We start from the raw sequence: 57,671 nt of genomic DNA on the forward strand, positions 1-57,671 counted from the left end.
TGGCCGCAAGAGGCTTATCTCGGTTTAGTGTTTAGCGTTGTATGGGGCACTGGCGTAGCGGCATCGGTAGCGTACTTTTTCTCGGCATTGGTATTTGTCACAGTTGCCGTCGTTTGCTATGCGATCGGTTATAAGATCGGTGGGTTCTTTTCAAGCAAACCGGAAGCTTAAACCATAAGTTCAAACAGACGACTCTTTGCACGTTCTTTTGGGGTTAACACTCGCCTTAACCCTCTCTTAACCCCCAACTCATTATCTTGTCTCCATTCTTACAGGAGACAAGAAGATGAAATTGAATCTTCCTTTAAAACATTCCCTTATTTCACTTGCTCTAATTGGTTTGATCGGTTGCACGACAACCAGTCAGACTGACTATGTTTCGCTAGCTGAGCAAAGCACTAATCAGACACAACAAAGCTTACTCGCAGAGCTGATTCAACTGGCTTCTAGTGATCAAGCGTCTACTCAACAAGATCTAGACGCTAAGAACCTACAACTCACCGATTTAGTGAACGCACCGGAGCTCGATCTCTATATCGAACGCGCTCTGAAGAACAGCCCAAGCCTCCAACAAAACATCACAGCACTCAAAATAGCCTATGCGCAGCAAGGTGTAACTTCAGGTGATCGCTTACCAACCGTCGATGCGAGCTTTTCTGGTCAAGCTGACGAGGGCACTAACGGTTCAAGCACCACTGAAACTTATACCACGGATGTCACCGTTGGTTGGGAGTTGGACCTATGGCAGAAATTAGCAGACACAAACAATGCAGCTTTAAAAGACATTGCGACGTCTCAGGCTAACCTTCAGGGCGCTCAAGATCTTTTGGTCGCGAGTGTGATGAGAGGTTGGCTTGATATCAGTTTGAAGCAACAGCTGGTCGATATTGAAACGCAGCGCTTGGTGATTCTAGAAAACAACGAAGAGCTAGTTTTAGAACGTTACCGCGCAGGGCTGGGTAGCCTTGAAGATTTAGATAACGCGAAAACGAGCAGCGCATCGACTCAGGCAACCTTGGCCGATTACCAAGAGCAACTTGCACAAAGTCGACGTGGGTTGGTTTTGTTAACGGGGCTGTGGAGTGGGGAGTCTGATGAAGCGTCTCTCACTGATCTCGGTTCATTTCCAACCATAATTAATCCATTAGATAACATGCCGACGCAAGATCTGGCAGGTCGTCCCGATCTGCAAGCGGCTTTCTTTAATATCGAAGCGGAAACTCTGCGTGCTGATGCCGCATATAAAGCAATGCTGCCGTCTATTAGCTTATCTGCAAGCCTAACCGATATGGCGGAGTCACCGAGTGAAGCGTTGCTTACCGGGCCTTTGTGGAGTGCGCTTGGCCAAGTATCCGCACCATTGTTTCAAGGTGGAAAGCTCAAAGCCCAAGCTGAGATTGCAGACCTGACTACAGAAACAAGCTACTGGGCTTACCAAGAAACACTGTTAAATGCGGTGAATGAAGTGGAAAACGCAATGGGGCAAGAATCTTCACTGACACTTCAACAGCAGCACCTAGCAAACGCATTGGTAAGCGCACAACGTAGCTTTGCCAGTTATGAAGAGAAATACCGTCAAGGTTTGGTCGATATTTTTGATCTACTTTCTGTTCAGCAACAAACCTACGACCTTGAAGCACAGCTAGCACAAACCATTTATAACCGTCTCGTAAACCGAATTGATTTAGGCCTAGCTCTGGGCTTGGGAGTATCCTCATGAAACTAAATACCGTCACTATTGCAATCACTCTAGTTGCTGGTTCAAGCATCTTTGCAGCCCTTGCTTACAATGGTTCTCAAGTGCAACCTTCGCCTCAGAATACGAATGAACTGACAGTTTCAGATCCTCAAGCTGAGTCTGTTACCACTAAGTCTATTGGAAGTAAGTCTATTGCAGTAAAGACTTTACCTGTTTCACAACAGCAACAGGTGTCGGTTGTAGCTGCAACTTTAGGCGATTATCTAGCGGAAGTTGTGGGCTATGGAGAAGCGAAGTCACGTTATGAACTGATGTTCTCAACAGAGGTGAGTGGTCGAGTCGAGGCGATCAGTTCACAGTTTGAAACTGGCCAAGTAATCGGCAAAGGTGAGGTGATCGCCAATATTGATTCGACTAGCTATCAGCAAGCTGTGACAGAAGCAAAAGCGAATGTTGCTCAAGCTCAACTGGATTTATTAGAAGAACAAAGGGAAGGTGAACAAGCCAAATCTGAATGGAAACGTTCTGGTTTATCTGGCGAGCCTGATTCACCTTTGGTATTGCGTGAACCGCAATTAGCACAAGTCACCGCAGCTCTAGATAACGCCAAACTCGAGCTAGCTAAGGCTGAACAAGACCTCGAAAAAACAACTTTGGTTGCCCCTTTTGATTCGTTGGTCGTGAGCCGTGATGTTCAACCCGGAAGCTATGCACAAACGGGTACTCAGATCGCTACGCTCTATAGCATTGATGAGGTTGAGGTATCAGTGCCGCTTTCTGAAAGCCAATGGTTGAGCTTACCAAACAGCGATAATTCGCAACTGAAACAGCAACCATGGCCAGTGACTCTGTCAAGTTCTGATGGCCAGTTCCAATGGCAAGGTTATGTCGAGCGAGTTGAGCAGCATTTACAGCAAGACACACGTCAACGTTCTTTGATCGTGAAAGTCGATAATCCTTTGGAACAACAGAAAGATCTTTACCCGGGCACATTTGTAAAAGCAACGATCTCTGGTAAACGACTCACTCAATTGTGGCAGCTTCCCGCTTCCGCAATTTCTCAGCAGGGCGACTTGTGGTTTGTCGATGCAAATGGCCAGCTTTCGAAATCAAACGCGAATGTGGAGTTTGAAAAAGGTGGTTTGATTTATGTCGATCCAACTAAGTTGAATAACCCAAACGTATCAAATAGTGACAGTGTACAAGTGGTAAAACGTCCATTAAGTAGCTTCAAAGTAGGTATGATCGTTCTGGCTAAGGCGGAGGGTTAAATCATGTCGAACGATAACCAAGCACGCGCTAACCAGACGTCGAGCAAGCCACATGCGGGTGCGATTGCCTGGTTTGCCAATAATTCTGTGGCGGCGAATTTACTGTTAATGGGTGTGATCATTACTGGTCTGATATCGCTTAACACGTTGCGTAAAGAAGCGTTCCCAAGTCTTGAGCCTGATGTCGTGTCGGTATCGGTCACCTATGACAGTGGCGACCCTATTCAAGCGGAAGAAGGCCTTGCGATTAAGATTGAAGACGCGTTAGAAACCGTGCCGGGCATTAAACGTATAACGTCAACTTCTGACGCGAACGGTAGCTATGTTTCTATTGAAAAAAACAGCACTTATGATCTTGATACTTTGTTGACTGAAGTGAAGACCAAGGTTGATGCGATTAACAACCTGCCTGCCGACGCTGATAACCCAGTGATTGATAAAGCTCGAATGCAAGATCACGCCTTGTGGGTACAGATTTATGGTGATGCAGACAGAGCAACGCTGCAGAGTTTAGCTGAACAGTTGAAGTCAGACTTATTGAGCCAGCCTGCAATCAGTGATTTGGAAATCAAGGCCAAGGCTGACCCTATGATCTCGGTTGAGGTTGATGAAAACAAGCTTCAAGCTTATGGGTTAACACTGACCGACGTGTCAGAAGCAATCAATGCGGAATCTTCTGCAGCTATCTCGACCAGCCTTCGCAATGGTGAAAAAACCGTTCGTTTGAAGGTGTCTGAACAAGCGTATGAATTACAAGATTTTGATGCGATTCCTGTACTGACGACTACCGATGGCACTCAAATTACCTTGGGTGACATCGCCCATGTTGAAGACATGTTTGCTGATGATACTTTTGTGCTTTCTCGTTATAACCAACAGAATGCGATGGCTATTGAGATTGTGATGGATGAATACGGAGACGTAGTCAGCATTGTTGAACAGGCTCAACAAGTGGTAGATCGCTGGGAAAACAGCAACATGCTGCCTAGCGATGTCGAGATTGAAACGTGGTACGACAAAAGTACCATGATCAAAGATCGCTTGAGCCTATTGGTGAAGAATGCGTTAACGGGTATTGCTCTGGTATTCATCGTGTTAGCCATATTCCTTAATGTCCGTGTTGCTTTCTGGGTAGCCGCAGGTCTGCCGTTTGTATTCTTTGGCACCATGTTCTTCATGACAGACACCTTCATGGGGTTAACCATCAATGAAATGACCACCTTTGGTTTCATTATGGCGCTCGGGATAGTGGTTGATGATGCCGTGGTGGTCGGAGAAAGTATTTACTCGACGCGTAAAGAAGACGGGGACTCAATAGACAGTACTATTCGCGGTACGATGAAGGTGGCATCTCCAACCATATTTGGTGTTTTGACGACAGTCGTTGCTTTTCTGGCGCTTGCTAGCGTTGAAGGAAAAATGGGGCAGATTTATGCTCAATTTGGCACTGTCGTGACGATATGTTTACTGCTGTCTTTGGTTGAGTCTAAGTTCATTCTGCCTTCGCACCTTGCACACATTAATACTAAGCGCAGTGAAAATAAGGGGCTGTGGGCTCGCGTTCAACATGCCGCCGATACAGGATTAGGTTGGTTTAATAAGCGTATCTACTGCCCTGTAATTGAATGGGCGCTGAAATTACGTTACGCCGTGGTGATGGTTTTCTTATCACTGCTTATCTTGGTGTCCGGGTTGCCTATGACGGGCGCGGTTCGTGTGGCGTTCTTCCCAGATATGCCGGGTGACACAGTGACAGCCGATATGTCGATGCAAAACGATGCCAGCTTTGGTCAAACACAGCAGAACTTGTTGGTGCTTGAAGCGGCAGCAAAACAAACCGATGAAACACTGAGATCTCAATACGGTGCTCAAGGTGAACCATCTGAATTGCTTAGCCTTCAGGTTATCGCCGATGCTGATGATTCGGGTCAGGTAAGAATTGAGCTCGACAGTGACAGTGTTTACACATCCAATGAATTTGCAGATTTGTGGGAAGAAACAGTTGGCCAAATGGAAGGCGTTAAGAAGCTGAAAGTCTTGTCTAAAATGGAGATGGTCGACAACTTTAAAGTTGAACTGAAAGCGTGGAATGAAGAATCAGTAACGGCTGCGGGCAATGAGTTCTTAGCCAAACTGCAAACCATCGACGGTGTGAGTGGCATTGACCACAACTTGGACCTTGGTGAACCTCAGTATCGCTTTGAATTAACACAACAAGGCCGAGCATTAGGGTTTGATACTGCAAGTCTTTCACAACAAGTGTTACAAGCGTTTGGTGGCGACATCGTTCAGCAGTTCCAACGTGGTAAAGATGAGGTGAAAGTTCGAGTTCGTTACCCAGAATCCGATCGTCAAACCATTGCTGATATTAAGCAGTCTAGTGTCAGAACCAACGATGGTACTGTGGTGCCTTTAAGTTCGGTTGCTGAAGTGCATTCAGATTACCAAGTTTCAGAGATTACACGTATTGATAGCCAGCGAGCGGTTTATATTAGTGCTGTATTGGATAAAGATGTAGTTGCACCTGCAGAATTGGTTCATCAGTTGCAAGATACTTTGGTACCCAATTTAGAAGCGCAATACCCGGGGCTAACGGTGGACTTTGCTGGCGAAACCGAAGAGCAAGAAGAGACGGCCAGTTCCATGATGAGTATGTTTGTGCTCGCGATGATCGCTATTTATACCTTACTCGCTATCCCGTTGCGTTCATACATACAGCCAATGATCATCATGACCGCGATTCCATTTGGTATTGTCGGTGCAATCTTAGGACACTGGTGGAATGACTTAACAATCAGTATCCTATCGTTAAATGGTATTTTAGCGTTAAGCGGTGTGGTGGTGAATGATAGCCTGCTATTGGTGTCTCGTTTTAACGAGTTAATCAAAGAAAAAGGCAAGTCAGTTCACGATGCGATTGTGGAAGCGTGTTCTAGTCGTCTAAGAGCGGTGTTACTTACATCTGTCACCACGTTCGCAGGTTTGACTCCACTATTAAGTGAAACGTCTTTACAGGCTCAGTTCCTTATTCCTGCGGCCGCTGCGCTAGGTTACGGTATTTTGTTTGCTACGTTCATTACGCTGATTTTGACGCCAGCGCTATTACTGATTCAATGCGAAATTAAATCGCTGATACTTAAAGCAACTCACCGAGTTAAAGGCGTCGAGCAAACGGCTTAATAAAGGCTAAGCTAATGATGATATCTAGGCTGATGGCTGCCGAGTTAGTCTCAGAAATATCGGTCTAGATTCGTTACAGATCAAAATATTAAATCGCCGCATAACAAGCCACACTACAAACAATAATAGAGGTCGTCACGATGGCAGAATCCGTCACCAATAAACTCACAGATAAGCTCCAATTGCTTTTGGTTGAAGATGACCTCGATTTGGCTACTGCGGTTATTGATTACTTAGATTTGGAAGATATTCAATGCGACCACGCGGCGAATGGATTAGCTGGGCTCAATCTCATCGAAACAAACCGCTATGATGCGGTGATCCTCGATCTTAACCTGCCTAAAATGAACGGATTGCAAGTCTGTGAAAACCTGAGAACGCAAGGTATTGATACGCCTGTATTGATGCTCACGGCGCGGGATACCCTAGACGACAAGCTGATCGGCTTTTCCAAAGGGGCCGATGATTATTTAGTGAAGCCATTTGCGATGGAAGAGCTGATTGTTCGAGCGCAAGTCTTGGCCAAACGACGCAGTGGGCAGGTAAGTCGTTTATCCGTTTGCGACTTAGAAATCGACCTTAAACAACATCAAGCTTATCGTGCCAATTCTCCTTTAAAGCTTTCACCGACCGCATTGAAAATATTAGAGATCTTGATGCGCTCTAGTCCTACCCCAGTTTCACGACAGACGATAATGCAAGGGGTGTGGGGGGACGAACAACCGGACAGCAACAGCTTAAAAGTACATATCTTTAATCTGCGCAAACAAGTGGATAGCGAGCAAGAGAATAAATTACTGCATACTATTGCTGGCAAAGGGTTTGCGATTAAGGAGTTACCTGAAAGATGAAGATTAGGCCAAGTTTAAGAATCTACGTCCTGCTGGCGATTTTGGTTACTGGAGTGACGACCATTCTGGTGCTATCGGCGTTGAGCATCAATTACTTTATCTCTGGGATGGATGTGGCTATGCGTGGCTCTATGATTGCTCAAGCTCAGCAAGAGGCTGTTAAGCCAGGTGAGCCAATGACCAATCAAGAGTTTACGGTTGCTACGCGCTGGAGCGATTTACCGCAAGGTATTCGAACTCATATTGAGCAGAGTAACGTTGAGTTAAACGTCATCTCGAAAAAGATTCTTGGCAAGTCGATATTTGCACCGCCAAAAGAAGGTTACTTTGTCATGAAGGTGATGAAGGGAGACGAAGTGCGTTACGTTTCGGCTGTGTTTGACCAAAGACAAGACCACTTTTTAGAAGACAAAGCATTGCCTCATTTTGTGACGATTTTTCTGACGGCGTTAGCCGCGATTATTCTGTTTTTTGCCATTTTAGTTTTGATACTACGAAAGGTAGCATCGCCCGTTGAACAACTAAAAAATTGGGCTAAATTGTTAGATAAAGATAACCTCTGCGAACCTACACCAGATTTTCATTTTAGTGAGTTGAATACTTTGGCAAATATCATTCGCGACAGCTTAAGTTCAGTTCAGAGTGGTTTAGAACGAGAGCAGAAGTTTTTAGGCTATGCCAGCCACGAGCTGCGCACGCCGATTGCAGTCACAAGAACCAATAGCGAACTGCTAGAGAAGTTGATTAAAAAGGGCAAGAGCCAAGAAAAGCAGCTTGAAGTGATAGACCGAATCAAGCGTGCAGGCTTTACCATGACAGATTTAACTGAAACCTTGTTGTGGCTAACCCGACAGCAAAATAAAGACCTACCAGTTGAGCACATACATCTTGGCGAATTGCTGCGACAGATAAACCACGACTTAACCTATCTATTAAATGGAAAAGCTGTGGTTGTAAACCTTGAAAGCGACGACACGCACTGCCAGTTACCTGTTGGGCTTACTCGCATTGTGCTGACTAACTTAATCCGAAATGCATTCCAACACACTGGCAGCGGTACTGTGCGTATTGTTCAATCAGGCTCAAAAGTCACCATCGTTAACCACAATACCGATGGCACAATCGAAGATAATCATTTGGGCTTTGGCCTAGGTCTGGAGTTAACTGAAAAGCTTCTGGCACAATATCAATGGCAATACCACAACCAAGAACAGGCTGGTGGACGTGAAGTGTGGGTGGATTTCTCATAATGCATTGGCTTGATCGTTTTAAAGTGTTTCGTTATCACCGAAAACAGACCCATCGTTGGAAAGGTAACAAGGCAAAGTCTTTGGGATGGACCAGCGAAGAGAGCCAACTGTGTCGCTTTGAAGTTATTGCGCGTTCGGCAGACTTTGAGAAAAAGAGTGTTTTAGATTTAGGTTGTGGCTATGGAGAGTTGTTTGAACTGCTTGATAGCGTCTATCGAATTCGCTCATACACAGGCGTTGATCAACATACCGATTTTTTAAATAAGGCCAAGCAAAATTATACAGAACAACGCTGCGAGTTTTTATCGGGTGACATGAGCATGATGAACCTCGAGCCACACGATATGGTTATCGCCAGTGGCTCATTGAACTACATCTCTCGTGATACAGATTACCTAACCAATATGATCACTCGTATGTTTGGATTAGCGAATCAGACTGTGATTTTTAACCTTCTCAATTCAAGTCAATATCCATCTCGCAATACCTTGATGAGTTACCACCCTGATGGCGTATATCGTTTCTGTAAAACGCTTTGTGATGATGTCTCGTTAATAGAGGGATACGCAGAAGGGGATTTCACGATAGTGATGAACAAAAGCGTATGATGACCTTAATATGAGCCAAAGCAACCACCTGCAATAGACAAAAGCCGCAAACCTAAAGAAGGGTGCGGCTTTTTGGGCTATTTAGACCAATTTATCTGTTACCGTTAACTTAACGAATGTTATTTAGCAAACGTAAATTCATCAACAGTCGTTATTGACTCAGTGGTTTGTTTTCTACGAGCCCATAAGGGATATTACTAAACACCTTAGGGTTGCCTTTTAGGGTTGGCGCTTCGTTTACTTGCTGCCAGTCGAGTAACATGATCGCCAGCACGTTGCGGTGTTCACCGTATTCAAGATCAAAATCACCAGTGATCGAAGGGATCATACCGCGTTGCTTGTCGATAGCGGATTGTATTGCGAGACGTGTTTTCTCAACAACGGGATCATTTTCTAAGCCTGCCAATAAGAAAGTTAACCCAACCTCAGCAATCACATCTTCTTTAGCACGTAGCAAAATCGTATCAATGTTCTCTCTGAAGTAATCGTAGATCCATTGATGTTCTTGTTCACTCACTTGGTGTTGATAGTACTCTGAGTCACCAAAGATCACGTGTGTCATGCCATAGAGTTTATTGCCGTACTGCTGGGTCGAAAGCTTCTTATCTTGCTCATCTGGGTAGGCCTTTTTGAAGGTATCGATGAACTGCTCGACAACATCTTGCTCTCCTAGTTGGCGTAGCCAATAGACCTGATTAGCTAATTGGGCAGCCCACGCTTTAATCATGTCTTCATTGGTCACGTATCGTGAGAAGTCATAACGACGAATGATTTCACGCAGCTCGGCATCATTGTTGTGTTCTAAACCGTATTCATTGGCTCGCGCCATAGAGCCTAGAAGGTCAACGCCAAGATAAAGGTATTCTGGCATGTGTTTGGTGATGTTGTAGCGTCGAACACTGCGCTCATCGTTATCGCCAACATAAGAAGCAACGCGCTTCTCTGAGTAGAGTACGATTTGCTCCATGGTATGAACGTCGTTCGATAGGGTGCTGAGTTTACTCGCTACACGTGCCATATCACTCCACACCGCAGCCGAATATTTATCGTCTAATGTTTGGCGATACATGCGCAGCCCGTAGTGACCTTCTTTGAAGGCGGGCAGGGTGTAAAGTTGAGTTTCGTATGTAGTGCGAATGAGGTCAGCTGATTGCTTAAAAGATTCTTTCTGAGATTGGAGATCATCAGCTTGGTATTGAGTCTCTGTTGCGCTTGGTTCCTGAAGCGTTTCCTGTGCGTGAACCGCAATTGCAAAGGAGGCTGATAACAAAGTGCATAGGGTTATGGTTTTTAACTTCATGTCGTAAGGTACCAAGCTGATTAATAGTACAAGTAAAATAACATTGATGAATCCTTTAATGTAAGGTTTGGGTCAATACAATGTAAGCTTTATAAGGTTCATTGAGGATTTTTGATTTAACAACCGGAGTGACTAATTGGCTTATCAGTGATGAATGACTCAATAATGAGTGGAGACCGGACGCTAAATGTGGATTTTTAACGACTTGACGGCATACTTGAAGAGTAAGCCAGAAATGAGCCAGTTAAAGGCAGTAAACAGAACAAAAGTGTTAGAGGTTCGTGAATGCCAAGTCGTTCTAGCAAGCAGTGGCCTGCCAAATTATTATCTTTGTTGTTTTTCTTGTTGGTTGTGAGCGCCATAGAGTTCTTTCACACCAAACAGTTAGTCTTCCTACAAAATGAATCCTATTCCGAGGCAAAGAGGCAGCTCTCTATTATCCGATCTCGCATAGAAGCGACGATCGTTTCCGATATGTATATTCTCAATAGCTTATCAACCCTTGTATCCGTAAACCCTAATAGCGACCAAAAAGACTGGGAGCAAATTGCGCAAAATATTATTCGAGATGGTTTCCATATTCGATTGATAGCTTTAGCTGAAGATGATGTTCTAAATTTCGTTTATCCAATGGAAGGCAATGAACAAATCCTTGGCATTGACTATCGCGACCACCCAACCCAATGGGAATCGGTTGAAATTGCTCGTAATATCGGCAATACATTTATTGCTGGCCCATTTGAGTTGTTTCAAGGCGGCCAAGCCTTGATCACACGCACGTCTATCTTTAGAGATCCCCCTTTTAATCAAGACTATTGGGGAGTTTTGAGTGCCGTGATCGATTTAGATTCACTGCTCGAGGATGTTGGGGTCGATGGAATAGAAAATAAATATGAGTTTGCGATTTGTGGTGCAAATAGTATGGGCCAAGAGGGCGCTGTTTTCTATGGCAAAGAAGATGTGTTCAATAATGCCTTTACGACCGAGCAAGTAAATTTTCCATACGGTGGATGGTACCTTGCTTTATCTGGGAATGAGCATGTGCTTATGGATGTGCCTTGGTATCGTATCCATGGTGTTAGGCTTGTAGGCTACACTCTGATGCTTATTCTTGCGATTGCTTATATTATGATTTACCGGCTTTATCGTGTTGCGGATAGCCGATCAATGCATGATGAATTGACAATGTTGCCGAATCGACGCTATTTCATGTATAGCCTAAAGCAAGCATTTAAAACGGTTCAAAAACAGAGAACACAGACCTTTGCTGTGGTTAATATTGACCTCGATGGCTTTAAAGCGATTAACGATACTTATGGTCATGCAGCGGGCGACAAAGTTTTAATTGAATGTGCTAAACGGATAAAAAGTAAACTGCGCACCTCTGATATTGTTGCAAGAATAGGTGGGGATGAGTTCTTAGTGTTGTTGCCACGTATTATCGATGATCAACACGTGGCATCGATTACAAGTAAGCTACAAAGTGCGATTTGTGAAACTCCAGTCGTTTACGACGGGCACTCGATTTATCTCAGTATCAGTGTTGGTTGGGTAAGTTATAATGACAACTTCAATGATATAGATGGTCTATTGAAAGCTGCTGACGAAAAAATGTACCAACAGAAGCGCCAAGTCACCTAAGTTGAATCTGGTCTATGATTAGAATTTAGTTGCTGAAAGTGGGGAAAAGCCTCAGAATACCGCGCTTTGCTTCGTATCAATGATTTGATAAGCAAAAGCTGAAGCAACGCATTTTTATCGTGTTGCTCATACTAAATGTTATTCAACTGAGAAAATAATCTATGAGTTTTACCTCCCTTGGCCTTTCTGAACCGATCCTTAAAGCTATTGAAGCACAAGGTTACGATAAGCCATCACCAATCCAAGAGAAAGCCGTGCCTGCTGTCCTAACGGGCAAAGATGTTATGGCCGCTGCTCAAACAGGTACAGGTAAAACTGCAGGCTTCACGCTACCTATTCTTGAAATGTTATCAAAAGGCCCTCGCGTACGTCAGAACCAAGTTCGTGCGCTAGTGCTAACACCAACACGTGAGCTTGCTGCGCAAGTGAACGGCAGCGTAGTTAAATACGGTATTAATTTACCGCTTACTTCTACCGTTGTGTTTGGTGGCGTGAAAATTAACCCTCAGATGCAAAAATTGCGTAAAGGTAGTGATGTGCTGGTGGCAACACCAGGTCGTCTACTTGACCTATATAACCAAAATGCTGTGCGTTTTGACCAACTTGAAATTCTAGTGCTAGATGAAGCTGACCGTATGCTAGACATGGGCTTCATTCGTGATATCCGTAAAATCTTAGCATTTTTGCCTAAGAAGCGTCAGAACTTACTGTTCTCAGCGACTTTCTCTGATGATATCCGTAGCCTAGCAAAAGGCTTGGTGAACAATCCTGTTGAGATCTCGGTAAGCCCTGCAAACTCGACAGCGAAAACGGTTGAGCAAAGCATCTACCCAGTAGACAAAAAGAAAAAGAGCGCCATGCTAGCTAAGCTGATCAAAGATAACGATTGGCGACAAGTGTTGGTATTCAGCAAAACAAAACACGGTGCAAACAAGCTTGCTCGTTTCCTTGAAGAGCAAGACATCACAGCCGCTCCTATTCATGGTAACAAGAGCCAAGGTGCGCGTACTAAAGCCTTAGAGAACTTTAAAACAGGTAAAGTGCGAGTGCTTGTTGCGACCGATATAGCTGCTCGTGGTATCGATATCCCACAGCTACCTCAAGTGGTTAACTTCGATCTTCCGCATGTATCAGAAGACTATGTACACCGTATTGGTCGTACTGGCCGTGCTGGTGAAGTCGGTAAAGCAATTTCATTGGTGTGTGCTGATGAAGTGGGTGAGCTGTTCGGTATTGAACGCCTGATTCAACAGGTGCTAGAGCGTCGTGAACTTGAAGGTTTCTCCCCAGTAAATAAGTTACCTGAGTCTCGACTCGATTCTCGTCCAATTAAGCCTAAAAAACCGAAGAAGCCTCGTGAACATTCTGATGGCCAACGTTCAGGTGAGAACGCTCGCGGACATAAACCAGCAGGTAAAAACAAGCGTCATGTCTCTGGTTCAGGTTCTGCTCCTAAGCGTAAGCCAAATTCAGCTAAGAAGGCGACTGATGGCAATTCAGCCGTTGCAACGGATGATCAGTCAGTAAGAAATAATGGCAGTAACTATAAACGCGGTAATGCGGCTAACAAGCCTTCTGTGAATAACTCAGGTTCTCAAAGTACATTGGGTAAACCTAATGCTTCTGGTAAACCGAACAACTCTGGCAAGCCAGCAGGCGCAGGGAAACCTAAGAAGACAGGTTACGGTGGTAGCTATGGTTCAAATAAGCCTTCGGCGAATAAGCCAGCAGCGAATAAACCATCTAGAAGCCGTGCTAAGCCAGCACCTCAGAAATAGTTTTTCTTTGGTAAGTCGATAAGCAGATAGGTTAATAAGATAAGTGTTGTAGAGGTTCTGTAACAAGAATTGCTTTTTAGGATAATTCTTGTTCATTAGTCACTTTCTGCTACTTAACTCAAATAAACGCGAATATTGAATTTCAATGTTCGCGTTTTTTATGGGTGTTGTTTAACAAACTAGCAGGGATTTATTTGTGTTTAAAGTCATTGAATCTAAGGGAAATAAGGTATGTAGAGGAAGGTTAATAAATCTTTAATGGTTCATTAATAACAACATAATCACTAGCGTTTTTGTTGGTTTTTGCAATTTGCAATTTCAGTTTGCAAAACAAACAAGGATTTACGTCTAATACGTGTCCAGATGCGTAGAAAATACGGGTTTTTAAAGTTGGCACGCATAGTGCATTAGTATTAGTGACCCTTCTTAAGCCGAGGGTCACCTAGCCAACTGACGTTGTTAGTGAACCCTTATTGTTCACACAAAATATATGACCAATCACCCTTTTGTGATTGGTTTTTTTTTGCCTGAATTTTAGGTCCCATTTTTTGTTATTACTTTTTACTCCCCGCACTTCGAGTAACAGCTTGGTTGGCGCGGGCATTCTCCTCCTCTTGAGCAGATAAGCCTCGCCTCTGTCTCTATCCCACGTTCAATCCAATTTATATTTAGAATCTTGGCTATTGTCGTGAGATCTTTCTTGATGTTACGTGGGATAACCACAGAACCGCCGTTATTAACGCATGACGCTTTAAGTTGCTCTGCTATGTCTCTTGAATTACCGCCTTGAGCATCAATCGCAGGGTTGAGATCTATACCAGCACATAACACGCGATTGTTGCCGGCAGGATCCGTCATATTGATAGATTCACAGCAGTAGATCCTTGGCTCATCGCCCACATTCAAAATGGAGATTTGAGCCGAGCTTCCCGCTCGAGGTTCTGATAATCGACGGAATACAGCCCAATGTTGACATGGATCAGCCACCGTTCTCATATTTCCCCAAGGTAGCGGAATCCCGTTCCCGCGGTAAACTGCCTTGAGTTTCCCCGGCCCATAAGCATCAAAGTAGTGCCAGTGAGGGTAGGGCGATACTACCGTCATTCGACGCATCGCAACAGAGGGGGAAACCCCTGCTCTTTTGTGAACGTCGATTTCGTAACCAGTACGGTCGAGTAACTGCCTAAACGGGACTTTTGGGCACAACAATGCCCCAGCAAAGAAGCTGGATTCAAAATCTCGCCATGCTTGTAGAATATCTTGAGAGTTGAGCTGTGAAGATCCTGATACCTGGTTGTCGTCCCATGTGTTGTTGTTACCGACCGACAACACACTCTTTAGGCCTTCTTTGCTGTGCAGAATGCAATGGCCGATATAAACCGAGAGGTCGTATTTCAGACGGGTAGGGTACTCTTTAAGAATCTCGTTCAAGAAGATCGTACCGGGAGGCTCAAAAAACGAGGTGACTAACTGCTTGGCATTAATCCCTAGCTCATCAACAACGTCTTGTGGTGTACGAGTTACCCAGCGGATGTTGATTCCTAGGTTTCTAGCGATGTCTATAAGGTCTTCTACGCTGAGGTTAAGGCGTTTTAAGCCCACTTCCTCTGCGGCGCGCTCAAGGTCGGGGAAGTGGTTCTGGTTGCTCTCTTGGTGTGCCCTAATCAAGAGATGCGCAAACTGACGGCCCGAGATTCCCGTTTGTGACAGCATTTCAGGAATAGCAATTTGTAGGATGTCGTTGGAGAAAAGGAAACTAGGCTCAAGTGCCATGCCACTTATCCCACCACGATTCCCTTTATCAGGGGCAATGGCTTGTTGTTCAGATTCATCGTCGAGGAACCAGGTTGGGTTCTTCTGAAAGACCTGTGCTACCACCTCCAGCATATCAATGCTTGGAACCCGCTTTCCACGTTCAATCATTGAGAGGTAAGAAACGGAAGGTGCGTATTCTGGGTTGATTCTAATACAACGCGCAGACAGATCTTCCATCGTTAAATGGTTACGTTTTCTTAGGTTTCGTATTTTCGTACCCAGGAAGTGTGACTTACGAACTAAACTTTTTGACAAGGCCATATTTGTAAAATTCACATTGTAAAATTTTTGTTGTGAAATTGTATGTAAAAAAGCGCTAATCTACAAACTAAGCAATTCACAAAATGACAAATAAATTAAACGTTAGTTTGGAATAATTGCTCTAGGACACATTTTTGCTGTAGAAATCGGTGGTTACCACCGGACTGGTCAAGAGGGAAAGACTATGAATATGCTGACATTCGATAAAACAGAAATCCAAAAACAATCAAAGCCATTTATCGCTGAAGCTGTCTTTGCCGTGGAGACAATCAGTGCCAACCAGCAAACTGAGAAGCAAGTGAAAGCGAAGCAACTGCTTGATAGACTTTTTCCGTTAGAGAACGGCTCACATCAAGATGTGACTAGCTACGTAGTCGATTACCGCCATATCATGGCTTACTTTAAAGATGGCCAGCACAGTGGCTTAAAGCACCCTAAACAGTTTGTAGCGTACATGGGTGAGAAGAATGACCCAGACTCTATCTTGTTCCGCGATAGTAGCGGAAGCCACTTAGAGGTGATGATTGGTTGCCATAAAGGAACGGGTTGTATTGAACTGGTTGAGATTAATGATATTCAACTTGAGTCTTGCACAACCTTTGGCCAGTCGCCAATGGAAGCTACGACCACAATGCGTGAAGAGACTATCGCAGCAATGCGCCACTGGATAAGTTTGATTCAAGGTGATGCGAAGGGTAAACCAAAGGCATGCAGTGAAGACAAAGAGTTCAGAGCAAAAAGTGGTGAAGATTACTGTCTAAATTATTGTTACCAAATCTAGTTACATGAAATAGGGTTGAGATAACTATAAAGTTAAAGCCAGTAGATAATCAATCGATACGTCTACTAACGAGAAAAGCCCCAAAGATTAACGCAGTAGTTAGTCTTTGGGGCTTTTTGATGCTCTTCTCAACGTATATTGATTAATGCTTCACTGGCTCTAGTTGAGATTTACTAGTGATAACCTTAAAGAGGCATGACTCGGTTACGGCCAAGTGATTTCGCTTCATAAAGTAATTTATCCGCGCGTTCAACTAATGACTGGGCTGATTCGCCTGGTTCAAGTTCAGCAACACCAAACGAAGCGGTAATATTACCAACCTGTTTTCCACTACGGCGATCTTTAATCGACAGCTTTTCTAGAGAACGTCGGTTGGTATCAGCAAGTTGGCGAGCTATGCGTAGTGATTTGTTTGGAACGATAAGAGCGAACTCTTCACCACCAAATCGGTATGCTGAAATACCTTCTCGGCAACTTAATTTCAATTTACGAGCAATTCCTTTAAGAACCATGTCACCAAACAAGTGGCCATACGTGTCATTGAAGTTTTTAAAATGATCGATGTCGAGCAGAATTAAACACAGAGATTGTTTCGCTTCACACAAGGTTTCTATATCACGGTCGAAAGACCGACGATTATAGAGCGTCGTTGTGCTGTCAAAAAGCGCATCTTTCTGTACTTCTACCAATTGGGTCTTCAGCTTGGTGATCTCTAACGTTGCAGAATTCAACTGAGAATTGAGAAATTGGGTCGAGTGACGGATATTCCGAGATTCTGAAACAAGTTGGCGAACCAAAGACATGACTTCATCGATAGACAAACTATCATTGTCAACACGAGCTAGATCCTCGAAGCTTTTATCGATCATATCGGAGAAAGCGGAGGTGTCAGTGAGCGTATCGTTCATCGAGTTCGAGACTTCAGAAACCAACAATTCTAAGTTTGCGCGAAGATCGTTGATGTTGGTTTCGGATTTGCTAGCAACATAATTGTTGTAAAGTTGCTCACCAATAGCTGGTGGGCAAATGCCGTAGCTTTCCAAAATACCATCCATGTCTTGAGTCAGCTGCGGGATAGCATTATCGACATAGGTGTACCAAAGTGCATAATTTGCAGGTGTGGTGGACACTCTGTTCTTCATCATAAGAGGTACCGCTTTTTTTAGATTAGCGGTGGATTTCTGAAATTCGTCTTTTTTCATTATTTTTACTGCAGATACCAAACTAACTCAAGCCACTTTCGGACAAGATTAGCGGATTTCGAAGGTCTTTGCTTCAAAAATTATATGATTAATGGATGAGGGTTGGATAAATTACTTATTTTTATTATGAATATCGATTGCGCATTGATTAATGGCAGGTAATGGATTGTTCTTTAAACATATTTTGGGTTGATTTTTTTGAACGAAGATTGGGTTTTTATAAAATTACAAGTGAATATGAGTGTTGTAATACTTCAATGATTCTCACTAAGTGACGTTTAGAAGCTATGTCCGAATAGTAGACGCCTAATACTAATCAAACTAAATAATGGGTCATCCTAGCTTGTTAAAACACTCGATAACATCGCTAGAAATTTTGATTGATGAAGTTTGACTCGTTAGGTATATACCGATTTAAACTTACATCGAAGGAAGGACAAAGATAGGGGAGATTTATAAGCAGACATAAAAAAGCGCCGATAAAAATCAGCGCTTTAAAATTCTTTTTAGCTAAAAGCTAATTATTGAGCAACAACGTTTGCTGCTTGTAGGCCTTTTTGACCGTTTTCAACTTCGAAAGAAACCTTTTGGCCTTCTTTCAGAGTTTTGAAGCCTTCTGAAGCGATTGCACGGAAGTGTACGAATACGTCAGCACCGCCGTTGTCTTGAGAAATGAAACCGAAACCTTTCTCTTCGTTAAACCATTTTACAGTGCCAGTATTTGTGTTAGACATAATTTGTCCCTTATTCATAAATTTTCTAAATTGTTGATTGCATTACTGCAATGCGCTGATAATTGAATTATTTAATATTGCTAAGAAATAAGGAAAAACTACTTACAAAAACGGGTAACGATTTTACATGTCATTTTTTACTATTCATCTAACTTAAATAACTCCGGCTAACAGAGCGAGTGCATGTTAACACAGTCTTTCCGATTGTACACTCATTGATTGATAAATCATCGAGTTTTTTTGTCATGTTGTGCCAACCGACATAAACTACCCTCAATAGCTGATAGTTTTATAGGGTTTTGCTGCAGTGACAAAGTAAAAAGGAAGCCTGTAGCTTCCTTTTCATCATTAGTATAGACGATCTTAACGTTTGAAGTTGATATCTTCGATTTGATCTAAGTTAATTTTTGTTTTTGCAGGTTGCGTTTCAGCAATTACCTTGCCGTGTCGAACTGAGTATTGAACTGGTACTTGGCGACGAACAGCATCAAAGCCATTGTCAGCAGGCAAGATCAGAAGGCTACCTGGTTTACCTTGTTCAATACCGTAGTTGTTTTGAATGTTTAGAGTACGAGCTGAGTTCTTGCTGATCAAATCAAGTGAGGTATTGATTTGGTCATAGCCCATAACTTGTGTTACGTGCAGCCCCATATGCAAAACTTGAAGCATATTTGCTGTGCCAAGCGGGTACCATGGGTCAAACACATCATCGTGGCCAAAACAAACGTTGATGTTTGCTGCTAGCATCTCTTTCACACGAGTCACGCCACGGCGTTTTGGGTAATCGTCGAAACGGCCTTGTAAGTGAATGTTCACTAACGGGTTTGCTACGAAATTGATACCAGACATCTTCAATAGACGGAACAGACGAGACGCGTAAGCACCGTTGTAAGAACCCATCGCCGTTGTGTGGCTTGCTGTTACCTTTTCACCCATCTCAAATTTATGAGCAAGGGCTGCCAGTGTTTCAACAAAACGAGATTGTTCGTCGTCGATTTCGTCACAGTGAACGTCGATCAGACAGTCGTACTTGCGTGCAAGCTCGAACACGTAATGCAGAGATTCAACACCGTATTCACGAGTGAATTCGAAGTGAGGGATAGCGCCAATAACGTCAGCGCCGATCTTCACTGCTTCTTCAAGCAACTCTTTGCCGTTAGGGTATGAAAGAATGCCTTCCTGAGGGAATGCAACGATCTGAATGTCGACCCACTCTTTCATCTCTTCACGAACTTCAACCATCGCTCTTAACGCAACTAACGTTGGGTCAGATACGTCAACGTGAGTACGCACGTGTTGAACACCGTTAGCGATCTGCCATTTCAGTGTTTGCTTCGCACGAGATTTAACGTCTTCAATTGATAGCAGTTCTTTGCGCTCAGCCCAACGCTCAATACCTTCAAACAAAGTGCCAGAGATGTTCCAGTTAGGCTCACCAGCGGTTTGAGTGGTATCTAGGTGGATGTGCGGTTCACAGAACGGTGTAACTGCAATGCCACCTTCAGCATCAAGAATGTCACCTTGATGATTAATTTGTGCGTCATTATCGAGAATGCGAGAAAATTGACCATTTTCAATCAGAATCTGTTTCAAGCCCTCTTGGTCTTGAAGTTTCGCGTTCTTGATTAATAAGGTTGTCATAGTGTGTCCTTAAGCGGCCTGAGATTTCAGAGCTTTTTTGTTCAATAGAGGATTAAGCACGAGGTAACTGATTGCACCACCTAACACTGCGTTCAAAGGAACAACGCCAGGAAGGAAATGACCAGCGGCTACGCCTGTTGCTACCGCGATAATGCCAGCCCAATTAACGGTTTGGAACTCTGCATTTGCAAAATCTTTGTAACGTTTACGATTCGCAAAGAAGTCGGCGATGATTACGCCACCAATTGGTGGAATCGCCAACGATAGGAAGGTTAGCCAACCTACGAAGTTGTTGTACAACCAAAGCGCGAAAATCGTACCGATGATGCCGTTAATGATAGACATTGTAGTACTTGAGCGACCAGTGATGTTAGATAAACCAAGGCCAGATGCATAAAGAGCGTTTTCATTGGTTGTCCAGATGTTCAAGCCAAGCACGATGATCGCTGGAAGCAGCAGCCCTTGTGCGATCATTACATCTGAAATGTCTGATTGGCCTGTTGCTGCTGCACCGGCTGCACCGAAGATAAACATCAGTGAGTTACCGATGAAGAATGCAACCATTGTGATTAATACTGCGCTCACTGGCTTTTTACCAAAGCGAACAAAATCGGCCGTTAGCGTACCTGCACTAACAAATGAACCTACAACCATTGCTAAGGCCATTGAGAAGTCCATTGGAGTTTCTGGTTTAATCAGTTGTAGCTGTTCTAGTCCGCCAACGCTGTCTACCGCAGTCAACACTGAGTAACCACCTAGAATTGCAATCGCTGGAACAGCAATCGCTGAAAGCACCATTAGCGCTTTAATACCGAAGTACACCGTACCTGTCATCAAAAGGCCTGACACAATAATCAAAGTGTTGGTATCAATGCCCGTCGCTTTCTGTACTGGAATTGCGAACATCGCTACACCTACGCCAAACCAACCGACTTGTGTACCACCAAGTAGAGCAGAAGGAAGCCATGAGCCTTTTGTACCGAAAGAGAAACGAGCTAGGAGGTGAGTAGAGAGGCCAGTAGATGAGCCGATGTAGCCAAGAAAAGAAGTGTAAATACCAAGAATTAGGTTACCGATGAGAACGGCGAGGAAAAAATCGTTGAATGAGAGGCCTGTCCCGAGTGAACCACCTGTCCACATACTTGCAGAGAAGAAAGTGAGTCCAAGCATTACCATGGTGAGTGAAGCAACTCCTTTCCTAGCCGATGCTGGAACCGGCCCAAGACTGTAGTTATTATCCGCAGCCATCTTTTACCTCCGCAATTGATCAAAATTAAAAATAACGGTTGCCGTATTGCAGGCAAACGAGCGCATTATGGTGGTATAAATCACATAGTCAATGCTATTTTTGTCAATAGTTGTACATCTGAGTAGGTTAACGAATTAATTATCTTATATAACATGGGGTTATTTTTTTTATTGTGCCATATAAATAAATAGAAAACGTTTTCTATAACGCATTACTTGTCTAATGTCGGGTGTTGGATGTTAATGTTGGTTATTATTATTTTGAATGGGTGTCTGTATATTTAGGAGGGGGGTTAATCAAACGACAGGCAAAAAAATAGCCAATCGCAATAACCGCAATTGGCTTATATATTTTGTGAACAAGAAAGGTTCACTAACAACGTCAGTTGGCTAGGTGACCCTCGGCTTAAGAAGGGTCAATATATACATTGCAGGTAGTGTGCCAACTTTTAAAACAGCATGAAACGGTTGTTTTATAGCAATTTGGTGCGTATTTGAGCGTTTTGTTCGCTTTTTTGGAATTCGATATCGCATTTTGCAATTGCAATTTGCAAGTGTTGGTCGTTTGGTCGCCAATAAGAGTAAACGGTAGAGACGCTGAGGTTTCTGCATTTTTAAGTTCTTTTAGACCTTTATTAGATAGAATTTGTAGCCGAAAAAATAGAAAAAACTGAAAGTTAAAAAAACAGAAAGCCCGTAATATCTGAGAACGTACGGGCTTTCTTTTTTTGACTAATGAGGCGTGTTAGATGGAGTAAAAGAAGTATAGTTGAGACTTCATTCGAATGATGATTCCACGAATCACATCTAGGAAACCCATAAAGCTAATTGGCTTTTCACCGCTTACCCATGCTAGTCCAACAGAACCTACTGGTATATCGTAACCTTCCGCTTCATCAATTTTTAGACGGACAAAGTGATGCTTGTTCTGAAGGTTTCGACCTGTCGTTACACGAACTTGCTCATCGAGGCCTAGTAAGTTAGCTTGTGCTTCGCCTGTCGCTTCTACAATACCTTCTACGGTCGCAGAGAATATTTTCCCCGGGTATACGGCGGTAGAAAACTCTGCGGGTTGGCCAACCTTTACGTTACGAATCGCTTGGTGATTCACTCGCATCAATACATACTTTTCTTCGGTATACATTTGGATACGAGGCATCATTGAAACTCGCTGTCCTTCACGAAGGATAAAGTTTGTCACAAAGCCGTCGGTTGGAGCGGTTACCTTGGTGCTGTTCAGATCCCATTGTGCTTGTGCCAACGTAGCCTTTGCTGAATCGACTTCAGTTTGCTTTTTACTCACATTGGTTTCTGCTTTGTGGATGTTTAGTTTCGCATTTTCGGCATCGACTTCTTTTTTACTGAGCTGAGACTCTAGGGTTGTGACATTATGAGTTGCTAAGTCTACCTTTGCCGTTTGTTGGTCGATGTCAGTTTCAGTAATCGTATGTTCTACGACACTGTTTTGCTTCTGGTAACGATCAAGCGTTTTTGATTGCAGTACTAAGTCTGTTTTTGCTGATTCTATTTGTGCAATCGAAGCCTTGATGTCTTCAAGCGCTGATTGGTAACTGATTTTAGCAATACTAACTTCTTGATGAGCTGTGTCTAAAGCGACTTCCGTTGATTCAAGTTGAACACTTGCTTTGTCTCTTGCGATTACATATTTAGTGTCATCAATCTCATAAAGAAGCTGCCCTTCCATGACATCTTGGTTTGGACTGATGTGAACTTTAGTCGTTTTCCCTGTTACCGCTGTTGAGTCCGGACGTAACTGAATATGTGGAGACTGAACAACTGAACCACCCGACAGATCCATCGGAGTGTAGTTGATCAATCCAACCCACACGAACATCAACCATGACGTACCACCGAGATAAGCGAACGCCTTAGTGCCTTTGTTCCACGGCATGCCCACTAGTCTCAGTAAATAAATGAACAGTGCCCAAATAGCTAAACCTTCTAACATACTGGGTTCTCCTCATTTTTATCGTTTTGTTCTGGTTGAACGTCAGGTTTAGCTGGCGTTTTCCATGTGTCCCTCAGGTTAATAATGGCTTTTTCCATATCAACAAAGGCCAATATGACGGCAAGTACCCATACCCAATGCCAAATAAAACCAATCCATGTTAATGCGGTGATTAAGCCGAGTTGTTGATGCTCTTTACTGTGAGCTTTATTGATTGGTAATTCATGAACACGCCAGAATCCGTAACATGCAGCCGCGATAGTTGCGACTAATACAACGCCTGCTACGACGTGCAATGCGGTATCGGCACCGGTTCCGACAAATGGGACACTTAATAAACTCATTGATAAATCCTAAGCTAAATGATGCGCCGAGTGTGATGGACGTCGGATTTATAGGTTGTAAATTTACCAATTATTTCGATAATAGTGTTTATATGATTTGATCTATCATTAAACTTCTAGGGGCAGCGACGAATGAACCATTGTAACTTCTTAAGAGCGTTAGGAATTTTGGGTATTTATCAGCATGCAGTGACGAATCCCATGGTTAATGTGGAGCGTTTAGGTATTCCTAAGTCGGTATTTAGTAACTCGATGAACCTCATTCCGGTGAATGAAGTTGATAAATGGTATGACTTGCTTGAACAGCAAACTAATGATCCGGATATCATATTGAAATTGGCCGATCGTGTCGATATTGAAAGATTAGGCCCGTTAACGAATTGGTTTTTTTCTGGTCACGATCTTGCGTCGACGATTCGTAGAGTCAACATCGGACTGCACTGTTTACAGTCGGGTGCTTTCTTATACGGTGCTCAAGTCGGGACCATGATTAAATGGTGCTACGACAATCCCGCTTACACGGAAACAGGCAAAGTACACGACTCAATAAGAGTGGCAATTTTCATTATGAAGATTTTGCGCCGTTATTTAGGGGATGATTTTAAACCTGTGGCGGTATCAATTGCCGGCCATCGAGATAACGTTGATCTTTACCATGAGTATTTCGGTTGCACGGTTCAATGGGGGCAGCCGCGTACAGAGGTTTGGATACGGAGTGAGTCTAGGTTATCCATTAATCAATCACCATCGAACAGTAAAACGAATCTGGCGATGAATTTTCATGACTTAGACAATTATCTCAATATGCCGGATGCTGGTGATGAACATAAGGTGACTTATGAGATGATCAATTATAGTCGTCATTTTGGTTTGCCTACCTTACATAAAGTTTCCAGTTTACTCGGTCTATCTGAACAGCAGTTCCAGCGACGATTACACAAATTGGGTGTTAACTTTTCTACCATAATGGGATACGCGTTAAGCAACGTGGCCGTGGAACTGTTGTTGTATTCAGTGCCGATAGAAGAAGTTGCAACGAGATTAGGTTATACCAATGTCGCGAGCTTTAATAGGATGTTCAAAAAACACCGAGGACTAACACCTAAGCAGTATATTGAACGTTTTGATAGTGAATGCTGATCATTACTTTTATTAGCCTTTGACTCGCTTTTGAAAGTGAGTGGTTAAATAAACGATAACCCAAGTACTAAGGATAAAAGGAGCCGTCAGCGGCAGTAGTGACAATTCATGAAAACCGAGTGTGATGAGGCTGCTCAAAAGAATGCCTAATAGGATTAACGGCCATGGGATTCGTGTATAAAGCACAAGCGCAAGAGTCGAAAGAATGGCATTGTACCCATAAAGACCTTGTTCAATTAGCGCGCCAGAAGCGCCAATTATATGGCTAAAAGCTGTGCTGAGAACGACCGAAGCAACGACCCACAGAGCATGTTTTAGGTTGTTAAGTGCGATGGCGATTAAGATAACTAGCCCCGACAATGCATTTTCGATAAAGCTGACTTGGCTGATCCCTTTTAAGAGCGGGATCACCACTGCTGACAAATTAAACCATGAACCTTGCTCAATACTGATTATTGGAACGAATACAGAGGTGGGGGTAGCAAAGGCCGATAGATCTAAGGTCGATTGGATAACATAAATTAGCCAAGATGTGAGGACAAAAGCGCTGGTGTAAGCGCGATACTTCTTAAAGCTGAATACAATGTTGGCTATGGGAACGGTGAGCAACGCGCCGAACACAGTGACTAGGACCAATAATGGTGTGACACCAAAAAAGTTACCGATAAACAAACCAATTAAAGCGCCATTTAATGCGTACATGCCGCTACTAATGTTGTCAGCTGACTTGTTTGTGTTGCTGAAGGTAAATATATAAAAGACCAATGCATAACTGCAACTTGCACCAAGCAGGGTTAGGCAAGCCAGTGCCAGTGATTCAATAGAAATAGCAAGCAACAGCAGAAGTGACGTCATGACGGACGGTGTGAAATAGACTTGCCCAATACCATTGAGCAAGCCTTTAAGTGGGAGAGTGTCCTTATTCATCGTCATCATCTGATTACATTATTGAGTCATGTTAATTTTCTGTAAGTCAGATTGTATATAACTCCGTTCCGTTGACCATATTGGTGTGTTAATTTTGATACCAACGTTCGCCATAGGCTGCTTGATAATCTGGTTTTTCGATGAGGCCTTTCTGCTCGGGAACCGTTTCCAGTGGCCCTACAACGGTGCGATAAGGCAACACACCCGCCCAGACGGGAATATCCATATCAGTTTTATCATCATTTACACCATGTTTACCAATCTTCACGGATGCTTCCGTTAAAGGTATCGCCAATAACTCGGTCGCCTTGAGCTCTTTCTCATTACTGAGCCTGACTTCGCTGGTTCTTCCCGGTGCGATTTGCTCGATAAAGATATTCAACAAGCGATCCTTTTCATGATTGTCATCGATGACTGAGAATGACCCCAATACAACAGCAGAACGATAATGCGCGCTGTGATGAAATGCAGAGCGTGCTAGCACCCATCCATCAAACAAAGTGAACGTTAGGCAGGTTGGTTCTCCCTTTTTTAAGCCTTTTAATAATCGACTGTTTTTAGCGCCATGAATGTAGACCATGTCATCTACTCGCCATGCGAGCATCGGAATTATCATCGGACCTTGATCACCCTGTAATGCGATATGTGCGATTAAGCTCTCGTCGATGATTTGATGCAGTTTTTCTGTGTTAAATACGGCCTTGTGAGCCCCTTTCTTAATCGTTGTTCTTTTCGTGTTAGATAACATAATCGCTCCTTAATCATTGCCTTTTGATCAATGTATCGATTAACTGGTCTATTAAATAGAGCCACTTTTAAACACTATTTGGATCCAGTTATGCAGCCTATTGATGTCGGTGACCTACAGTTAAACGATCAACATGAAACTCGTCAAACCGCCTTGTTTCATGCAATCAGAGAGAAGATCGTTCAAAATTTATGGAGCAGAGGCTATAAGTTACCTTCAACGCGTAAATTGGCTATTGAGTTGTCTGTGAGCCGAAATACGGTGATTTACGCGTATGAACAGCTGGTCACAGAAGGCTATATCGAGAGCAAGAAAGGTTCAGGCTTTTATGTGTCGGTTGAGCAGCCAGAGTATTTCTTGAGTTTCTCTCAATCGAACGGTATTCAGAGTTCACATGATGTGAGTGCAGAGGTTGATATGCCAAGTAGCGCGCGAGTGACACCCAATGATATCAACCGAAGTTTTGCACCGGGAGTTCCTGACTTGAATGCTTTCCCTTTTACTAAGTGGCAAAGACTGTTACAACGCCACTCTGAGCGTCAGAGCATCGCGGGGAATCAAGACGTCCAGGGAAGTTTGGCATTGAGAGAAGCGTTGAGCGGTTACCTTGCAAGTAGCCGTTCAGTTCGCTGTCATGCCGATAGAATTATTATTACGGCAGGTGCGCAGCAAGCGATTTCAATAGGTTTAATGGCGACGTTGGAGGTGGGCGATAAGATTCTTATGGAAGAGCCTGGCTATCGACAAGTACATAAAATTGTTGATCTATTCAAGCTTGAATTGGATGGTGTGAGTGTCCGAGAAAAAGTTGGCCTTGATATTGAAAAAATACTCGCCAGCGATGCTAAGGCCTTGTATGTCACCCCCAGTAATCAATACCCGATGGGTACAACACTCAACACAGATCAGCGTTTAAAACTTATCGATTGGGCCAACAAACATGAGTCTTGGATCATTGAGGACGACTACGACAGTGAGTTTCAGTTTGCTCATCGCCCTTATACCAGTATGCAAGGCTTGGCAGGGAAACTGGGGTTTGATGATCGAATCATTTATGTTGGCTCGATGAGTAAGGTGATGTTCAATGGCCTTCGTTTAGGTTACTTGGTGGTACCAGAACAATTAGTTACTAAGTGTTTGGAGATTAAAGACGCGCTCAGTGGAGACACGGCCTCACATACGCAAGCAGCATTAGCTGATTTTGTTCGTGAAGGTGACTTATTAAGACATATCAGAAAGATGCGTCGTTTATACAAACTCAAATATGAAGCGATGATCGAGGCCATTGATAGCGAATTTAATGGTGATCTTGAGGTGGTCAGTCAAGCGGCAGGGCTACATGTTATGGTTAAATGGTTAAATGGGATATCAGAGCAAGAGTGGAGCCGTAAAGCAGAGCAAGAAAATATTGTGATTCGACCGTTTGATTTTTACGAATATGGATCGAGTGCTGGGCGTGATTGGAGCGCGGTGGTATTGGGTTTTGGCAACATCTCGTTAGATGATGTGAAGCCGAAGATCAAAGAGATCGCTCGGCTTTTTTATCAATAGTGCTCTGATTTTGACATTATTGCTGTGAATTTGATAGGCGGCTTCTAAGCTTTATCAAGAATGGTTGCGAACGTTACCTTACAATTTGTCGATAGAAACCGTTGGTTTACCTAGCCACTTGCGCCAAGGAAGTGACAGTGTCATAAAGGTGATAACCGCGTAGAGCATTGACCAACCTAAGCAGATAAAAACCAAGGTACAAATAACGAGAGCAACCATAGCTGTGTATCTCGATGTTCCAGTTAACAAGCGACAAGCCGCTAACATTGCGAGCAGATAAACCAGAACAAAAATACCATTAGCAAGCTTGAGAAAGAATTCAAGATCCAAATCAGATAGTTCACCAATTACGCACGATATAAGCGCAATAAAGCCAATCGCTAGGGTTGGGTAAAGCGGTACGCCATGGCTGTTAAGTTTTGCCATTCGGCTTTCTGGTCTGTGTTGGCGTGCCTGAGCCCAGATCATTCTAGATAAGCTTTGAGTATAAAGGTTTAAGCTCGCAAAACATGCGAAGAATCCTAGAACGCTTATCACCGTTTTAAATCCATTACCAAACAGTTGTTCCGTAACCCATGGGATTGAAGTCGCATCAAACTCAGGCGAACCGTAAGCACCCACTTTGATGATGACCACCGAGCAAGCCCAATAGACGATGCCCGCGACAAAGCACCCAGCGATGATCGCGATTGGAAAATCACGTTGTGGGTTTTTAAACTCTTCACCCATGTGAGCAAAAGCTTCTATGCCAACAAAACACCAAAACATCACCGCAAGCGCTGCACCAATTGACCATATTGAATCTGATGTAATTGCAGGAATAACAACATCAGTAGCCCCGATATCAGCTTTCCAGACAAAAGCGCTGACTAAAGCAAATATTGAAAGTGCAATAATCGTTTGCAGTCGGCCAGACGACTTGCTGCCCATGAGGTTAACCACAATAAGCAGTGCAACGGTAATGAATTGCGCTCCAAGAGGCGTATCGAGTGGCGCAGGTAATAGCTGTTGAGCAAAACCTCCGGCTAATGCAATGGCGGCAGGTATACCCACAGGAACGACACTTACGAATAACCATGCAACACTTGTTTCTAAACGTTCGCTGAATGCCTGACGGACAAAATAAGCTGTGCCACCCGCATTCGGGTAGCGTTTCCCTAACGCTGCAAAGGTAAGCGCAATTGGACAGATTGCGATAAACAATATCAACCAAGCTAACAGTGATAATTGTCCTGCGATTCCTGCGGCGATGGCTGGAATCATAAATAACCCAGTACCTAGCAAAGTGGTTGAGAGTTGTCCGATTCCTGAGATCAAGGTGATCTCTTGTTTGAGTTGCGTCATTCGCTGTCCTTGCTGATGGTGCGGTGTTGTTTTCAGTTAGAATTGAGGTGCAGAGTGCATATTCTGCATTGTGATTGAAAGCATACATTGTCGCTATCAATAATGCAGCTAGCGAAACGTCTTAAGAGGCGGTCATTTTAACGGTATTGATTCAATTCAACGTGAAAGTGTCGGCTGTTCTATCGAGGAAAACTGTGTCAAATTAGTCCCTATAAATAGAACAATAATGGAAGTCATCGCAATCATGGATAAATTTGATCGGCAAATTTTAGATATCCTCAAAATTAATGCTCGATGCTCAGTGAGCGATATTGCTAGAGACGTGAGCCTTTCTCGCTCTGCAGTCAATGCTAGAATCAAGAAATTAGAAAACGATAAGGTGATTACAGGGTATTGCGCGCAGATAGCGGAACCTGATCAACCTAAGAATGTGTGCGCTTATATTACATTGAAGTTTGATCTAGCGAGTAGTAACCACAGTTGTGAGTCTTACGCGAAACGTATCCAGAGTATTGACGGGGTTCAATGGTGCCATTCGATCAGCGGTGAGACGGATATGATGTTGTACATCGAAGTGGAAAGCATGAAGCACTTGAATCAAGTCCGCGATCAATTGCAAAGTTACCCAGATCTTCGCCACCTAATGACGCATACGGTTTTGACCGAGTTTTTTAACAAACAGAATTCGTTAGGCCGTTCATGTTAGGAGTGATCGACTGCGCTAAGAGCGTCAACATGGTTAGGAGCTTCAATCTTGCTAGGAGCCTAAATTTTGCTAAGTAATGTAAATTTAAACTTGCTGCGCTCGCTGCATGTGCTCCTTGAAGAGTGCCATGTAAGCCGTGCAGCTCAGCGCCTGCACATAACGCAATCGGCGGTGAGTCGCCAATTGGCTCAACTTAGAGACTTGTGTGGTGACCCTCTCCTTGTTCGTGATGGCAACAAGCTGGTTCCTACCAATCGAGCTCTGCTTCTCAAGGGAAAACTGGATGATTTGTTGGGTGAGTTCGACCATTTATTGGATGATAAACCCTTTGAACCACAAGACTGGCAGGGTGAATTGGTGTTATCGTCCAGCGATTATGTTGCTCAGTATATTCTTCCTGTCATTGTCTCTGAAGTCTCTGCAGAAGCCCCAAATATTAATTTGGCTTACCGTTTATGGCAGCCCAATTATCTTGAAGCGCTAAACGAGTCGGGTATTCATTTAGCTTCCAGCATGTTTCCCAAAAAACCAGAGCAAGTATCGAGCATTAAGCTTGGTGAAGATAAATCGGTGTGTTTGATGCGTAAGTTTCATCCGCTCGCTCAGCAATTAGCCTTGAGTGCGAAGGATATCGTTAATTACTCACATATTAAAGTGACGGGTGGCGGAGACAAAGATAGTTACGCGGATATTGCATTAAAGAAACAAAATCTTAAACGTAGAGTTGCTTTACAGGTTCCGTTTTTCTCGTCGGCAGGCACGGTGTTGATGCAAGATGATTATCTAATGATTGTGCCTGAACATATCGCTCATAACTTAGGACGACACCTAGAGACTACTTATTTTTCTTTGCCGTTTGATACTGAAATGCATACCTATTGGCTGATGTGGCACCCTAAGTATGACAACGACTCTGCACACAAATGGGCACGAGAGAAGGCATTCCAGGCTATGCAAAAATCGAGTTACAATATAAGTATGATTTCAAATCATAACTATGATGATGATCTTTGATTTCAAAGAATACTTTCTGCGAATTATTGTAAATAGCAAGTACAAGGCGTTCAGTCAGAGCGTATGTTTTTACTAGGAATGGAATGATGACAGTAACAATTTGGTTTTCTTTATTGGCGATTTGTTTATTGGGCGCGATGTCTCCAGGCCCAAGCTTAGCGATGATCGCTAAGCATAGTTTGGCTGGTGGCCGTATGAATGGGCTTGTTGCTGCTTGGTCACACGCCGCTGGCATTGGTATTTATGCGTTCGCAACGATTGTTGGTTTGGCGGTGTTACTTGAACAATCACCAATGTTATTTAAAGGTATCAGTATAGCGGGCGCTGCGTATCTGCTATACCTTGGTGTGAATGCGTTGCGTTCGAAAGGTGGCGTAGCTGCGAAATTGGAAGCGGGTGAGCAGATGAGCTACATGCAATCTGCGCGTGAGGCTTTCTTGATCTCTATTCTGAGCCCAAAGATCGCGCTGTTCTTCATCGCTCTGTTTAGCCAATTTGTTGCACTAGGTAATGAGCTAACTAATAAAGTAATTATTGTTTCAACCCCGTTGATTGTTGATGGCCTTTGGTACACCTTCATCACATTGGTGTTGTCTAGCCCATTGATTGTTGAGCGTATTCGCTCGAAAGCTCAATTGATCGATCGACTGTCTGGTGTAGTTTTGATTTTGTTGGCTGTTCGTGTGGTGTGGACGATTTAGAAGTAAGTCATTTCTCGCGATAACAGGTTTCTATTAAAAAGGCTCACTAGACGTTGTCCAGTGAGCCTTTACTTTTCAAATCAATGGATGTACTAGCCTTCCGAGTTCAGCACTGCATCAAGCTTCGTCATTGAGTCCGAAAAGTAAGGGTTGTAGGTTAGGCGTGCATGGTTTTTCCCATCCTCAATATAACCCCACGCTGAGTACCAAACTTCACTATTATCGATACATTGCTCTTCAAAACCTTCTGCTTGTCCGTTAGAACAAATTCTCTTACTACCATTGACTCCGTAGTACGGGTTGTTGGGTGAGAACAGTAAGCCCATGTGAGAACCATTAGAAATGCGCTGATCTGGAATCTTCATACTGTATTGAATAGCGCGAGGATCTTCGAGTGTCGCTTCCCCTAGCCAAATCAACACATTGTTTGGGTTTGGCATCGATCGACTAAACGCTTGCTGGACAAATTTGGTGTCAATGACACTATCGCCTTCGCTCATCATAATAAAAACAGGTTTGTCGAAGTGTTTATCTTGTAGATCTTCGCGAACCACTTCTGATGTTTCATAGTAAACCGAAGCGCCATTCATTGGCAGCGAGTTATAGCGCAGTATATTGTCTTCAGGATCTTGGTCAGCCCAAGTAATAAAATAACTTGCTAGACCTGCGTATTGCACGGCTGATGAGCTTGGTTGAAATGCAGGGGAGAATAGCAATAGCCCTGAGATCTTTGGGTCGTTCATCGCCTGTGAAGTCACTAGATTTGCACCTGTTGAATAACCGCCAAGCCACACAGAATCATATTCCTGCTCAAGTAACTGAGTATGGTGAGCTACGACACCTTGCCAATCTTCCAAGCTTGGTTGCATTAAGTCGCCCACACGACTGCCGTGACCGGGAAGTAATACCGTTCTCACAAGGTAACCTTGTTCTGCTAGATGCGTGGCGATGTCTTTAAATGAGTAGGGTGAGTCGCCTAATCCATGGACTAACAATACGGCTTTCCCGTTAGGAGAAACGGGTTGATATTCTGCCGGAGAATTAAGTTGAATCTCTAACTGCTTATTTTCGGTCATGAACACGCGATTTCTCAGCAACCAATCTTGAGTGTCACTGATGTATGCGTCAAAAGTATCTTGTTGATATTCAGGCAAGTTTGGGGAGGTTTCGTAAGCGGGTTCAATGGTCTCGCTGGAGCAACCAACGAGACCTAAAGTCGTTAAGGCAATGAGCGTAATAATGGTCTTTCTGGTCATTATTTAATGTTGTCTCTATCGTGTTTTATTTTGAAGCAAAAGCTTAGACTATTTTTTGTTTGAAAGGTCTTCGTATTCGCCTTCAATAACACCAGCATCACTGGTTGATGACTGACGAGTGTTCATATGAGCTGAGAAACCTTGTTTCTTCATTTGATTCTGAATGCGCTTGCCAGTAATTAAAGCTGCAATAGCTAAAGGAATAGCAAGGAGCAAGCTAGTGAATAACGCCAATAGGCCAGTAAACAGCGCAACAATCGTAACTAATATATTTTTCATATTCATTCCTCTTTTCTCTATGTTGTTACTATATCGCTTCTATTCTGAACGAAACATGAACATCGTTAATTAATCTCATAGAGTCACTATGACACAGGTGTGTTTGAATTGAGGGTTTATATGTAGTCATAATCACGCACTAAAAATATGGGATTTGCTTTAGCTGTTTAAAATCAGCCACTTAAAAGTTGGCACGCTTGATGCTCTATAGGGTTTGGAATAAGTCACTGTAAGCAAAGTACTTACAGCTAATAAAAATTACTGGGAGCCCTATATGTTCTGTATTCAATGTGAACAAACCATTCAAACCCCAACCTTAAAAGGCTGTTCTTTCGCACAAGGTATGTGTGGAAAAACGTCTGAAGTATCCGATCTTCAAGATGTGTTGGTGCATTCTCTTCAAGGTGTTTCTTTTTGGGCAAATTTAGGTCGCGCTTGCGATGTTATTGATACTGAAATTGATGAGTGGGCGCCAAAAGCATTCTTCGCAACACTGACTAACGTTAACTTCGACCCTGCGCGTATTATCGAGTTTGCACAACAATCTCACGAGTTTAAGCAGCGTCTAGAGCAACAGGTACGTGCGGCTGCTACATTGATCGGCTTTGAAATCCCAGCACTTTCGGCTGCTGCGCAATTCGATCTTCCAACAGATTCTTCAGAGCTATTGGCACTTGCACCTCAAGCTGCGGTAAACCGTGGTCACGACTCTCAACATGAAGATGTGATCGGTCTTCGCCTTCTTTGCCTATACGGTCTAAAAGGTGCGGCAGCATACATGGAGCACGCGCGTGTTCTTGGTCAAACTGACAATGCTATTTTTGCTGAATACCACGAAATCATGGCTTTCTTAGGTACTGATCCATCTGACCTAAAACAACTGCTAGATACATCTATGCAGATTGGCTTGATGAACTACAAAGTAATGGAAATGCTGGATAAAGGTGAGACAGATACATTTGGTCACCCTCAACCAACAACCGTGAACGTGAAGACTAAGAAAGGTCACTGTATTCTTGTTTCTGGCCACGACTTGCATGATCTAGAAAAGATCCTTCAACAAACGGAAGGCAAGGGTATCAATGTTTACACTAACGGTGAGATGTTACCTGCACACGGCTACCCTGAACTGAACAAGTACCCACACCTTGCGGGTAACTACGGCAGCGCTTGGCAGAACCAGCAAAAAGAGTTTGCGAACTTCCCTGGTGCCATCGTAATGACATCTAACTGCCTACTTAACCCAGATGTAGGTTCTTACGCAGACCGTCTGTTTACGCGTAGCATCGTAGGCTGGCCGGGTGTTGCACACCTTGAAGGCGACGATTTCAGCGCAGTAATCGACTGTGCACTGGCGCAAGAAGGTTTTAAACACGACGAGATCGAGCAAATGATCACTGTCGGTTTTGGTCGTAACGCATTGATGGAAGCGGCACCTGCGGTTGTTGAGCAAGTGAAAGAAGGCAACATCAAACATTTCTTCCTAGTCGGTGGTTGTGACGGTGACAAATCTGAACGTAGCTACTACACAGACTTCACAGCTCAAGCGCCAGAAGATTCAGTCATCTTAACGCTTGCGTGTGGTAAATTCCGCTTCAACAAAAATCAATTCGGTGACATTAACGGTATCCCACGTCTGCTCGATGTAGGTCAATGTAACGATGCTTACTCAGCTATTCAGCTTGCTCTAGCACTGTCTAAAGAGTTTGATTGTGGCATTAACGAACTTCCGTTAACGCTGGTTTTATCTTGGTTCGAGCAAAAAGCGATTGTTATCCTGCTTACTCTGTTCGCTCTTGGTGTGAAAGGTATTTACACGGGCCCAACAGCGCCAGCTTTCCTAACAGAAAATCTACTAAAGATTATTCAAGACGAGTTCGATATGCGTTCTATCTCAACGCCAGAACAAGATCTTAAAACAATCTTAGCGGCTTAATTTAGGCCAACTCAAAGCCCCGTTGTTGTGACGTTTTTCTAAAACAGACAACGGCGGGGTTTTTTAGATTTAAATCTTTAGTCATTTAATCATTAGCAAGGTACACGAACTATGTATGCATGGTCGGATAGCGATTCAATCAATTTAGTGTGTTTAAAGAAATGGCACGAGACGCCAGATACGGTCAGCTTTGAGCTTGGCCGCATTCCACAAGACTTACATTTCAACTTTAAGCCAGGGCAGTTCATTACCTTGGGTTTGGATATGCCGACGAAAACCGATTACCGTGCCTATTCTGTAGCATCTTGTCCTGAAGATAACCGCCTGAAGCTGACGGTAAAGCGTGTGGAAGGTGGTTTGGTTTCGAACTTTATTGTTGATGAACTTGATGAAGGTGATGAGGTTTCTGTATTGAAGCCAGCAGGTACGTTTAACTGTATTGATTGCATGCCAACGGCAACACAGAAAGTAACGCTAGTGAGTGCAGGTTGTGGTATCACACCTGTGATGGCGATGGCAAAGTATTGGTTGGCTCAAGGTAGTGATATTGAAATCGATTTTGTTCACATGGCACGTAATCGACGCGAGACCATCTACTTTGAAGAGCTTAACCAACTTGATGAGACACATGCGAACTTCAATTTAAGATTACTGCTGAAAGACAGTGAAGGAACAAAGGCTCCTCAAGGCCGATTAGATAAGAATTGGTTAGTGAAACTGAGCCCAGATATCTTAGATAGAACGGTTTATCTGTGTGGGCCTGTAGGCTTCATGCAAGACATAGAAAACTACCTGAAAGAACTTGAGTTCAACATGGATAACTTTTATCAAGAAAGTTTTACTCCAGCGACTCAAACTAATGATTCACTAGCCAATAGCAATACTGCTTCAGAAGAATCACAAGCGGAAGCGTCTGCAGATTCAAATGGTGCCGTTAAGGTGTTTGTTCCTGCCTTTGGCGCAGAAGTAGAAGCGGAGGCGGGCACACCACTCGCTGATTCATTAGAGAAAGCAGGCGTTCCGATTATTATTGCTTGTCGCAGTGGGATTTGTGGTTCGTGTAAGTGTAAAGTAACCAAAGGTTCGGTGGAGTCAAGCAGCCAAGAGACTTTGACGCCAGAACAGATTGAGCAAGGTTATGTACTCGCGTGTTCGAGCTCGATTCAGTCAGATGTTGAGATTGAGTTGTAACAGACGTGAAGTGAAGCTTTCCAAGAGTGATGAGGATAAAGTTCTTGTAATAGCGATAAAAGTTAGCTTGCCAGATGTAAAAAGGCCACTTAGATCAGATAGAGAGAGCAGATCTAAGTGGCAACCTTCCTATTTATACGGGGGAGTAAAACAAGAAGGGTTGTAAAGCCCGTTACAGACCCTGCAGATATAATTATTATGTTGTGGAGCTGGTTACCTAAAACTGTTTATAGAATCTAAGGAAGTCATAGAATCTAAGCAATTTACAGGTTCTAAGCAGTTTTTATACTTCAGGGTAAGTCTTGTAGCGCACACCCATCATTTGTTCCATACAGTGAACAACCTGACAGCTGTAGCCAAACTCGTTGTCGTACCAAATATACAACACGGCGCGGTTGTCTTGTGCGATAGTCGCAACACCGTCAACCACACCAGGGTGGCGAGAGCCAACCAAGTCCGTCGATACAATCTCAGTCGAGTCTGTGTAATCGATTTGTGCAGACAAAGCAGAAGACAGCGCCATTTCACGCAGGTACTCGTTCAACTCTTCTTTGTTTGTGCCTTTCTCAAGGTTTAGGTTCGCAACTGCCATTGAAACGTTTGGCGTAGGTACGCGAATCGCATTACCTGTTAGCTTACCTTCCATTTCCGGCATCGCTTTTGATACTGCTTTAGCAGCGCCAGTCGATGTCAAAACCATGTTCAGTGACGCAGCACGACCACGACGATCACCCGAGTGGAAGTTATCGATTAGGTTTTGATCATTGGTGAATGAGTGCACCGTTTCGATGTGACCAGACAGCACGCCAAACTTGTCGTGAACCGCTTTCAATACTGGAGTGATTGCGTTAGTAGTACAGCTTGCTGCAGAGATGATGGTGTCTTCTGGCTGAATAACATTTTCATTCACACCAAATACCACGTTCTTGATATCGCCTTTACCTGGCGCAGTCAGTAGAACTTTCTTCGCACCATTACACGCAACGTGTTGGCTTAGGCCTTCCGCATCACGCCATACGCCTGTGTTATCAACCACAAGTGCGTTTTCAATACCGTAAGCCGTGTAATCCACGTCTTCTGGTTTGTTTGCGTAGATAACTTGGATGAAGTTACCGTTAACGATGATCGCTTTGCGTTCTTGGTCTACAACAATGCTGCCGTTGAATTGGCCGTGTACAGAGTCACGACGAAGCAGGCTAGCACGTTTTTCTAGGTCGCCATCTTTGCCGCCACGTACAACGATTGCACGCAAACGCAGTGGATAACCCGGGCCACTTTTCTCGATCAACAGACGAGTGAGCAGTCGGCCAATACGACCAAAACCGTATAATACAACGTCACGAGGTTCTGTCATCGCATCGCCTTTAAGCGATTCGATGAGTGCAGTTTGTAGGAAATCATCCAACCCGTTTGTGTCTTCGCGATCTTGCCAGAATGCATGAGCAAGACGACCAACATCGATGCGACATGGAGATAGCTCCATAGAGAGAAGGTGTTGAATGATTGGTTGAGTCTGTTCTGCTGTAAGAGGAGAACCAGTGTAACGTTTTGCGATACGGTGAGCTTTGATGATGTCGATAGTTGTCGCGTTAACCAGGGTCTTACCGAAGAGGATAACCTCTACGCCTTTTTGACGGTATAACTGACCTAAAGTTGGGGCGATGGATTCAGCAATAGTTTGACTAGTTTGCCAGTCTAGGAGGTGCTTTTCGGGACTCATCTTTACTCGGGACCTTTCACGTTAAGTTTCTACATTCATGGCGGTTGTAGGGAAGCCAATCAGCATAGGGGATTTAAGGCATCAGGCTGTGGTCTTTATTGCCACTTGAATGTGCTTGATATGCCTTGTGTGCAACTTGTAATTTTTATGTGGCAGGATTGTAAGGTACGACGGGTTATTCTGCTAGGAAAAATAAATGCAGATAAATTATCTATAAAATTCCGATATAGTAGCCAAAAATCAACATTTTAGTGTTAATAAAGGCTATTGACTTTAACAATCTGTAGTACTTATTTTTCGACAAAAAATACTTATCTCAAAATATGATATGAAAACCTGGCCATGGTGAACACTAAAGGTGTGATCATGAACACGAGTTACACGTAAAAAGTAAACGACAAATAAGGCAATCAACGAGTTTTCCTATTCGACCTTTGAACAAGCTGAAGTTGAGTGCGGAAAGTACGTAACGCAAGCGTTTAGGTGTCACAAATTTAACCCAACTAACGGCTTGGTTAATATGTAGAATTATTATTGACTGCTGAATCAAACCAATGAGCTTTCCGGTCCACGCGTTCTATGAGTGATAATAACTCGATAATGCGTCGTTTCTTTAAGCTTCAATTGTTTAAAGCTCAGTTATATACACTCTTCATGCTGATACCTCATTTGTTTTTGGGAGTCGTTCTCCCTTTACCCTCTGATATGGATACCAGCGGCGGCTAATTTGTCATTCTGGGCTCGGAGTATCGTTTGTTCATATCCAATTTGATCAATAACTCCGGTTAATGTCCTATTCTTAACTTAGGCTAGAAAAAATCACTTACGGGAAGGGAGTCGTTATAAAAATGATAAACATGTCAATTAGATGGCGTCTTATTTTTCTTTCCACCGTTTCTGTATTCATCATGCTTGGATTTACAGTCAATGAAGTGTTGAAGAACGATAAAAAAATGAGTCACCTTGAGACAACCCGCATTAAGGTTGAAGCGCTTCAATCTTTTAATACTATTTCAAGTGATGCGTATCGATGGTTGGTTCTGTCTAATGATTCCCCCGAAAAAAGCCAATTACTATCAAGACTGCAAACTGAACTTGATAGGCTATCTCAGTTCGAGAGAAGACTTCAATCGCTCGACACTACTTGGACCGTCGAACCACAATTGTTAGAACTGAAGCGTGTGTTAGTTAGCCTAGGTGGAGCTGTAAAAAGTACAGGCGCAATTCCAAACAATGACAATACACAGCTAACAGAGCGCGCTTTCGATTTGCTAAAAGATGTATTAATGGAGTTGTCCGAATATCACATTAATTTAGTCGATGAAAAAATCAGTCAAACCGATGCGGTGTTTATCAATCTCACTAATTACGTATTTTGGACACAGAGAGAAGCGTGGTTAAGTTACCGCTTATATCGTTCTCCAGAACTGAAAGATCAATATCTGTTGAGTTATGTGGGTGCTTTAGAAAGGCAGCAACAGCTGTTAGCGACGTTTTTTCGCTCGGGTAGTCGCTCGCCTGAAATTAGAACACTATTAAAGACGTTTTCCAAAGACGAATTTCAAGACAGTTTTACTGGACGAATTCTGAAAGGAGATTTCTCGTCACCTGAAATATATGAGCATGTTGAAGGTTTAGAACGAAAGAAGCAGGCCATTTCAGAAGCGGTGAGTGCTTACACTCAACAACTTCAATCTGATTTGACCAGAAATATTGCGTTGCAGAAAAGACAAACTTTGATTATGACATTATTGATTCTTGTCGTTTCAGGTGTTTTGCTATGGTTGGGTATCGCGACTTCTTTACGTTTAAACCGAAACTTATCACTCATTTTAAAAGGGGTTTCTGAATGTGCGGATAGTTACGGTAAGCCTACGGTTATTGAAGTGAAAGGTAACGATGAGCTAGCCGAGTTTACTCAAACCCTGAATCGAGTAATGGAGCGTAATCATCAACACAATAAAGAGCTAATTGAAGCAAAAGAGGATGCGATTTCGGCAAACAAAGCGAAAAGTGCGTTCTTAGCTAATATGTCTCATGAGATACGAACGCCGCTCAATGGCATTATCGGTATGGCCGAGATCTTATCCCAGAGCCAACTGAGTGCTAACCAACAAGAGGTACTCGAAGATATAGAATCGTCTTCACATTCGTTGTTGGTGCTGCTCAATGATATTCTCGATCTTTCTAAGATAGAGTCTGGCAACCTAATGCTGTCGCCACATAATGCCGATTTGCGAGAAGCGGTTTATGACTCAGTGAGTGTGATTTTGTCGAAAGCGATAAGTAAAGATATTGAACTCGATATCAATATTGACGCTCAAACCCCACGACAACTGTTTTTCGATGAATACCGCGTTCGACAAGTGCTGACAAACCTGTTGTCTAATGCCATCAAATTTACGTCTAAGGGAATCATTACAACGGATATTGCTTATACACCGATGTCTATGGGCAGAGGTAAGCTCGAGTGTAGTGTATCTGATACCGGGATTGGAATTGAGCCTGAGAAGTTAGAATCCATTTTCGAACCCTTCACCCAAGAAGATGGCAGCATTACACGCCAATTTGGCGGCACAGGGTTAGGGCTTGCGATTTGTCGTCAACTTGTGGATTTGATGGGCGGTTATATTACCGCGCGTTCGCTGAAAGGAGAGGGCTCGACGTTTACTTTTTGTCTGTATGTCGATGTCGTTGAAACTCATGTCCAAACTTTCGAGACTTTAAGTCATGCGACTATTATCTCGAACTCTTTTAATTATCTCGATCAACTGGTTAAAGAGTGTGGTCGCTTGAACATCAAACCTAACGTTGTTTCATCTATATCGGCACTTGATGAGAGCTTAAAAGAAAGTGACTTGGTTTTTTATTGTCACACGCTACATCACTCTATGAGGAAAGATCTTGCAGCGTTAAAGGAGTTATATCCACTGACACGCGTCATTGTGTGTCAGCATCATTTATTTAAAACCAATCTCATACCAGAATCGGTCCACTCGACCCATACATTACCTTTTTTAGGAAGACGATTCCTAAACAGCCTGCAGTCTCTTGATATAGGTGAAGAGCAAGCACCACAGGTGGTATCAAAGGATGAAGAAGTTCGTGCCTTGAATCGACGTATTTTAATTGTTGAAGATAACCTGATGAATCAGAAAATAGCCAGTTTCTTCTTGGAGCAAGCGGGCTATGAATATTTGATTGCCAGTAATGGGCAAGAAGCGGTCGATGTGATAACCCAAGGAGCTCAGTTTGATGCAATCTTAATGGATTGTATGATGCCGGTTATGGACGGTATAACGGCGACTCGAGCGATCCGACAGTGGGAACTCGATCAGCAAGCTATACCACTGCCTATTATTGCGTTAACCGCTAGTGTTTTAGAAGAAGACATCAAAGATTGCTTTGAAGCAGGAATGAACGCTTATTTACCGAAACCTTATAAGTCTCATCAGCTTTATGATCTCTTTAGTAGTCTTGATATCGTCTAGTCGTTTTGTTGCCGAGCTCAGTTTTCATTGAGTGATGTTATTGTGAAGTGCCTTTAACGTTCTCTATAGCGCCATAGAGCTTCATTATTAAATGAAGAATAGGGTTATCTCCAAACGACTGCTAAGTATCTAGCGAACTTCCAAGCCAAGGTTGTACTGGGCAAGGCAACGACCTACGTAACTTATTTTTAGTAATGCAGCTACCAATATGGTACTGATGTGTGCGACGATCTGGATGGACAAAGAGAAATGGTCGGCCAAAGGGTAGGCAATGATAATGCTCAGTAGCATGAGCAAGGCAGTAATCGCTAAACTGAAGTTTGATACAGAAAGTAGAGTTTGAAAGCGTTGAGTCATTGTCTTCATATTGAATTCCTAATTGCCAATAATAATTATGATACTTGTTATCAATAGCAATTAGCGTTCCAGTTGTTCTAAATTAATATTATCAATGCTTTACATTGAATTTAAATACCAATAGGGTCAAATTGACTCGGGTGGATTTGCGGTCATTATGACTCGATCGTGTGCTTAATTACCATTGTCTAAACCCGCAAGTATCGATATGGAATCGAACTCCAGAATATAGCCCCAATCCAACGTTGTTTTTTTGCCCGAATTCAGCATGAATATTTTTAAGTTTAACGTGCAGATCGCTTCGAGAAATGCCGTTGGCAGGAACGAGATCTAAGGCACAGAATTCCAAATGTTTGCTTTGCAGAGCCCCTCCAGCCTGCTGGTTGTAAATCTTAGAACGTTCGCCTGAAACAGGGATAACAATACCAATTTCAGGCTCGATGTATTGTTGTATGTATTTCAAGGTATTGATCATGTTAGGCACGTTTTTCTTATTGGGAAGGGTAAACAAAGTGGTGTTACTCATTGCCCAGTCTGTTCCTTGAAGTAGCACTAAATGCAATGGCATACTTTTGGTCACACCAGCATCTTTGAGCTGTTGCCCAACTTCCTTTACTTTATCTTCTGCATGATTAAGAAGCATCCAACCTCGAAATGCCGATCGAGTTGGAACCTTGTAACCATGAACATCTACTACGAGGTCGTCGTAAGTGATTTCTGTCTCTTCAGTGTAAAGTCTCTCAAATTCTTCGGGGTAGGGCTGAGTTGATGATAGCGCTAAGGTAATCAGAATACTTGCGTACATAGGGTCACTCCATTGCTTGCGTTTACTTAGTAACTTACCTTCACTTGATAACTTGCTGTCACCAAATCATTTACGTTCAATTAAGTATAGACGATAGAATTTACGTACAAAAAAACCCACTACAAAGAGTGGGTTGCTAACATTATTGCAAGTCAATTTACTCGGTTAGATTACTTCTTACCTTGGGTTTGCTTGTCTTCTTCTGTTAGTTCACGAATACGACGGCTGATATCGCGACGCGCTTTAGAAATCTCTGCGCTCTTAATGATGTGGTCATCAACACGGTCTTCGTAGTCTGCTTTCATGTTTTTGATAATGCCTAAGATTTCGTCATGAGTCATTTCTGGCTTGATGTAATCAAGTAGGTTATCAAGGAGGTCGACACGCTTGCGGTTGTCGCGAACTTTCTTTTCGTTGTCTAAAAGTTCACGCTTAAGTTTGTTCTTACGTCGTGCTTGGTTAACAATTTCAAATACGCTGCTCATAGATTCCTTTTCCTATTCGTCAAATACGTTGTCTGGTTCTGATTAAAGCACATCAATTGATGATGTAACAGTCTTTAGATCAAAGCGAAAGTAAGCTTGTATAATTATTCGGCAGTCTCGCTGATACGTGATTGTTTTTATCTAAGTGTTCACGTTAGTATCCAGTATAGATACTGCATTGATACGAAATGTTAAATGAAAGAACAACAATTGGAAATAGTAGATTCGGTGGAGCATGCGACTGAATCTTCAGTAGAGAAAAACAAGCTTCGTGAAGCATATGTCCAAGAGCGTACTTATTTGGAAGTCGTGGAAATAGAGCTTAATCGTTCTAAGATCATATTGATTGATGAGCAAGGTAGAAAGAAACGAGTACCAATTTTGTCTGAGCACTAGCTATTACTGGCTGAATTGTTAAGTGTTGAGGTGGAATTATCAAAAATAATAAAAAGGAAAAACGATGAACACAGTACTTTCCCCAATTGAAGCGAGAATCATTGGTTGTTTGATCGAGAAAGAAGTGACTACTCCCGATCATTACCCACTGACACTGAATAGCTTAACAACGGCTTGTAATCAAAAGAGCAATCGTGACCCAGTTCTTTCTCTGTCAGAGTCAGATGTTTTAGATGCGGTTGATGGTTTGATTGCGCGTCGCATGGTGAGTGATGAAAGCAGCTTCAACAGCCGTGTTAATAAGTATCAACATCGTTTCTGCAATACTGAATTTGGTGATCTGCAGTTTACCGAGCAAGAGCGTGCGATTATTTGCTGTATGTTACTTCGCGGTGCGCAAACACCCGGTGAACTTCGAACTCGAACGGGCCGCCTAGCGAATTTCAATGATGTGAAAGAAGTGGAAGCTACGTTAGAGAAATTAGCTGCAAGAGAAGCTGGTGCATTAGTGGTCAAACTTCCTCGCGAAGCTGGTAAACGTGAATCTCGTTACCAACACTTGTTGAGTGGAGAAGTTGATGTTGAAGCGTTTGAGACGGCATCTGTTGGCGCGGCTACGCCATCTGCGACGAGCGAAAAGTTTGAAGAACTTGAATCTGAAATCGCAAGCCTAAGAGCAGAAGTGGCGGAGTTGAAAGAGTTGGTTGAATCACTGCTTTAAATGACGACGTCTAATAAAGATGCGGATTGGGTCGTGTATCTGATCCGCAATAAAAACAACGCGCTCTATTGTGGAGTAACTAACAATTTAGAGCGTCGTTTTGAACAACATCAGCAAGGTAAAGGTGCAAAGGCCTTAAAAGGTAAAGGTCCACTTAAGCTAGTTTGGAGTTTTAGTGTCGGGTCTAAAAGTGAGGCATTGAAAACCGAATACGCGATCAAACAATTGCCCAAATCTCGTAAAGAAAAATTGGTATCACTCAAATTAATCATTGAGTGGCAAGAAGATAAAATTCAATATACCGAAGTCTCATAAATCATAGCTAAAATATTCACTATTGAACTAATTATTAAGAATGAAGAATTGTACGATACTTTTTAAGTTATTGATTTTTAATAAATATAAACCGTTTTGTTGTCTTTTTGATACTTGCATTAGGGCCATCAGTTTTTATATCAATATCAGATTGACTAATTACTCATTTGGAATGTCGTTCTAATTAGTTTTAGACGCTATCATTTATCGTCGTTGTCCTACATAATATATTTCAGCCATACAAAGAGATGGTGTCATGCTAGGTTAAAAAATGAGCCAAAGTAGCTCATATAAAACGAGAAAAATATGAAACGTTTATTGATGTTGTTTGGACTTGCCGTATTTTCTGCGTCCGCTCTCTCCCACGGTACCCGTGTCCTCAATGGGTATTGGGAATACCAGGATTATCTTGCTAAATTTCCAGAACAAAAAGCGCTGACGGATAAGATGGTCGAAGCTGTACAAAACCACCCCGTGCCATTAAAGCGAGCTCAAGATAGACCGATCACAATTTCTGTTGTTTACCCTGGCCAACAGATCTCCGATTATTGGGTCCGAAATATCCAAGCCTTTGAGAAACGTCTCGACAGGTTAAGAATTAATTACCAAATAAACCAAGTGTTTACTCGTGTCAATGCGGATATATCTCAGCAGAGTATTTCTTTGCAAGAGGCGATTGAAAACAAGACGGATTACTTAATTTTTACGCTAGATACAACTCGACACCGTAAATTTATTGAGCATGTATTGAGCTCTACGGATACCAAGTTGATCCTGCAAAACATCACCACTCCAGTACGTGCGTGGGCAGACAGGCAGCCATTTATGTATGTGGGTTTTGACCATGCAACAGGCAGCTTGAAGTTGGCGGACTATTTTAAACAAGTGACACCTCCTAACAGTAAGTACTCGGTTCTATATCGTTCAGAGGGCTACATTAGTGATGCTCGTGGCGATACCTTTATCCATGATGTAAACACCGATACTAATTTTGATCTCAAGTCTTCTTTCTACACTAAATCAGATAAGGAAAGTGGTTACCAGGCAGCTAAAATCAGCATTGCGAACAATAAGGATCTAGACTTTATCTATGCATGTGCAACTGATGTCGCTCTAGGTGCTGTAGAAGCGATTCGTGAGTCGCGTAAAGATATCTTAATTAATGGCTGGGGAGGCGGTTCTGCTGAACTTGAAGCGATTGAGAGAGGTGACTTAGATGTTACTGTCATGCGAATGAATGACGATACGGGTATTGCGATGGCAGAAGCTATCAAATGGGACCTTGCTGGGTTGGAAGTTCCTACCGTTTATTCTGGTGAGTTCGAAGTTGTCACCAAAGAAGACTCTCCGGAACGTATTTCAGAACTTAAGAAGCGTGCATTTAGGTACTCAGGCCAATAATGAAGAAAAGCTACGCCAATACACCAAGAAACACTTTAGCCAAATTAATTACCCGTATTATTATTTTAGTGATAGGGGTGATGGCGCTTGGCGTGCTTATTCATAATTATGAGACCAGTAGTAATATTGTGAAACAAGAGACCAATCGAACCGTTCAGCAAACATCAAGCCTGATCCAAAACATGTTCGACTACCGTTTGTCTGTTCTTCAAATTCACCAAGATAGTAGTTCACACAGTCAAACTTTAAGAGGGTATTTTGATACTCATAATGAAGAGGCGTTGAGCTATTTTTTCTTTGGTGTTGATCAGCGGGAGCCTGCTCACGCGCCAGATTTACGCTTTATTTCTACTCATAATGGTCTAGTTTGGGACGATGGAAATGGTCAGTTTTATGGTTTAGACAATACTTCATTAGAGAGTATCTCTAATGAAGTATCGTTCAGTAGTAATTGGCATTTTTTGAAGCTAGCCACCGATATTGGCGACCGCCATTTATTGGCACGAAGAACACCCATTATTGATAACGCGACCGGTGAGGTTCTTGGTCAGTTATATATTGCCATTGTGCTAGACAATAACTTCTCTCTTGCAGAATCTATCCAACAAGGAAGTAATTGCGAAAATATTGTCATCGAGGCTAATGGAGCGCCAGTTACTTCAACGTTCAGTGGTGACGAAAGCTATACGATAACGGATATTCTTGCTTACGAAGTCCATGATGAATTACCTCTCCACTTCGTCACTATCACGACGATTCAGATAAACGCCGTTGATACACCACTCACTATTCGAGCGGTGCAAAAAAACACCAATTTTATTGAGTTAGAAGAGAATTATGAGCGCGCCATTATTGTCGTGATCGTTGTGATCGTCTTTATGTCCTTCTTTACGCGAGCTTGGATTCAAAGAAGAGTCGCGGCTGAGCTCGATAAACTGATGAACTTTACCCGTTCCGCAAGTGACAATGATGAATACAACAAGTTTGATGGTTCCAATATTTTCGAGTTCCATCATATTGGTTGCACGCTAGAAGATACCTTTGAACGTTTATCTGAACAGAACCAAAAGTTCCAAGATCTGTTCAATTTTGCTCATTCACCCATTTTGGTCTGGTCTGAAAAAGGCGATTTGATTCAGATGAACCCGGCAGCTCGCATGGCTTTATTCGATGACGATGACAACTATGGTGCGATGGCTCAAGAGTTTGAGAGTCGTATGTTGCCGAACATTCAAATGGTGGTTCAAGGCGCGAAACTGACGGGGATTAATGTGCCAATCGGTGAAAAGGTGTTCCGTTGGAACATGTCTGCGATTCGCGTTGAACACGGTATTACAGGAGTGGTGGTTCAAGGGCAAGATATCACTAAGCTGATAGAAGCAGAGAGACAGGCTGATCGAGCAAGAGAAGAAGCTGAGCATCTTGCGAATGTACGAGCCGACTTTTTAGCTAAGATGAGCCATGAGATTCGTACGCCGCTAAACGGTATTCTAGGTGTGTCCCAGCTGCTTAAACGTTCTTTACAGGGAGAAGATAATCGGGGCCAAGTCGATGTACTTTGCAACAGTGCTGAACACTTACTGGCGGTACTTAATGACATCTTGGACTTCTCTAAAATCGAACAGGGTCAATTTAATATACAGAAAAAAGACTTTCGCTTAACGGAGTTGGTTAATACGTTGGATAGTATTTATCGACCGTTATGCGAGGATAAATCAGTTGTCTTTAGTATTATGAATCATTTAGTTGATGACGTTGAGATATACACTGATCAAGTTCGACTTAACCAAATTATGTTTAACCTATTGAGTAATGCATTGAAGTTTACTCATCAAGGCAGCATTTCAGTCAACTTTGAGCTAGAAAGTATTTTTAACTCCGACAAAGCCAGCTTAATTGTGCGAGTCAAAGACAGTGGTATTGGTATTGATGAAAACAAGATCGATGCAGTTTTTGAACCGTTTGTACAAGCAGAGGAGACCACAACTCGCGAGTATGGCGGCACTGGTCTCGGATTAACGATTGTAAAAAACCTAGTCGATATGCTTGAGGGAGATATTCAAGTTCGCAGTGTCATGGGTCAAGGCTCTGAGTTTATTGTTGAATTACCGGTTGAATTGCATTCAAAGTCGTTGTTAGGTTACAAACCACAAGCAGAGATTGATCCTGAAACGCTTTTTAGTCGACCTTTAGAAGTATTGTTGGTAGAAGACAATCACACGAATGCATTTATCGCACAAGCTTTCTGTAAAAAATATGGAATGATCGTGACTTGGGCTAAAGACGGTTTAGAAGCAATAGAAATGGCAAAGGCGAATACGTTTGACCTCATTCTAATGGACAACCAACTGCCTAATTTAGGAGGGGTCGAAACCACTCAGAAATTGAGAGATGAGATTGTTTTGTCAACACCTATCTATGCCTGTACCGCTGACGCTCAGAAGTCGACTAGAAACAGCTTCCTAGCCGCCGGGGCAAATTACGTGATTGTAAAACCGATCAAGGAAGAGTCTCTACACCAAGCTTTTGTACATTTTAAAAACTCTTACTGGGAGCAACAGGACTAATCTTTAGCAAAAGCAAATAGTCGTATGGGATTCCTTTATGAAATTGTGGTGAAATATCGTTTTTATTCCTAAAATTTTATAATCACAACATCCCAATAATAAACTGCTACAAAGAACTTGCGATAAAGGCTTGTTCCAACAGTAGTGTTTTTAGCTCATCACTCATGCTTAAGTGTTCGGGAAATTGGATACCAAAAAGCCAGCCTTGACCTTGCTTTTTCTTACTCACCACTTTGTAGACCAACTCACTTTCTAAATGCTCGCTCAGTACTGAATTGACTTTGATCTTCCAACCTATATCGATATCAGATTGCTGTGTAATGTAAACACCACAGCCAGAGACAGAAAAATCCACTAACGTTGCGTCAAGTGACAGCGTATCAAAGGTCACTTCACACCCCAGGTGCACTTTGTATCTTTCGTGTTCGCGGATTGGTTTAGTCGCAAAATTAGACGGCGGGCGAAGAAAAATAAGATGCGCTGGCGAAGTGATATGAGCCAGTACATTGGTTTTAAATGCAATGATATGTCCAAGCTCAGTATCGGTAATAGCACGGACAATCATATCAACATTAGTGAGCTTTCTGAGAGTGAGTGCCTCGGTTGCTTTTTGGGAGAGCTCTAAGATCAGGTACTGATCTTCCTTATAGCCAATATACAGGGTGCTTATTTGGACTGAGTCGTCTGGGCCGAATTCCAACACACCTGCTGTTTTTGTACCGGGTTTAAGGTATCTGAACAGTTCTATGTTTTTATCTTTATGCATATTCGTTATTGAACAATGTTAACCATCTGATGAAATAATATAACGTCCTGATAATACTATGTCATTAGTTTCATTAAGGTAATTGCAGGTGTCGAGTAAAAAGGTGAGGTGTTTTCAACAGGAAACAACAGCTTACTCTTGCCGTAAAACAAGATAGACTATTGTTAGTTGTGTACTTAATGGAGAATGAGTAAATGGAACTGGAAACTTTCTTAGAAAACCTGAAACAAGCACCGGAAAGCGTTCAATTTGAAGATACAATGCAAGTGATAGAAGCTAGCTATGATTTTTCTGAGAGTGAATTTCGTAATGGCGATGTGGTTAATGCGGCAGGGCAGAACAATGGTTCGTGTAAGATTTTTGCCTTTGGTTTAGCGTTAGGCCTCTCAGTAGATCAAACGTTGGCTTGTTTTGGTCAGTTTTACCGAAATGACGTACTAGATTTTCCTGAGAATACCGACCATCAAAATATTCGAAACTTCATGATACATGGTTGGGGGGGAGTCGAGTTCTCTCTGCCGGCATTGGTTGCAAAAGCTAAGTAATCACTCATTTAGTTAATCGTGTCTTGAAGCGAGATAATGGTATCTCGCTTCTTTTTGCGTTCTAGTGCAAGTTCATAGGCACAAAAACTACTGAACAGGTAAGGCTGATAGGCACTTACGACACAGACAAACACCTGCTTTTGGAATATTGTCGGTGTCTCGCTTCTCTAATTCAAAGCACCAACACGTCTCTTTTCCCGCACTGATATCACATTGTGCAGGCTCATTGCATTCTGGGCATTGATGAGTTGAGCTAATGCCACTCAGATTATTCATCACTGATTCTCTTTCGTTTTCAGATAACCCTTTCCAGCCGATAATCTCATCCATTGTTCGATGGCATCCACTGCATATGCCGCCATTATTTTTACAAGCCGCTCGGCAAGGTGTTTTCATTTATCTGACCCATGATTCATTTGTGCTGAAATGTAGCATATTTGTTTTCCTTTGCAGAGCCCTGTTAACCAAGAATTGACTCAGTAAAATTAACAAAGCAACTCGTAATTTTAAGGTTTTTCATGTAGCATCTCGCCCCTTTTGTCGAGTGGGGGATATTATGTTTATTGGATTTGATTATGGAACGGCAAACTGTTCTGTTGCAGCAATGGTTAATGGAGAACCAAGCCTATTACCGTTGGAAGGTAACAACCACTATATTCCCTCAACTGTGTTTGCTCCGACTCGTGAAAGCGTTTCTGAGCATCTATTTCGCCATTTGAATATCAAACCGAGCGATGTGGTTGGCGAGCAGGTGTTACGACGTGCGATTGCGTTGAACCGAGAAGAGAGTATTGATTTAGTGCCTGAAGATATGGCATTTGGTCAGGCAGCGTTGGATCTTTACTTAGAAGACCCTCGTGACGTTTACTATGTGAAATCGCCGAAATCTTTCCTTGGTGCGAGTGGGCTACATGATGTTCAGGTGAGTTTTTTTGAAGATTTAGTCTGTGCAATGATGGCGAATATTAAACACCAAGCCGAACTGACGACTCAAGAACAGATTAAACAAGCCGTTATTGGTCGTCCGATTAACTTTCATGGTCGAGGTGGTGAAGAAGCAAACCGACAAGCCGAACATATTCTTTCTCGTGCAGCTAAGCGTGCTGGCTTTACTGATATTGCTTTTCAATTTGAACCTGTTGCGGCGGGGCTTGATTATGAAAGTACCCTAACTGAAAACCAAACGGTATTGGTGGTGGATATTGGTGGTGGTACGACCGATTGCTCATTGTTAGAAATGGGACCAACTTGGTCGGGTAAGGCGGATCGTACTCAAAGTTTATTAGCCCACAGCGGGCAAAGGGTAGGAGGGAATGACCTTGATATCTACCTTGCTTTTAAACAACTGATGTCACCTTTCGGTATGGGTAGTAAAGGCATTTCAGGTATCGATATGCCGCTGACTCAATTCTGGAATCCAATTGCGATCAATAATGTTGAAGCGCAAAAGAACTTCTATTCTCGCGAAAACCTAGCGGCCTTGAAGTTACTTCGTAAAGAAGCTTCAGATCCTCAAAAGTTAGATCGCTTGATGAGGGTTTATCACGATACTCTAGGCTACAGCATTGTGCGTCGAGCTGAAGAAACCAAAATTGCTTTAGCTGAATGTGCTCAATACCGAACGGCGATTAATGTCGCTTCTGAGTTAGTGGAAGTTGATATCTCTGTTGAACAGATGATCGAAGCTATTGAAACACCAAAGTCTAAGATGATTGAGTTAGTAAAAGAAGCCATTCAACAAGGTCAGAAAAAGCCAGATGTTATCTACATGACCGGTGGTTCGGCTCGCTCTCCAATCCTTCGCCAAGCAGTAGAAGAAGCTGTACCGAATGTACCGATTGTGAGTGGTAACTATTTCGGCTCAGTAACAGCAGGTCTGGCTCGTTGGGCTGAGGTTTGCTTTAAATAAGAACGAAAGCTATGAGTTATTGAAGGCAACCCATCACTGATTGGTTGCTTTTTTTGTATCTGGCTTCGATGAATTTCCGCTGAGTTACTTTTTCTTCTCTAAAGCAGTGGAAATTATTTTACCGGGTTAAATGTTTCAAATGCATTCTAGATGTTACAAGGTGTTACAAGGTGTTTCAAGGTTAAAAGTTTGTCATATAATGGTCTGATGAGTAATTTTAAATTTTGATTTTTAATGTTTATTTGGTGATTAGAAAACCAAAAATTTTGATGTTTTTATCTCAAAAAGTAACAGTTCGCATTTGTGTTTTTAGTTTAATTTATTGTTTAAAAAGGTTTTTTTGTTTTTTATAGTGCGAATTTTTTTATTTTACATATTTTAATGCAACTTTTTGTCATTCGTATATTAGTGTTTGTCCACTTGTTAAATGCAGGTAACAACTTCTCCGTAAGCACGAGGTTGTTAGTGAATAACTCACCCAGTTACATAATGGATATGACAATGAATAAGAAACTTTTAGCGCTAGCAATTTCTGGTGCAGTATTTGGTACACAGGCAGTTGCAGTAGAGCTTTACAACGAAGACGGCACAACATTCTCAGTTGGCGGTCACGTTTCAGTTGCAGTTGGTGATGTAAACAGCGATGACCGTCTTAACAGCGATGATATCGGTGTAGAATCTGTTTCTCCACGTATCAACTTCGGTGCAACTCACGATCTTGGTAACGGCTTTACTGCTGATGCTAAAGGTGAATGGGCGCTAAACATGCTTGACGGTGGTGAAGAGTCATTCACAACTCGTCTTGGTTACGTTGGTCTTTCTCATGACGATTACGGTCGTGCAGCAGTAGGTACTCAATGGGCACCTTACTACAACGTTGCTGGTGTAGCAGATATGCCAATCGCATTCGCGAATGACTTCATCTACGAAGATCACGGTAACCTAGGTACTGGTCGTGGCGAAGAAATGGTTAGCTACGGCAACGCTATCGACTTCGGCAACGCTGGCTCTCTAAACGCAGCTGTTGCATGGCAAGGTCGCAAAGCTGATGGTGCGAACGAATACGGCAACCGTGCTCAAATTGCTTTGAATTACGCGATTGCTGACGTTACTGCGAACTACGCATACAACACCGGTGATGTTAACTACTTTGGTGTAGTGGGTTCAAAAACTGCTGATTCTCACGTATTAAGTGCAACTTACGGTTCATACGGCGCTGAAGGTCTTTACCTTGCTGGTGTATACGCAATGAACAACTACATGAACTCAGGTAACGGCCAGATTCTTGAAGAGTCAGTTGCAATTGAATTACTAGCTTCTTACGCTCTTTCTAACAGCCTTAACCTAAGCGTTAACTACGAAGCGGTAGAAGACGACAAGCTAAGCGATACAGTATTTGCTACTACTGCTCTACAAGCTGAATACAACTTCACGTCTCAGTTCGTAGGCTTTGCTGGTTACCAGTTCGACCTACAAGGTTCTGGCGTTTACAAAGAAAAAGCTGACGACCAGTGGCTACTTGGTGCTCGTTACTACCTATAAGTCGCAGACTAATTTAGCATAGTGTTTACTCCTTAAGTTTACCTTTTAGGATACTGTCCTAGACACCATGCTAAGCCCTCTCTGATCTCTTGATTAGAGAGGGCTTCTTTCGTTCTATACGCATCTGTTTTAGTTTTTCCTTCATGTTACCTAGCCATTCATTTCATCTACGTAGCTATGCTCTTGTCATCAGTTCTTATATGTCGCGATCTTCGGATAAAAGTATTTAAATCATTAAATTGAGCTAAAGATCAGAATTTAGATGTTGATAACCATCTTGTCGAAGATTCTCTCTTTATGTTGCGGTAAACTTTGCACTCCAAAAAATAGTTCAGGGACAAACTATGAGCAGCGTTGTAGATCAGGAACAATTGATGAATTCGAAACGAACAGCAACTCCAACTAAGGTGCTGTGTGTTGGGCGTAACTATGTCGATCACATCGAAGAACTCAATAACGCAATTCCAGACTCAATGGTGGTTTTCAATAAACCGAGCACCAGTGTTACGTCATCTCTGTCTTCTTTTCATCAAGAAGCGCTGCACTACGAGTCAGAAATCTGTTTTATCGTTGAAAATGGTCAGTACTCCGCTGTGGGTTTAGGGCTAGATCTCACTAAACGTGAATTGCAAAGTAGCTTAAAAGCGAAAGGTTTACCTTGGGAGCGCGCCAAAGCATTTGATGGTTCAGCCGTATTTAGTCGCTTTGTTCCAACTGATAACTTAGACCTCGCGGACTTGAATATAGAACTGTTTATCAACTGTGTCCGCGTTCAAAAAGGACACGTTGAACAGATGCTCTATTCCCCGAAAACTATCCTCGAAGAGTTGTCTTCTTACACGACATTACTCGACGGTGATGTCGTGATGACGGGTACCCCTAAAGGCGTTGGAGAAGTACACCGCGGCGATATATTCCTTGGTCGCCTTAAGTGTGGAGAAACGACATTGATTGAGATTGAATGGGTAGCGAGTTAATCACATTGGTTTTTTTAGTTAATAAGTTGGTTTTACTGGCTGTTGGTGGTTGTTAATTCGAATAATTAACCATCAAGCAACGGGTTGTATCTAGAATGGCGTTTGTAATTGATATAAAATCCGGCTCCGTTTTTATCAATACTGAAGCTCATGATCGACTTAGCCATTTTACCTGTTTACCTGACAGCCGTTGTTGCACTTCTCCTTTTACCTGGTCCTGATATGTTACTGATCGCGAGCTCAAGTATGAGCTATGGTCGTAAGGTCGGTGTGTTTGCGAGCCTAGGTAACGCGACTTCTGGAATTATTCTGACAGTGCTGGCGGCGATGGGTGTGTCGGCATTGATCGCTATGAGCCCTATTGCTTTGAAAGCGCTGCATTTATTAGGTGGTGCATACTTACTTAAAATGGGATGGGACTGCCTTCGAACCGATCAGGGAGAAGCGACCGGACTCAGTGACAATGCTGCCGCTAAGTCGTATTACCAAAGAGCGTTAATTAGTAATCTGCTTAATCCAAAGGCGTTGGTTTTTTTTGTGATGTTTTTGCCTCAATTCGTTTCTACAAATATTGAAGCGACCTCTGGTGAACAGATGCTGTTTTTGGGCCTATTATTGAACGTTCTTGGTTTGACGTTTAATTTTCTTCTTGTGGCTTTGGTGGGTACTATTGGTAAGCCTCTCGTAGAAAACGCAAAGTTTCGTACTTATCAGCAGAAAGTGATGGGCGGCGTGTTTATTGTGTTAGCGGTTTGGATGCTTTCTTCTTTCTTTACTGCTTCAATTACCTAAGTAAAGCACATGATAACGGCTCATTGCCGATAAAAAATGGACGCTTAATGCGTCCATTTTTGGTTCTGCTAAGTACGAATTGTCTTATTCGAATATCGAGTAAACTCTCGCTTCACCGACTAAGAATTCAGCTCTTTTTGGTGCTGTTCAATTAGTTTCTCCATGAACTTTTCACCACGTAAACGAGTGTCTTCATACGTCTCTGTTTCTTCAAACTTTGTCACTGTTTCATAGTAGACTTTCACTTTTGGCTCTGTGCCAGAAGGGCGGACGATAATACGTGAGCCATCTTCAAGGTGATAAATCAGCACGTCACTTGTTGGTAAGTTAATGGTTTCAGTATCGCCACCAACGATGTATCGCAAAGAGGATTGCAGATCTTCAATCACAGAGATAGCGACCTCGTTTATAGCTTTAGGTTGAGCAGCTCTGAGTTTAGAACCAATAGATGGCGAGTCAGGGTCAAGCGCAATACTTCTCTGAGCGTTAGTATGGACGCCATGCTCACGCGAAATTTGAGCGAGGAGATCCCAGATGGTTTGACCTTGAGATTTCAACTCTTCAACCAATTGAGCGAAGACAACGATAGCCGATAGGCCATCTTTATCTCGTACCTGAGTGCCGATTGTGTAGCCAAGGGCTTCTTCATAGGCGAACAAGAACTCATTCTGCTCATCCTCCAACTGCATCCCAATATTCGCCAACCATTTAAAGCCCGTTAGCGTTTGGAAGTAAGTCGCGCCGTGGGATTGAGCCACTTTTTCAAGCAAGGTTGAAGATACAATACTGTTACCAACTAATTGGTTTTTGGTGTGCGGCTTCGATAATAAATAGTGAGCGAATAACACACCTACTTGATCCCCAGTCAGCATCTTGTAAGAAGCATCATCGGTTCTAATTGTATCATCGATTCTAACTGCAACGGCAAATCGGTCTGCATCTGGGTCATTAGCGCAAGCGATGTCGGCATCAACACTTTTGGCGAGGTTAATAACGAGATCCATTGCCCCTTTTTCTTCGGGGTTCGGGAAGTTAACGGTCGGGAAGTGACCATCGGGCTCTCTTTGTTCCGGTACACTGAATACTTTGTGGAATCCAGAATCATGGAGAAGATCTTCAGCCATTTGTGCACCTACACCATGCATGGCGGTATAGGTAATGGTTGTTTTAGCAGCTTCGGTACTGTTGTTTACATGCGGGCTCTGATTAATCGCAGCTCGATAGGTTTGATAATATCCCTCGGTGAGCCACACTAATTTGCCTTGCTGTTCTGCATCACTCAAGTTCATTAAAGGAATAGGTTTGGCTGCAGCAGTGTCGATTTCAGCTGCAATGCCTGCATCGTGAGGGGGAATAATTTGCGCGCCATTTTCCCAGTACACCTTGAAGCCATTATATTCTGGTGGGTTGTGGCTAGCCGTTACGACAACAGCAGCCGCCGCATTAAAATGCTCAATACCGAAAGCCACAATAGGTGTTGCTGCCACGTTAGAGGTTAGGTAAACCTTGATCCCCAAAGCCGTAAGCACGGAAGCTGTATCAATGGCGAACTGCTTTGAATCTAAGCGCCCGTCATAGCCAACAACGACACCGCGAATGGTGGCATTAGCGACATGCTCGATTAAATAGTGGCCAAGTCCGGTTGCTGTTTCCTGTATTACTAACCGGTTCATTCGATTTGGACCGCATCCAACTTTGCCTCGTAGACCTGCTGTACCAAATTCTAACCGTTGAATAAAGCGATCTTCTAATTCGTCGTTCATCCCCTCATCGATGAGGTACTGTAGCTCTTCACGAGTTCTTGGATCTGGGTCTCTCGCTAACCAGTTCATTGCATCTTGCATAATCACTAAACCTTTTCATGTCGGGATATCTTTCTGTTGATTTAATTTAAGTGATATTGATTATCATTTCCATGAAAGCAATCGTAAAACTCGATTTAAAATAAATTCCAACAGCAAGGGAAGGGCATATGGATAAAGCTACTTCAATAATTGTCTGTTTAGTAAGCACACTTACCTTGAACAATTGGATATCACTAACTAGCCTTTTACATAAATATAACAAAGTTTGACAAGTTCGCCGTTTTTGAATCTTTCGTAGAAACTTCCAATGTCTCTTAATCGGAAAGTACATAGGTTGTTTATGGGTCAGTAGTCACTGAGACTGTATCACTTTAGTCGTCGCGTGAGTTGGAGATTGAGATTCAGCCTTTTCATATGTAATCGGAATAACAATGTATGTTGCCCTGCTAGTAATGACTTATAGCCCGCAACAACATTTAAGTCGCAATTATCCAATTAGGAAGGATGAGGAGAGATCTTTTGAAAAGATTATTGGTCAGTCTAGCGTGGCTTTTGAATATTTTTGTTGCGGCCTTAATATCGCCTTTAGTGCATGCAAGTACTGAATACAACATGACACAAGGTGTTACTGAGATTAGCGGTAAAGTGTATGAACTCCATATGCTGATCTTCTATATCTGTTGTGCGATCGCTTTCGTCGTCTTCGGTGTG

At 42.8% G+C, this 57,671-nt stretch carries 49 protein-coding genes (2 of these 49 cut by a window edge); 29 read left to right on the forward strand and 20 right to left on the reverse strand.

Annotation, left to right across the window (positions count from 1 at the left end; translation table 11 throughout):
- From IQO02_RS08845 to IQO02_RS08875, 7 genes are all read left to right on the forward strand, one after another.
- Window positions 1–171, forward strand: partial view of a hypothetical protein gene (locus tag IQO02_RS08845; protein WP_016798369.1) — the 3' portion only. It extends 99 nt beyond the left edge of the window; the window shows 171 of its 270 coding nt (coding positions 100–270); its start codon lies beyond the left edge, outside the window; the stop codon is at window positions 169–171.
- 115 nt (window positions 172–286) lie between these two features.
- Window positions 287–1,720 carry a TolC family protein gene (locus IQO02_RS08850; RefSeq protein WP_016794456.1) on the forward strand — a complete coding sequence of 478 codons (1,434 nt, stop codon included), beginning with the start codon at window positions 287–289 and terminating at the stop codon, window positions 1,718–1,720.
- Window positions 1,717–2,970, forward strand: coding sequence for an efflux RND transporter periplasmic adaptor subunit (locus IQO02_RS08855; RefSeq protein WP_016784177.1), 1,254 nt, complete (start codon window positions 1,717–1,719; stop codon window positions 2,968–2,970). Before IQO02_RS08850 ends, IQO02_RS08855 begins: the two co-directional genes overlap by 4 nt.
- 3 nt (window positions 2,971–2,973) lie before the next feature.
- The gene (locus IQO02_RS08860; RefSeq protein WP_016799637.1) at window positions 2,974–6,150 is read left to right on the forward strand and encodes an efflux RND transporter permease subunit; all 3,177 of its coding nucleotides are present in this window, start codon (window positions 2,974–2,976) and stop codon (window positions 6,148–6,150) included.
- Between the two features lie 140 nt (window positions 6,151–6,290).
- Window positions 6,291–7,001 carry a response regulator transcription factor gene (locus tag IQO02_RS08865; RefSeq protein WP_102282576.1) on the forward strand — a complete coding sequence of 237 codons (711 nt, stop codon included), beginning with the start codon at window positions 6,291–6,293 and terminating at the stop codon, window positions 6,999–7,001.
- Entirely contained in the window at window positions 6,998–8,251 is a 1,254-nt protein-coding gene (locus IQO02_RS08870) for a sensor histidine kinase (RefSeq protein ID WP_010428553.1), read from the forward strand. The genes IQO02_RS08865 and IQO02_RS08870 overlap by 4 nt, the downstream gene beginning before the upstream one ends.
- Window positions 8,251–8,859, forward strand: a complete 609-nt coding sequence (locus IQO02_RS08875) for a class I SAM-dependent methyltransferase (RefSeq protein ID WP_016799639.1) — start codon at window positions 8,251–8,253, stop codon at window positions 8,857–8,859. The genes IQO02_RS08870 and IQO02_RS08875 overlap by 1 nt, the downstream gene beginning before the upstream one ends.
- A 151-nt stretch (window positions 8,860–9,010) precedes the next feature.
- On the opposite strand, the gene IQO02_RS08880 is transcribed toward IQO02_RS08875, so the two are convergent.
- The gene (locus IQO02_RS08880; RefSeq protein WP_010428558.1) at window positions 9,011–10,159 is read right to left on the reverse strand and encodes a DUF3541 domain-containing protein; all 1,149 of its coding nucleotides are present in this window, start codon (window positions 10,157–10,159) and stop codon (window positions 9,011–9,013) included.
- Between the two features lie 285 nt (window positions 10,160–10,444).
- Between IQO02_RS08880 and IQO02_RS08885 the strand changes: the two genes are divergently transcribed.
- Together IQO02_RS08885 and IQO02_RS08890 are read left to right on the forward strand one after the other, a co-directional pair.
- Window positions 10,445–11,800, forward strand: a complete 1,356-nt coding sequence (locus IQO02_RS08885) for a diguanylate cyclase (RefSeq protein ID WP_010428560.1) — start codon at window positions 10,445–10,447, stop codon at window positions 11,798–11,800.
- Between the two features lie 161 nt (window positions 11,801–11,961).
- Window positions 11,962–13,578, forward strand: a complete 1,617-nt coding sequence (locus tag IQO02_RS08890; protein WP_016769118.1) for a DEAD/DEAH box helicase — start codon at window positions 11,962–11,964, stop codon at window positions 13,576–13,578.
- 561 nt (window positions 13,579–14,139) lie between these two features.
- On the opposite strand, the gene IQO02_RS08895 is transcribed toward IQO02_RS08890, so the two are convergent.
- Window positions 14,140–15,669 (reverse strand): DUF3612 domain-containing protein, encoded by a 1,530-nt coding sequence (locus tag IQO02_RS08895; protein ID WP_081323859.1) that lies wholly within the window; start codon window positions 15,667–15,669, stop codon window positions 14,140–14,142.
- A gap of 169 nt (window positions 15,670–15,838) precedes the next feature.
- On the opposite strand from IQO02_RS08895, the gene IQO02_RS08900 reads away from it, so the two are divergent.
- Window positions 15,839–16,435 (forward strand): malate synthase, encoded by a 597-nt coding sequence (locus tag IQO02_RS08900; RefSeq protein WP_010428571.1) that lies wholly within the window; start codon window positions 15,839–15,841, stop codon window positions 16,433–16,435.
- Window positions 16,436–16,620: 185 nt separating this feature from the next.
- Here IQO02_RS08900 and IQO02_RS08905 read toward each other — a convergent pair whose 3' ends face one another.
- The 6 genes from IQO02_RS08905 to IQO02_RS08930 form a co-directional block, all read right to left on the reverse strand.
- On the reverse strand, window positions 16,621–17,637 hold the full coding sequence (locus tag IQO02_RS08905) for a GGDEF domain-containing protein (protein WP_016799640.1): 1,017 nt from the start codon (window positions 17,635–17,637) through the stop codon (window positions 16,621–16,623).
- Between the two features lie 521 nt (window positions 17,638–18,158).
- Complete coding sequence (locus IQO02_RS08910) at window positions 18,159–18,371, reverse strand: cold-shock protein (protein WP_004730009.1); 213 nt, start codon at window positions 18,369–18,371, stop codon at window positions 18,159–18,161.
- 363 nt (window positions 18,372–18,734) lie between these two features.
- Window positions 18,735–20,012: a cytosine deaminase gene (locus IQO02_RS08915; RefSeq protein WP_010428579.1), complete on the reverse strand. Its 1,278-nt coding sequence runs from the start codon at window positions 20,010–20,012 to the stop codon at window positions 18,735–18,737.
- Between the two features lie 9 nt (window positions 20,013–20,021).
- Complete coding sequence (codB, locus tag IQO02_RS08920; RefSeq protein ID WP_032545041.1) at window positions 20,022–21,260, reverse strand: cytosine permease; 1,239 nt, start codon at window positions 21,258–21,260, stop codon at window positions 20,022–20,024.
- Window positions 21,261–22,005: 745 nt separating this feature from the next.
- On the reverse strand, window positions 22,006–23,229 hold the full coding sequence (locus IQO02_RS08925) for an HlyD family secretion protein (RefSeq protein ID WP_016788882.1): 1,224 nt from the start codon (window positions 23,227–23,229) through the stop codon (window positions 22,006–22,008).
- Complete coding sequence (locus IQO02_RS08930) at window positions 23,223–23,573, reverse strand: MFS transporter (RefSeq protein ID WP_016799643.1); 351 nt, start codon at window positions 23,571–23,573, stop codon at window positions 23,223–23,225. Before IQO02_RS08930 ends, IQO02_RS08925 begins: the two co-directional genes overlap by 7 nt.
- A 132-nt stretch (window positions 23,574–23,705) precedes the next feature.
- Here IQO02_RS08930 and IQO02_RS08935 point away from each other — a divergent pair, with 132 nt between their 5' ends.
- Window positions 23,706–24,713, forward strand: a complete 1,008-nt coding sequence (locus IQO02_RS08935; protein WP_010428587.1) for an AraC family transcriptional regulator — start codon at window positions 23,706–23,708, stop codon at window positions 24,711–24,713.
- Between the two features lie 12 nt (window positions 24,714–24,725).
- Here the strand turns inward: IQO02_RS08935 and IQO02_RS08940 are convergent, their stop codons facing one another.
- Both IQO02_RS08940 and IQO02_RS08945 read right to left on the reverse strand, forming a co-directional pair.
- The gene (locus IQO02_RS08940; protein WP_016789417.1) at window positions 24,726–25,649 is read right to left on the reverse strand and encodes an urea transporter; all 924 of its coding nucleotides are present in this window, start codon (window positions 25,647–25,649) and stop codon (window positions 24,726–24,728) included.
- 79 nt (window positions 25,650–25,728) lie between these two features.
- The gene (locus IQO02_RS08945) at window positions 25,729–26,388 is read right to left on the reverse strand and encodes a pyridoxamine 5'-phosphate oxidase family protein (protein WP_016785079.1); all 660 of its coding nucleotides are present in this window, start codon (window positions 26,386–26,388) and stop codon (window positions 25,729–25,731) included.
- Between the two features lie 90 nt (window positions 26,389–26,478).
- On the opposite strand from IQO02_RS08945, the gene IQO02_RS08950 reads away from it, so the two are divergent.
- Window positions 26,479–27,939 carry a PLP-dependent aminotransferase family protein gene (locus IQO02_RS08950; protein WP_016795857.1) on the forward strand — a complete coding sequence of 487 codons (1,461 nt, stop codon included), beginning with the start codon at window positions 26,479–26,481 and terminating at the stop codon, window positions 27,937–27,939.
- Between the two features lie 78 nt (window positions 27,940–28,017).
- On the opposite strand, the gene yjeH is transcribed toward IQO02_RS08950, so the two are convergent.
- Window positions 28,018–29,283, reverse strand: coding sequence for an L-methionine/branched-chain amino acid transporter (yjeH, locus tag IQO02_RS08955; protein WP_102282575.1), 1,266 nt, complete (start codon window positions 29,281–29,283; stop codon window positions 28,018–28,020).
- Window positions 29,284–29,527: 244 nt separating this feature from the next.
- Between yjeH and IQO02_RS08960 the strand changes: the two genes are divergently transcribed.
- The 3 genes from IQO02_RS08960 to IQO02_RS08970 all read left to right on the forward strand — a co-directional run bounded on the left by IQO02_RS08960 (window position 29,528) and on the right by IQO02_RS08970 (window position 31,704).
- Window positions 29,528–29,989 carry an Lrp/AsnC family transcriptional regulator gene (locus IQO02_RS08960; protein ID WP_029189134.1) on the forward strand — a complete coding sequence of 154 codons (462 nt, stop codon included), beginning with the start codon at window positions 29,528–29,530 and terminating at the stop codon, window positions 29,987–29,989.
- 66 nt (window positions 29,990–30,055) lie between these two features.
- Window positions 30,056–31,003, forward strand: coding sequence for a LysR family transcriptional regulator (locus IQO02_RS08965; RefSeq protein ID WP_102282574.1), 948 nt, complete (start codon window positions 30,056–30,058; stop codon window positions 31,001–31,003).
- 86 nt (window positions 31,004–31,089) lie between these two features.
- Window positions 31,090–31,704, forward strand: a complete 615-nt coding sequence (locus tag IQO02_RS08970) for a LysE family translocator (RefSeq protein WP_010428606.1) — start codon at window positions 31,090–31,092, stop codon at window positions 31,702–31,704.
- Between the two features lie 92 nt (window positions 31,705–31,796).
- On the opposite strand, the gene IQO02_RS08975 is transcribed toward IQO02_RS08970, so the two are convergent.
- Together IQO02_RS08975 and IQO02_RS08980 are read right to left on the reverse strand one after the other, a co-directional pair.
- Window positions 31,797–32,960, reverse strand: a complete 1,164-nt coding sequence (locus IQO02_RS08975; protein WP_016788884.1) for an alpha/beta hydrolase — start codon at window positions 32,958–32,960, stop codon at window positions 31,797–31,799.
- A 48-nt stretch (window positions 32,961–33,008) separates the two neighbouring features.
- Entirely contained in the window at window positions 33,009–33,239 is a 231-nt protein-coding gene (locus IQO02_RS08980; protein ID WP_010428611.1) for a hypothetical protein, read from the reverse strand.
- A 274-nt stretch (window positions 33,240–33,513) separates the two neighbouring features.
- Here IQO02_RS08980 and hcp point away from each other — a divergent pair, with 274 nt between their 5' ends.
- Both hcp and IQO02_RS08990 read left to right on the forward strand, forming a co-directional pair.
- Complete coding sequence (gene hcp / locus IQO02_RS08985) at window positions 33,514–35,175, forward strand: hydroxylamine reductase (RefSeq protein WP_010428613.1); 1,662 nt, start codon at window positions 33,514–33,516, stop codon at window positions 35,173–35,175.
- Between the two features lie 111 nt (window positions 35,176–35,286).
- Window positions 35,287–36,366: a hybrid-cluster NAD(P)-dependent oxidoreductase gene (locus IQO02_RS08990; RefSeq protein WP_016769129.1), complete on the forward strand. Its 1,080-nt coding sequence runs from the start codon at window positions 35,287–35,289 to the stop codon at window positions 36,364–36,366.
- Between the two features lie 283 nt (window positions 36,367–36,649).
- On the opposite strand, the gene IQO02_RS08995 is transcribed toward IQO02_RS08990, so the two are convergent.
- Window positions 36,650–38,086 (reverse strand): glyceraldehyde-3-phosphate dehydrogenase, encoded by a 1,437-nt coding sequence (locus tag IQO02_RS08995; RefSeq protein WP_010428618.1) that lies wholly within the window; start codon window positions 38,084–38,086, stop codon window positions 36,650–36,652.
- Between the two features lie 908 nt (window positions 38,087–38,994).
- Here IQO02_RS08995 and IQO02_RS09000 point away from each other — a divergent pair.
- Window positions 38,995–41,577 carry an ATP-binding protein gene (locus IQO02_RS09000; protein WP_016786461.1) on the forward strand — a complete coding sequence of 861 codons (2,583 nt, stop codon included), beginning with the start codon at window positions 38,995–38,997 and terminating at the stop codon, window positions 41,575–41,577.
- 129 nt (window positions 41,578–41,706) lie between these two features.
- Here IQO02_RS09000 and IQO02_RS09005 read toward each other — a convergent pair whose 3' ends face one another.
- From IQO02_RS09005 to IQO02_RS09015, 3 genes are all read right to left on the reverse strand, one after another.
- Entirely contained in the window at window positions 41,707–41,943 is a 237-nt protein-coding gene (locus tag IQO02_RS09005; RefSeq protein ID WP_010428622.1) for a hypothetical protein, read from the reverse strand.
- Window positions 41,944–42,112: 169 nt separating this feature from the next.
- Window positions 42,113–42,739, reverse strand: coding sequence for a D-Ala-D-Ala carboxypeptidase family metallohydrolase (locus tag IQO02_RS09010; RefSeq protein WP_016769133.1), 627 nt, complete (start codon window positions 42,737–42,739; stop codon window positions 42,113–42,115).
- 170 nt (window positions 42,740–42,909) lie between these two features.
- Window positions 42,910–43,224: a DUF496 family protein gene (locus tag IQO02_RS09015; RefSeq protein ID WP_004730049.1), complete on the reverse strand. Its 315-nt coding sequence runs from the start codon at window positions 43,222–43,224 to the stop codon at window positions 42,910–42,912.
- A 195-nt stretch (window positions 43,225–43,419) separates the two neighbouring features.
- Between IQO02_RS09015 and IQO02_RS09020 the strand changes: the two genes are divergently transcribed.
- The 5 genes from IQO02_RS09020 to luxQ all read left to right on the forward strand — a co-directional run bounded on the left by IQO02_RS09020 (window position 43,420) and on the right by luxQ (window position 48,624).
- On the forward strand, window positions 43,420–43,620 hold the full coding sequence (locus tag IQO02_RS09020) for a hypothetical protein (RefSeq protein ID WP_016769134.1): 201 nt from the start codon (window positions 43,420–43,422) through the stop codon (window positions 43,618–43,620).
- A 64-nt stretch (window positions 43,621–43,684) separates the two neighbouring features.
- A complete protein-coding gene (locus IQO02_RS09025) occupies window positions 43,685–44,341 on the forward strand; it encodes a YceH family protein (protein WP_010428637.1) in 657 nt (218 codons plus the stop codon).
- Window positions 44,342–44,656: a GIY-YIG nuclease family protein gene (locus IQO02_RS09030; protein WP_010428640.1), complete on the forward strand. Its 315-nt coding sequence runs from the start codon at window positions 44,342–44,344 to the stop codon at window positions 44,654–44,656.
- Window positions 44,657–44,962: 306 nt separating this feature from the next.
- Window positions 44,963–46,057 (forward strand): autoinducer 2-binding periplasmic protein LuxP, encoded by a 1,095-nt coding sequence (locus tag IQO02_RS09035; protein ID WP_010428642.1) that lies wholly within the window; start codon window positions 44,963–44,965, stop codon window positions 46,055–46,057.
- Window positions 46,057–48,624 (forward strand): quorum-sensing autoinducer 2 sensor kinase/phosphatase LuxQ, encoded by a 2,568-nt coding sequence (gene luxQ / locus IQO02_RS09040; RefSeq protein ID WP_010428645.1) that lies wholly within the window; start codon window positions 46,057–46,059, stop codon window positions 48,622–48,624. The genes IQO02_RS09035 and luxQ overlap by 1 nt, the downstream gene beginning before the upstream one ends.
- A 106-nt stretch (window positions 48,625–48,730) precedes the next feature.
- On the opposite strand, the gene IQO02_RS09045 is transcribed toward luxQ, so the two are convergent.
- Window positions 48,731–49,390: a PilZ domain-containing protein gene (locus IQO02_RS09045; RefSeq protein WP_102282573.1), complete on the reverse strand. Its 660-nt coding sequence runs from the start codon at window positions 49,388–49,390 to the stop codon at window positions 48,731–48,733.
- A gap of 194 nt (window positions 49,391–49,584) precedes the next feature.
- Here IQO02_RS09045 and IQO02_RS09050 point away from each other — a divergent pair, with 194 nt between their 5' ends.
- Entirely contained in the window at window positions 49,585–49,935 is a 351-nt protein-coding gene (locus tag IQO02_RS09050; RefSeq protein WP_102282572.1) for a HopJ type III effector protein, read from the forward strand.
- Window positions 49,936–50,022: 87 nt separating this feature from the next.
- Here IQO02_RS09050 and IQO02_RS09055 read toward each other — a convergent pair whose 3' ends face one another.
- On the reverse strand, window positions 50,023–50,331 hold the full coding sequence (locus tag IQO02_RS09055) for a DUF1289 domain-containing protein (RefSeq protein WP_080573667.1): 309 nt from the start codon (window positions 50,329–50,331) through the stop codon (window positions 50,023–50,025).
- Window positions 50,332–50,491: 160 nt separating this feature from the next.
- Between IQO02_RS09055 and yegD the strand changes: the two genes are divergently transcribed.
- The 4 genes from yegD to IQO02_RS09075 all read left to right on the forward strand — a co-directional run bounded on the left by yegD (window position 50,492) and on the right by IQO02_RS09075 (window position 55,155).
- Window positions 50,492–51,844, forward strand: a complete 1,353-nt coding sequence (gene yegD, locus IQO02_RS09060) for a molecular chaperone (RefSeq protein WP_010428653.1) — start codon at window positions 50,492–50,494, stop codon at window positions 51,842–51,844.
- Window positions 51,845–52,345: 501 nt separating this feature from the next.
- Entirely contained in the window at window positions 52,346–53,386 is a 1,041-nt protein-coding gene (locus tag IQO02_RS09065; RefSeq protein ID WP_010428655.1) for a porin, read from the forward strand.
- 344 nt (window positions 53,387–53,730) lie between these two features.
- Window positions 53,731–54,363, forward strand: a complete 633-nt coding sequence (locus tag IQO02_RS09070) for a fumarylacetoacetate hydrolase family protein (protein ID WP_016788887.1) — start codon at window positions 53,731–53,733, stop codon at window positions 54,361–54,363.
- A 150-nt stretch (window positions 54,364–54,513) separates the two neighbouring features.
- Complete coding sequence (locus tag IQO02_RS09075; protein ID WP_102282571.1) at window positions 54,514–55,155, forward strand: LysE family translocator; 642 nt, start codon at window positions 54,514–54,516, stop codon at window positions 55,153–55,155.
- Window positions 55,156–55,274: 119 nt separating this feature from the next.
- Here IQO02_RS09075 and IQO02_RS09080 read toward each other — a convergent pair whose 3' ends face one another.
- Window positions 55,275–56,999, reverse strand: coding sequence for a phospho-sugar mutase (locus IQO02_RS09080; protein ID WP_016785086.1), 1,725 nt, complete (start codon window positions 56,997–56,999; stop codon window positions 55,275–55,277).
- 480 nt (window positions 57,000–57,479) lie between these two features.
- Here IQO02_RS09080 and coxB point away from each other — a divergent pair, with 480 nt between their 5' ends.
- Window positions 57,480–57,671, forward strand: the 5' portion of a protein-coding gene (coxB, locus tag IQO02_RS09085; protein WP_102282570.1) for a cytochrome c oxidase subunit II. The gene runs 1,041 nt beyond the window's last position; the window shows 192 of its 1,233 coding nt (coding positions 1–192); it begins with the start codon at window positions 57,480–57,482; the stop codon falls past the right edge of the window.

Origin of the sequence: Vibrio sp. OPT24 (assembly GCF_015163545.1) — a bacterium.
In the GTDB taxonomy this organism is placed as follows: domain Bacteria; phylum Pseudomonadota; class Gammaproteobacteria; order Enterobacterales; family Vibrionaceae; genus Vibrio; species Vibrio cyclitrophicus.

What these genes read in the sequence shown, in the direction of transcription:
- IQO02_RS08850 (WP_016794456.1), top strand. Translation starts at nt 287, where the DNA reads ATGAAATTGAATCTTCCTTTAAAACATTCCCTTATTTCACTTGCTCTA.
- IQO02_RS08940 (WP_016789417.1), bottom strand. Translation starts at nt 25,649, where the DNA reads ATGATGACGATGAATAAGGACACTCTCCCACTTAAAGGCTTGCTCAAT.
- IQO02_RS09035 (WP_010428642.1), top strand. Translation starts at nt 44,963, where the DNA reads ATGAAACGTTTATTGATGTTGTTTGGACTTGCCGTATTTTCTGCGTCC.
- IQO02_RS09070 (WP_016788887.1), top strand. Translation starts at nt 53,731, where the DNA reads ATGAGCAGCGTTGTAGATCAGGAACAATTGATGAATTCGAAACGAACA.
- IQO02_RS08930 (WP_016799643.1), bottom strand. Translation starts at nt 23,573, where the DNA reads ATGAGTTTATTAAGTGTCCCATTTGTCGGAACCGGTGCCGATACCGCA.
- IQO02_RS09010 (WP_016769133.1), bottom strand. Translation starts at nt 42,739, where the DNA reads ATGTACGCAAGTATTCTGATTACCTTAGCGCTATCATCAACTCAGCCC.
- IQO02_RS08885 (WP_010428560.1), top strand. Translation starts at nt 10,445, where the DNA reads ATGCCAAGTCGTTCTAGCAAGCAGTGGCCTGCCAAATTATTATCTTTG.
- IQO02_RS08860 (WP_016799637.1), top strand. Translation starts at nt 2,974, where the DNA reads ATGTCGAACGATAACCAAGCACGCGCTAACCAGACGTCGAGCAAGCCA.
- IQO02_RS09050 (WP_102282572.1), top strand. Translation starts at nt 49,585, where the DNA reads ATGGAACTGGAAACTTTCTTAGAAAACCTGAAACAAGCACCGGAAAGC.
- IQO02_RS08995 (WP_010428618.1), bottom strand. Translation starts at nt 38,086, where the DNA reads ATGAGTCCCGAAAAGCACCTCCTAGACTGGCAAACTAGTCAAACTATT.
- IQO02_RS09055 (WP_080573667.1), bottom strand. Translation starts at nt 50,331, where the DNA reads ATGAAAACACCTTGCCGAGCGGCTTGTAAAAATAATGGCGGCATATGC.
- IQO02_RS08980 (WP_010428611.1), bottom strand. Translation starts at nt 33,239, where the DNA reads ATGAAAAATATATTAGTTACGATTGTTGCGCTGTTTACTGGCCTATTG.
- IQO02_RS08970 (WP_010428606.1), top strand. Translation starts at nt 31,090, where the DNA reads ATGACAGTAACAATTTGGTTTTCTTTATTGGCGATTTGTTTATTGGGC.
- IQO02_RS08880 (WP_010428558.1), bottom strand. Translation starts at nt 10,159, where the DNA reads ATGAAGTTAAAAACCATAACCCTATGCACTTTGTTATCAGCCTCCTTT.
- IQO02_RS08900 (WP_010428571.1), top strand. Translation starts at nt 15,839, where the DNA reads ATGAATATGCTGACATTCGATAAAACAGAAATCCAAAAACAATCAAAG.
- IQO02_RS09000 (WP_016786461.1), top strand. Translation starts at nt 38,995, where the DNA reads ATGCTTGGATTTACAGTCAATGAAGTGTTGAAGAACGATAAAAAAATG.
- IQO02_RS08975 (WP_016788884.1), bottom strand. Translation starts at nt 32,960, where the DNA reads ATGACCAGAAAGACCATTATTACGCTCATTGCCTTAACGACTTTAGGT.
- IQO02_RS09020 (WP_016769134.1), top strand. Translation starts at nt 43,420, where the DNA reads ATGAAAGAACAACAATTGGAAATAGTAGATTCGGTGGAGCATGCGACT.
- IQO02_RS09030 (WP_010428640.1), top strand. Translation starts at nt 44,342, where the DNA reads ATGACGACGTCTAATAAAGATGCGGATTGGGTCGTGTATCTGATCCGC.
- IQO02_RS08855 (WP_016784177.1), top strand. Translation starts at nt 1,717, where the DNA reads ATGAAACTAAATACCGTCACTATTGCAATCACTCTAGTTGCTGGTTCA.
- IQO02_RS08915 (WP_010428579.1), bottom strand. Translation starts at nt 20,012, where the DNA reads ATGACAACCTTATTAATCAAGAACGCGAAACTTCAAGACCAAGAGGGC.
- codB (WP_032545041.1), bottom strand. Translation starts at nt 21,260, where the DNA reads ATGGCTGCGGATAATAACTACAGTCTTGGGCCGGTTCCAGCATCGGCT.
- IQO02_RS08925 (WP_016788882.1), bottom strand. Translation starts at nt 23,229, where the DNA reads ATGTTAGAAGGTTTAGCTATTTGGGCACTGTTCATTTATTTACTGAGA.
- IQO02_RS08960 (WP_029189134.1), top strand. Translation starts at nt 29,528, where the DNA reads ATGGATAAATTTGATCGGCAAATTTTAGATATCCTCAAAATTAATGCT.
- IQO02_RS08870 (WP_010428553.1), top strand. Translation starts at nt 6,998, where the DNA reads ATGAAGATTAGGCCAAGTTTAAGAATCTACGTCCTGCTGGCGATTTTG.
- IQO02_RS09005 (WP_010428622.1), bottom strand. Translation starts at nt 41,943, where the DNA reads ATGAAGACAATGACTCAACGCTTTCAAACTCTACTTTCTGTATCAAAC.
- IQO02_RS08890 (WP_016769118.1), top strand. Translation starts at nt 11,962, where the DNA reads ATGAGTTTTACCTCCCTTGGCCTTTCTGAACCGATCCTTAAAGCTATT.
- IQO02_RS09015 (WP_004730049.1), bottom strand. Translation starts at nt 43,224, where the DNA reads ATGAGCAGCGTATTTGAAATTGTTAACCAAGCACGACGTAAGAACAAA.
- IQO02_RS08945 (WP_016785079.1), bottom strand. Translation starts at nt 26,388, where the DNA reads ATGTTATCTAACACGAAAAGAACAACGATTAAGAAAGGGGCTCACAAG.
- IQO02_RS08990 (WP_016769129.1), top strand. Translation starts at nt 35,287, where the DNA reads ATGTATGCATGGTCGGATAGCGATTCAATCAATTTAGTGTGTTTAAAG.
- hcp (WP_010428613.1), top strand. Translation starts at nt 33,514, where the DNA reads ATGTTCTGTATTCAATGTGAACAAACCATTCAAACCCCAACCTTAAAA.
- IQO02_RS08910 (WP_004730009.1), bottom strand. Translation starts at nt 18,371, where the DNA reads ATGTCTAACACAAATACTGGCACTGTAAAATGGTTTAACGAAGAGAAA.
- IQO02_RS08950 (WP_016795857.1), top strand. Translation starts at nt 26,479, where the DNA reads ATGCAGCCTATTGATGTCGGTGACCTACAGTTAAACGATCAACATGAA.
- IQO02_RS09045 (WP_102282573.1), bottom strand. Translation starts at nt 49,390, where the DNA reads ATGCATAAAGATAAAAACATAGAACTGTTCAGATACCTTAAACCCGGT.
- IQO02_RS08865 (WP_102282576.1), top strand. Translation starts at nt 6,291, where the DNA reads ATGGCAGAATCCGTCACCAATAAACTCACAGATAAGCTCCAATTGCTT.
- yjeH (WP_102282575.1), bottom strand. Translation starts at nt 29,283, where the DNA reads ATGACGCAACTCAAACAAGAGATCACCTTGATCTCAGGAATCGGACAA.
- IQO02_RS08905 (WP_016799640.1), bottom strand. Translation starts at nt 17,637, where the DNA reads ATGAAAAAAGACGAATTTCAGAAATCCACCGCTAATCTAAAAAAAGCG.
- IQO02_RS09080 (WP_016785086.1), bottom strand. Translation starts at nt 56,999, where the DNA reads ATGCAAGATGCAATGAACTGGTTAGCGAGAGACCCAGATCCAAGAACT.
- IQO02_RS09025 (WP_010428637.1), top strand. Translation starts at nt 43,685, where the DNA reads ATGAACACAGTACTTTCCCCAATTGAAGCGAGAATCATTGGTTGTTTG.
- IQO02_RS09075 (WP_102282571.1), top strand. Translation starts at nt 54,514, where the DNA reads ATGATCGACTTAGCCATTTTACCTGTTTACCTGACAGCCGTTGTTGCA.
- IQO02_RS08875 (WP_016799639.1), top strand. Translation starts at nt 8,251, where the DNA reads ATGCATTGGCTTGATCGTTTTAAAGTGTTTCGTTATCACCGAAAACAG.
- luxQ (WP_010428645.1), top strand. Translation starts at nt 46,057, where the DNA reads ATGAAGAAAAGCTACGCCAATACACCAAGAAACACTTTAGCCAAATTA.
- yegD (WP_010428653.1), top strand. Translation starts at nt 50,492, where the DNA reads ATGTTTATTGGATTTGATTATGGAACGGCAAACTGTTCTGTTGCAGCA.
- IQO02_RS09065 (WP_010428655.1), top strand. Translation starts at nt 52,346, where the DNA reads ATGAATAAGAAACTTTTAGCGCTAGCAATTTCTGGTGCAGTATTTGGT.
- IQO02_RS08935 (WP_010428587.1), top strand. Translation starts at nt 23,706, where the DNA reads ATGAACCATTGTAACTTCTTAAGAGCGTTAGGAATTTTGGGTATTTAT.